General features: G+C 42.1%; 51 protein-coding genes, 2 tRNA genes and 8 pseudogenes (1 of these 61 only partly in view). 27 read left to right on the plus strand and 34 right to left on the minus strand.

The window, feature by feature from the left end; genetic code table 11:
* The 9 genes from atpD to O4M77_RS13735 all read right to left on the minus strand — a co-directional run.
* A protein-coding gene (gene atpD, locus O4M77_RS13695) for a F0F1 ATP synthase subunit beta (protein ID WP_004780710.1) crosses the window boundary here: on the minus strand, positions 1-681 show its beginning. 714 nt of this gene lie to the left of the window's left edge; 681 of the gene's 1,395 nt are visible here — the first part of the coding sequence; its start codon is at positions 679-681; the stop codon falls past the left edge of the window.
* Between the two features lie 30 nt (positions 682-711).
* A complete protein-coding gene (gene atpG, locus O4M77_RS13700) occupies positions 712-1,581 on the minus strand; it encodes a F0F1 ATP synthase subunit gamma (RefSeq protein WP_004780708.1) in 870 nt (289 codons plus the stop codon).
* Between the two features lie 88 nt (positions 1,582-1,669).
* Positions 1,670-3,214 carry a F0F1 ATP synthase subunit alpha gene (atpA, locus tag O4M77_RS13705; RefSeq protein ID WP_004780707.1) on the minus strand — a complete coding sequence of 515 codons (1,545 nt, stop codon included), beginning with the start codon at positions 3,212-3,214 and terminating at the stop codon, positions 1,670-1,672.
* A 46-nt stretch (positions 3,215-3,260) separates the two neighbouring features.
* A complete protein-coding gene (locus tag O4M77_RS13710) occupies positions 3,261-3,797 on the minus strand; it encodes a F0F1 ATP synthase subunit delta (RefSeq protein ID WP_200229238.1) in 537 nt (178 codons plus the stop codon).
* A gap of 12 nt (positions 3,798-3,809) precedes the next feature.
* Entirely contained in the window at positions 3,810-4,280 is a 471-nt protein-coding gene (locus O4M77_RS13715; RefSeq protein ID WP_004780703.1) for a F0F1 ATP synthase subunit B, read from the minus strand.
* A 39-nt stretch (positions 4,281-4,319) separates the two neighbouring features.
* On the minus strand, positions 4,320-4,565 hold the full coding sequence (gene atpE / locus O4M77_RS13720; protein WP_000424060.1) for a F0F1 ATP synthase subunit C: 246 nt from the start codon (positions 4,563-4,565) through the stop codon (positions 4,320-4,322).
* A gap of 82 nt (positions 4,566-4,647) precedes the next feature.
* The gene (gene atpB, locus O4M77_RS13725; protein WP_004780701.1) at positions 4,648-5,523 is read right to left on the minus strand and encodes a F0F1 ATP synthase subunit A; all 876 of its coding nucleotides are present in this window, start codon (positions 5,521-5,523) and stop codon (positions 4,648-4,650) included.
* Positions 5,524-5,627: 104 nt separating this feature from the next.
* Positions 5,628-6,026, minus strand: coding sequence for an ATP synthase subunit I (locus O4M77_RS13730; RefSeq protein WP_166139355.1), 399 nt, complete (start codon positions 6,024-6,026; stop codon positions 5,628-5,630).
* A 170-nt stretch (positions 6,027-6,196) separates the two neighbouring features.
* On the minus strand, positions 6,197-7,036 hold the full coding sequence (locus tag O4M77_RS13735; RefSeq protein ID WP_159124347.1) for a metal ABC transporter solute-binding protein, Zn/Mn family: 840 nt from the start codon (positions 7,034-7,036) through the stop codon (positions 6,197-6,199).
* 145 nt (positions 7,037-7,181) lie between these two features.
* Between O4M77_RS13735 and O4M77_RS13740 the strand changes: the two genes are divergently transcribed.
* Genes O4M77_RS13740 through O4M77_RS13755 form a run of 4 tightly spaced genes read left to right on the plus strand, consistent with a single transcriptional unit; the run spans position 7,182 to position 9,721 of the window.
* Positions 7,182-7,679: a transcriptional repressor gene (locus O4M77_RS13740; protein ID WP_005233384.1), complete on the plus strand. Its 498-nt coding sequence runs from the start codon at positions 7,182-7,184 to the stop codon at positions 7,677-7,679.
* Complete coding sequence (znuC, locus tag O4M77_RS13745) at positions 7,661-8,443, plus strand: zinc ABC transporter ATP-binding protein ZnuC (protein WP_323713584.1); 783 nt, start codon at positions 7,661-7,663, stop codon at positions 8,441-8,443. Before O4M77_RS13740 ends, znuC begins: the two co-directional genes overlap by 19 nt.
* A 3-nt stretch (positions 8,444-8,446) precedes the next feature.
* On the plus strand, positions 8,447-9,247 hold the full coding sequence (znuB, locus tag O4M77_RS13750; RefSeq protein ID WP_034705182.1) for a zinc ABC transporter permease subunit ZnuB: 801 nt from the start codon (positions 8,447-8,449) through the stop codon (positions 9,245-9,247).
* Between the two features lie 3 nt (positions 9,248-9,250).
* Positions 9,251-9,721, plus strand: a complete 471-nt coding sequence (locus O4M77_RS13755) for a DUF523 domain-containing protein (RefSeq protein ID WP_323713585.1) — start codon at positions 9,251-9,253, stop codon at positions 9,719-9,721.
* A 39-nt stretch (positions 9,722-9,760) separates the two neighbouring features.
* Here the strand turns inward: O4M77_RS13755 and O4M77_RS13760 are convergent, their stop codons facing one another.
* Positions 9,761-10,381: a LysE family transporter gene (locus O4M77_RS13760; protein WP_179992718.1), complete on the minus strand. Its 621-nt coding sequence runs from the start codon at positions 10,379-10,381 to the stop codon at positions 9,761-9,763.
* Between the two features lie 159 nt (positions 10,382-10,540).
* Between O4M77_RS13760 and O4M77_RS13765 the strand changes: the two genes are divergently transcribed.
* The gene (locus O4M77_RS13765; protein ID WP_323713586.1) at positions 10,541-11,461 is read left to right on the plus strand and encodes a Dyp-type peroxidase; all 921 of its coding nucleotides are present in this window, start codon (positions 10,541-10,543) and stop codon (positions 11,459-11,461) included.
* Between the two features lie 309 nt (positions 11,462-11,770).
* A protein-coding gene (locus O4M77_RS13770) for an IS3 family transposase (protein WP_323713361.1) occupies positions 11,771-12,903 on the plus strand; the annotation gives its coding sequence in 2 pieces (ribosomal slippage) (positions 11,771-12,023 and positions 12,023-12,903; 1,134 coding nt in all).
* A 31-nt stretch (positions 12,904-12,934) separates the two neighbouring features.
* Here the strand turns inward: O4M77_RS13770 and O4M77_RS13775 are convergent.
* Positions 12,935-13,198 (minus strand): hypothetical protein, encoded by a 264-nt coding sequence (locus O4M77_RS13775; protein ID WP_323713587.1) that lies wholly within the window; start codon positions 13,196-13,198, stop codon positions 12,935-12,937.
* A 373-nt stretch (positions 13,199-13,571) separates the two neighbouring features.
* Between O4M77_RS13775 and O4M77_RS13780 the strand changes: the two genes are divergently transcribed.
* Together O4M77_RS13780 and O4M77_RS13785 are read left to right on the plus strand one after the other, a co-directional pair.
* Positions 13,572-14,534 carry an IS30-like element IS18 family transposase gene (locus O4M77_RS13780; RefSeq protein WP_125279924.1) on the plus strand — a complete coding sequence of 321 codons (963 nt, stop codon included), beginning with the start codon at positions 13,572-13,574 and terminating at the stop codon, positions 14,532-14,534.
* Positions 14,535-14,663: 129 nt separating this feature from the next.
* Positions 14,664-14,751: pseudogene (locus O4M77_RS13785) on the plus strand (IS982 family transposase); the annotation flags it as partial.
* A gap of 21 nt (positions 14,752-14,772) precedes the next feature.
* Here the strand turns inward: O4M77_RS13785 and O4M77_RS13790 are convergent.
* Positions 14,773-16,938 (minus strand): annotated as a pseudogene (locus O4M77_RS13790) (type VI secretion system Vgr family protein); the annotation flags it as partial.
* Between the two features lie 273 nt (positions 16,939-17,211).
* Between O4M77_RS13790 and O4M77_RS13795 the strand changes: the two are divergent.
* The 3 genes from O4M77_RS13795 (at position 17,212) to O4M77_RS13805 (ending at position 21,365) form a co-directional block, all read left to right on the plus strand.
* Positions 17,212-18,366 (plus strand): methionine aminotransferase, encoded by a 1,155-nt coding sequence (locus O4M77_RS13795; protein WP_323713588.1) that lies wholly within the window; start codon positions 17,212-17,214, stop codon positions 18,364-18,366.
* A gap of 104 nt (positions 18,367-18,470) precedes the next feature.
* A complete protein-coding gene (locus O4M77_RS13800) occupies positions 18,471-19,835 on the plus strand; it encodes an MATE family efflux transporter (RefSeq protein ID WP_179992722.1) in 1,365 nt (454 codons plus the stop codon).
* A gap of 162 nt (positions 19,836-19,997) precedes the next feature.
* Positions 19,998-21,365 carry an LLM class flavin-dependent oxidoreductase gene (locus O4M77_RS13805; protein ID WP_323713589.1) on the plus strand — a complete coding sequence of 456 codons (1,368 nt, stop codon included), beginning with the start codon at positions 19,998-20,000 and terminating at the stop codon, positions 21,363-21,365.
* A gap of 149 nt (positions 21,366-21,514) precedes the next feature.
* Here O4M77_RS13805 and O4M77_RS13810 read toward each other — a convergent pair whose 3' ends face one another.
* The 10 genes from O4M77_RS13810 to O4M77_RS13855 form a co-directional block, all read right to left on the minus strand.
* Positions 21,515-22,330, minus strand: coding sequence for an ABC transporter ATP-binding protein (locus tag O4M77_RS13810; RefSeq protein WP_179992724.1), 816 nt, complete (start codon positions 22,328-22,330; stop codon positions 21,515-21,517).
* 336 nt (positions 22,331-22,666) lie between these two features.
* Positions 22,667-23,479, minus strand: coding sequence for an ABC transporter ATP-binding protein (locus tag O4M77_RS13815; RefSeq protein ID WP_166138948.1), 813 nt, complete (start codon positions 23,477-23,479; stop codon positions 22,667-22,669).
* Positions 23,480-23,497: 18 nt separating this feature from the next.
* Complete coding sequence (locus O4M77_RS13820; RefSeq protein ID WP_323713590.1) at positions 23,498-24,259, minus strand: ABC transporter permease; 762 nt, start codon at positions 24,257-24,259, stop codon at positions 23,498-23,500.
* Between the two features lie 10 nt (positions 24,260-24,269).
* Positions 24,270-25,124, minus strand: coding sequence for an ABC transporter permease (locus O4M77_RS13825; RefSeq protein ID WP_323713591.1), 855 nt, complete (start codon positions 25,122-25,124; stop codon positions 24,270-24,272).
* A gap of 32 nt (positions 25,125-25,156) precedes the next feature.
* A complete protein-coding gene (locus O4M77_RS13830; protein WP_323713592.1) occupies positions 25,157-26,224 on the minus strand; it encodes an ABC transporter substrate-binding protein in 1,068 nt (355 codons plus the stop codon).
* 24 nt (positions 26,225-26,248) lie between these two features.
* Positions 26,249-27,730 carry a hypothetical protein gene (locus tag O4M77_RS13835; protein ID WP_323713593.1) on the minus strand — a complete coding sequence of 494 codons (1,482 nt, stop codon included), beginning with the start codon at positions 27,728-27,730 and terminating at the stop codon, positions 26,249-26,251.
* Positions 27,731-27,743: 13 nt separating this feature from the next.
* Positions 27,744-27,959, minus strand: coding sequence for a TOBE domain-containing protein (locus tag O4M77_RS13840; protein WP_159124130.1), 216 nt, complete (start codon positions 27,957-27,959; stop codon positions 27,744-27,746).
* Positions 27,960-28,069: 110 nt separating this feature from the next.
* The gene (locus O4M77_RS13845) at positions 28,070-28,774 is read right to left on the minus strand and encodes a Crp/Fnr family transcriptional regulator (RefSeq protein WP_180011599.1); all 705 of its coding nucleotides are present in this window, start codon (positions 28,772-28,774) and stop codon (positions 28,070-28,072) included.
* A 118-nt stretch (positions 28,775-28,892) separates the two neighbouring features.
* Positions 28,893-29,834 (minus strand): TauD/TfdA dioxygenase family protein, encoded by a 942-nt coding sequence (locus O4M77_RS13850; RefSeq protein ID WP_180018351.1) that lies wholly within the window; start codon positions 29,832-29,834, stop codon positions 28,893-28,895.
* A 185-nt stretch (positions 29,835-30,019) separates the two neighbouring features.
* Entirely contained in the window at positions 30,020-30,868 is an 849-nt protein-coding gene (locus O4M77_RS13855) for an SDR family NAD(P)-dependent oxidoreductase (protein ID WP_180033643.1), read from the minus strand.
* 219 nt (positions 30,869-31,087) lie between these two features.
* On the opposite strand from O4M77_RS13855, the gene O4M77_RS13860 reads away from it, so the two are divergent.
* From O4M77_RS13860 to phoR, 3 genes are all read left to right on the plus strand, one after another.
* A complete protein-coding gene (locus O4M77_RS13860; protein WP_180047785.1) occupies positions 31,088-31,780 on the plus strand; it encodes a TetR/AcrR family transcriptional regulator in 693 nt (230 codons plus the stop codon).
* Positions 31,781-32,001: 221 nt separating this feature from the next.
* Complete coding sequence (phoB, locus tag O4M77_RS13865; RefSeq protein ID WP_159124126.1) at positions 32,002-32,712, plus strand: phosphate regulon transcriptional regulator PhoB; 711 nt, start codon at positions 32,002-32,004, stop codon at positions 32,710-32,712.
* A 25-nt stretch (positions 32,713-32,737) separates the two neighbouring features.
* Positions 32,738-34,096 (plus strand): phosphate regulon sensor histidine kinase PhoR, encoded by a 1,359-nt coding sequence (gene phoR / locus O4M77_RS13870; RefSeq protein WP_159124125.1) that lies wholly within the window; start codon positions 32,738-32,740, stop codon positions 34,094-34,096.
* Positions 34,097-34,148: 52 nt separating this feature from the next.
* Here the strand turns inward: phoR and O4M77_RS13875 are convergent, their stop codons facing one another.
* The 3 genes from O4M77_RS13875 to O4M77_RS13885 form a co-directional block, all read right to left on the minus strand.
* The gene (locus O4M77_RS13875; protein WP_159124124.1) at positions 34,149-34,799 is read right to left on the minus strand and encodes a glutathione S-transferase; all 651 of its coding nucleotides are present in this window, start codon (positions 34,797-34,799) and stop codon (positions 34,149-34,151) included.
* A gap of 120 nt (positions 34,800-34,919) precedes the next feature.
* Positions 34,920-35,318, minus strand: a complete 399-nt coding sequence (locus O4M77_RS13880; protein WP_159124123.1) for an OsmC family protein — start codon at positions 35,316-35,318, stop codon at positions 34,920-34,922.
* Positions 35,319-35,352: 34 nt separating this feature from the next.
* Positions 35,353-36,300 carry a pirin family protein gene (locus tag O4M77_RS13885; RefSeq protein WP_159124122.1) on the minus strand — a complete coding sequence of 316 codons (948 nt, stop codon included), beginning with the start codon at positions 36,298-36,300 and terminating at the stop codon, positions 35,353-35,355.
* Positions 36,301-36,795: 495 nt separating this feature from the next.
* Here O4M77_RS13885 and O4M77_RS13890 point away from each other — a divergent pair, with 495 nt between their 5' ends.
* The 3 genes and pseudogenes from O4M77_RS13890 (at position 36,796) to O4M77_RS13900 (ending at position 40,647) form a co-directional block, all read left to right on the plus strand.
* On the plus strand, positions 36,796-38,148 hold the full coding sequence (locus tag O4M77_RS13890; protein WP_159124121.1) for a GGDEF domain-containing protein: 1,353 nt from the start codon (positions 36,796-36,798) through the stop codon (positions 38,146-38,148).
* A gap of 159 nt (positions 38,149-38,307) precedes the next feature.
* Positions 38,308-39,533, plus strand: a pseudogene (locus tag O4M77_RS13895) (diguanylate cyclase).
* Between the two features lie 187 nt (positions 39,534-39,720).
* Positions 39,721-40,647, plus strand: coding sequence for a DUF2971 domain-containing protein (locus O4M77_RS13900; protein ID WP_159124120.1), 927 nt, complete (start codon positions 39,721-39,723; stop codon positions 40,645-40,647).
* 113 nt (positions 40,648-40,760) lie between these two features.
* On the opposite strand, the gene guaA is transcribed toward O4M77_RS13900, so the two are convergent.
* Entirely contained in the window at positions 40,761-42,329 is a 1,569-nt protein-coding gene (gene guaA, locus O4M77_RS13905) for a glutamine-hydrolyzing GMP synthase (protein WP_005233328.1), read from the minus strand.
* Positions 42,330-42,810: 481 nt separating this feature from the next.
* Between guaA and O4M77_RS13910 the strand changes: the two genes are divergently transcribed.
* Entirely contained in the window at positions 42,811-43,449 is a 639-nt protein-coding gene (locus O4M77_RS13910; RefSeq protein WP_034704672.1) for a DedA family protein, read from the plus strand.
* A 25-nt stretch (positions 43,450-43,474) separates the two neighbouring features.
* On the opposite strand, the gene O4M77_RS13915 is transcribed toward O4M77_RS13910, so the two are convergent.
* From O4M77_RS13915 to O4M77_RS13935, 5 genes are all read right to left on the minus strand, one after another.
* Positions 43,475-44,068 carry a hypothetical protein gene (locus tag O4M77_RS13915; RefSeq protein ID WP_005233326.1) on the minus strand — a complete coding sequence of 198 codons (594 nt, stop codon included), beginning with the start codon at positions 44,066-44,068 and terminating at the stop codon, positions 43,475-43,477.
* A 194-nt stretch (positions 44,069-44,262) separates the two neighbouring features.
* A complete protein-coding gene (locus O4M77_RS13920; protein ID WP_159124119.1) occupies positions 44,263-44,655 on the minus strand; it encodes a hypothetical protein in 393 nt (130 codons plus the stop codon).
* A gap of 13 nt (positions 44,656-44,668) precedes the next feature.
* Entirely contained in the window at positions 44,669-45,505 is an 837-nt protein-coding gene (locus O4M77_RS13925; protein ID WP_323713594.1) for a ParA family protein, read from the minus strand.
* Positions 45,506-45,566: 61 nt separating this feature from the next.
* Positions 45,567-45,959, minus strand: a complete 393-nt coding sequence (locus O4M77_RS13930) for a SirB2 family protein (protein WP_159124117.1) — start codon at positions 45,957-45,959, stop codon at positions 45,567-45,569.
* A gap of 9 nt (positions 45,960-45,968) precedes the next feature.
* Entirely contained in the window at positions 45,969-46,277 is a 309-nt protein-coding gene (locus O4M77_RS13935) for a BolA family protein (RefSeq protein WP_004780643.1), read from the minus strand.
* A 230-nt stretch (positions 46,278-46,507) separates the two neighbouring features.
* Between O4M77_RS13935 and O4M77_RS13940 the strand changes: the two genes are divergently transcribed.
* The 4 genes from O4M77_RS13940 (at position 46,508) to O4M77_RS13955 (ending at position 48,678) form a co-directional block, all read left to right on the plus strand.
* Positions 46,508-46,583, plus strand: a tRNA-Gly gene (locus O4M77_RS13940).
* Positions 46,584-46,628: 45 nt separating this feature from the next.
* A tRNA-Gly gene (locus O4M77_RS13945) sits at positions 46,629-46,704 on the plus strand.
* Positions 46,705-47,062: 358 nt separating this feature from the next.
* Entirely contained in the window at positions 47,063-47,371 is a 309-nt protein-coding gene (locus tag O4M77_RS13950) for a helix-turn-helix transcriptional regulator (protein WP_004282130.1), read from the plus strand.
* Positions 47,368-48,678: a type II toxin-antitoxin system HipA family toxin gene (locus O4M77_RS13955; protein WP_159124116.1), complete on the plus strand. Its 1,311-nt coding sequence runs from the start codon at positions 47,368-47,370 to the stop codon at positions 48,676-48,678. Before O4M77_RS13950 ends, O4M77_RS13955 begins: the two co-directional genes overlap by 4 nt.
* On the opposite strand, the gene O4M77_RS13960 is transcribed toward O4M77_RS13955, so the two are convergent.
* Positions 48,675-52,022 (minus strand): DEAD/DEAH box helicase, encoded by a 3,348-nt coding sequence (locus O4M77_RS13960; protein WP_323713595.1) that lies wholly within the window; start codon positions 52,020-52,022, stop codon positions 48,675-48,677. The genes O4M77_RS13955 and O4M77_RS13960 overlap by 4 nt on opposite strands.
* Positions 52,023-52,269: 247 nt before the next feature.
* Between O4M77_RS13960 and O4M77_RS13965 the strand changes: the two are divergent.
* A pseudogene (locus O4M77_RS13965) lies at positions 52,270-52,557 on the plus strand (hypothetical protein); the annotation flags it as partial.
* Here the strand turns inward: O4M77_RS13965 and O4M77_RS13970 are convergent.
* Positions 52,525-53,186 (minus strand): annotated as a pseudogene (locus O4M77_RS13970) (IS1595-like element ISAcra1 family transposase). The pseudogenes O4M77_RS13965 and O4M77_RS13970 sit on opposite strands and share 33 nt — an antisense overlap.
* A gap of 41 nt (positions 53,187-53,227) precedes the next feature.
* On the opposite strand from O4M77_RS13970, the pseudogene O4M77_RS13975 reads away from it, so the two are divergent.
* Positions 53,228-53,353: pseudogene (locus tag O4M77_RS13975) on the plus strand (IS4 family transposase); the annotation flags it as partial.
* A gap of 420 nt (positions 53,354-53,773) precedes the next feature.
* Here the strand turns inward: O4M77_RS13975 and O4M77_RS13980 are convergent.
* Positions 53,774-55,393: an oleate hydratase gene (locus O4M77_RS13980; RefSeq protein WP_004883953.1), complete on the minus strand. Its 1,620-nt coding sequence runs from the start codon at positions 55,391-55,393 to the stop codon at positions 53,774-53,776.
* A 383-nt stretch (positions 55,394-55,776) separates the two neighbouring features.
* On the opposite strand from O4M77_RS13980, the gene O4M77_RS13985 reads away from it, so the two are divergent.
* From O4M77_RS13985 to O4M77_RS13995, 3 genes and pseudogenes are all read left to right on the plus strand, one after another.
* A protein-coding gene (locus tag O4M77_RS13985) for an IS4-like element ISAba33 family transposase (protein WP_159123825.1) occupies positions 55,777-56,870 on the plus strand; the annotation gives its coding sequence in 2 pieces (ribosomal slippage) (positions 55,777-56,320 and positions 56,320-56,870; 1,095 coding nt in all).
* A 120-nt stretch (positions 56,871-56,990) separates the two neighbouring features.
* A pseudogene (locus O4M77_RS13990) lies at positions 56,991-57,125 on the plus strand (IS3 family transposase); the annotation flags it as partial.
* Between the two features lie 113 nt (positions 57,126-57,238).
* Positions 57,239-57,361, plus strand: a pseudogene (locus O4M77_RS13995) (VF530 family DNA-binding protein); the annotation flags it as partial.
* Positions 57,362-57,671: the final 310 nt, after the last annotated feature.

The following is a 57,671-nucleotide window of genomic DNA, read 5'->3' on the forward strand; positions in this document are numbered from 1 at the left end:
CTCAGCCATAGTCAAACCAGTCAACGCTACGCGTAAACGGTTACCTGGTGGCTCGTTCATCTGACCGTAGACCATTGCTACTTTGTCAAGAACGTTAGAGTCTTTCATTTCGTGATAGAAGTCATTACCTTCACGAGTACGTTCACCAACACCAGCAAACACAGATAAACCTGAGTGCGCTTTCGCGATGTTGTTGATCAACTCCATCATGTTTACAGTTTTACCAACACCGGCACCACCGAACAGACCAACTTTACCACCTTTCGCGAACGGGCATAGTAAGTCGATGACTTTAATACCAGTTTCTAGAAGGTCAGTAGAAGCCGCTTGTTCTGCATAAGAAGGCGCTTGACGGTGAATTGGTAAACGCTCTTCAGTCGCAACAGGACCAGCTTCGTCGATCGGGCGACCAAGAACGTCCATGATACGGCCAAGAGTCGCTGTACCTACTGGTACAGAGATCGGAGCGTTAGTGTTAGTTACGTTCAAACCACGCTTAAGGCCTTCAGTAGAACCCATTGCAATAGTACGAACTACGCCATCACCAAGTTGTTGCTGAACTTCTAATGTAGTTTCAGTACCGTCAACTTGGAGAGCGTCATAGATCTTAGGAACGCTGTTACGTTCAAACTCGACGTCGATAACCGCGCCGATGATCTGAATGATACGACCGCTACTCATTGCTGTCTCCTCAATTCAAACTAATATATGTTAAACGGCAGCGGCACCACCAACGATCTCAGAAATTTCCTGAGTAATCGCGGCTTGACGCAGCTTGTTATAAATAAGTTGCAGGTTCTTGATCAATTCACCCGCGTTATCAGTTGCAGCTTTCATTGCAACCATACGAGCAGACTGCTCACACGCGATGTTTTCGATCACACCTTGATACACCACAGACTCGATGTAACGAACCAACAAGCCATTTAAAAGCTCTTCAGCTTCAGGCTCGTAGATGTAATCCCAACCGTATTGACGGTTAAGCGTCTTGTCTTCTTCAGCAGCTGCCAAAGGAACAAGCTGTTCGATCTTTTGGTTTTGAGTCATGGCGTTGACAAAGCCGTTAGAAACCAGATAAATACGATCTAATTCGCCTTTATCATAAGCGTCTAACATCACCTGTACAGAACCAGATAACTGTTCAAGACTTGGAGTGTCGCCCACTTGAGTGGTCGCACCAAGCACTTTACCGCCGTAGTTTTTAAAAAACGAAACCGCTTTTTGACCAATCAAAGCAAATTGAACTTCAATTGACTGCTCTTGTTGCTGTTGAACGTGTTTTACCACTTTCTTGAACAGGTTAATGTTCAAACCACCAGCAAGGCCACGATCTGAAGACACAATGATATAGCCAACGCGCTTAACAGGACGTTCAACCATATAACGGTGTTTATATTCAGGATTCGCTTGTACCAAATGAGCAATTACACGGTGCATATTTTCGGCATACGGACGGCCTTGTGCCATGCGCTCTTGCGCACGACGCATCTTAGAAGCTGCTACCATCTGCATCGCGCGAGTAATTTTCTGCGTGCTTTTGATACTAGCTACTTTGGCGCGAATTTCTTTTAAATTTGCCATACGCTTAACCTAGTATTCGAAGGCCCTTACGAGCCCTCGAAGGTTGATTCCGTGAACCAAACCAACACCAATCTAGCAAGTTGCTAAATTAGTAAGTTTGAGTCGCTTTGAATTTTTCAATACCAGCTTTGAATTCAGCTTCGATATCTTTATCCCAAGCACCAGTCTCGTCAATTTTTTGCATTAACGCAGCGTGTTCTGAACGGAAGTAAGCAATTAACGCAGCGTCAAAGTCTACGATTTTCTTCACTTCTACGTCAGCCATGTAGCCTTCGTTAGATGCATAAACTGATACAGCTTGGTCAGCGATTGAGTATGGAGCATATTGTTTTTGCTTCATAAGCTCAGTTACGCGTTGACCGTGTTCAAGCTGTTTACGAGTTGCTTCGTCAAGGTCAGAAGCGAACTGAGCAAACGCTGCCAATTCACGGTACTGTGCAAGTGCAGTACGGATACCACCAGACAATTTCTTGATGACTTTAGTCTGCGCAGAACCACCAACACGAGATACAGAGATACCCGCGTTCACAGCAGGACGGATACCCGCGTTGAACAATGATGTTTCAAGGAAGATCTGACCGTCAGTAATCGAAATTACGTTGGTTGGTACGAATGCAGATACGTCACCTGCTTGAGTTTCAATAATCGGCAATGCAGTTAATGAACCAGTTTGGCCTTTAACTTCACCGTTAGTGAATTTCTCAACGTAGTCAGCAGATACACGAGAAGCACGTTCAAGTAGACGTGAATGTAGATAGAACACGTCACCTGGATAAGCTTCACGACCTGGTGGACGACGAAGAAGCAATGAAATTTGACGGTAAGCAACAGCTTGTTTAGACAAGTCATCATAGATGATCAGAGCGTCTTCACCGCGGTCACGGAAGTATTCACCCATTGTACAGCCAGAGTATGGAGCCAAGAACAGCATTGCTGCTGGATCGGCTGCAGCTGCTGCTACAACAGTTGTATACGCCATAGCGCCAGTTTCTTCTAGCTTACGTACTACGTTTGCGATAGTTGATTGTTTTTGGCCAACTGCAACGTAGATACATTTAATGCCAGAGTTTTTCTGAGCGATGATCGCGTCGATCGCCATAGCTGTTTTACCAGTCTGACGGTCACCAATGATCAACTCACGTTGACCACGGCCTACTGGGATCATTGTATCTACTGATTTATAACCAGTTTGTACAGGTTGATCCACTGATTGACGCCAAATTACGCCTGGTGCTACTTTTTCAACAGCATCAGAAAGTTTTGCATCAATAGGGCCTTTACCATCAATCGGGTTACCCAAAGCGTCTACGACACGACCAAGAAGTTCAGGACCAACCGGAACTTCTAATACACGACCTGTACAACGAGCTTTTTGACCTTCTTGAAGGCTTAAGTAGTTACCTAAAACAACGACGCCCACTGAATCCTGTTCTAGGTTCAGTGCCATACCGTATAAGCCGCCGTCGAATTCGATCATTTCACCGTACATTGCATCAGCAAGGCCGTGAATGCGCACAATACCGTCGGATACCATAACAATGGTACCTTCGTTTTTAGCGGTCGCGCTGGTGTCCAGATCGCCGATACGCTGTTTAATGAGCGCACTGATCTCGGATGGATTCAGTTGTTGCATTGCGCTATACCTCAATCTTTTTAAAGTTCAGTCTTCTTATATGCAATTAAGCTAGAAGACGAGTACGCATTTTTTCAAGCTTATTAAGCGCAGAATCATCTATCACTTGGTCGCCTGCACGAATAACCACACCCGCAATTAACGCTGGGTTCACTTCTACAGAAACATTTACTGCCGCAGCGAAACGTTTTTCTAACGCTTGAGCAAGAATTTGTTCTTGTACAGAAGTCAATGGGAATGCTGATTCAATTACAACATCCACAGTATTGTTATTCTGTGATTTGAGCTGTTCATATTCTGCAGCGATTTCAGGAAGCAAAGCCAAACGTGCGTTTTCAGCAAGCATAGTCAAAAAGTTTGACACTGCAGGCGTTTGGTCTTCGCCTAAAACTTTAGCAAAAAGTGCCACCTGCTCAGCAGGTGTCAACTCAGGGCGATTTAGATAAGCTGAAAATGCTTCGTCTTGCACCGCAGCACTGAGCAAGTTAAGTGCTGTTGACCAATTGTCAGTTGCACCTTGCTCAGAAGCGTAAGCAAATGCTGCTTTAGCGTAAGGGCGTGCCAACGTCAAGAGTTCAGCCATAATCCGCCTCTCTTAAAGTTTAGCAGCCAGCTGAGTCAGCATGGCATTGTGAGCTTCTGCGTCAACTTGCTGGCTAAGAATTTTCTCAGCACCAGCAACTGCAAGAGCAGCCACTTGTTGACGTAATTCTTCGCGAGCAGCATTGATTTCAGTATCAACAGCTTCTTTAGCTTGTTGACGAATACGCTCACCTTCAGCTGACGCTTGGGTACGAGCTTCTTCGACCAATTGCGCTGCACGACGGTTCGCTTGTTCGATCAATTGAGCCGCTTGTGCTTTTGCCGCGTCCAGTTCAGCTTTCACTTGTGCTTGCGCATCTGCAAGGTCAGCCTTCGCTTTTTCAGCAGCGTTTAAGCCATCAGCGATTTTACGCTGACGTTCACTAATCGCATTGATTAGTGGTGGCCATACAAACTTCATGCAGAATGCGACGAAAATCGCAAACGCAATCGCTTGGCCAAACAATGTGAGGTTGATATTCATTGCAAATTCCTCAAATAGTGAATTTCGGAATTAAGCTGATTAACCTACAAATGGATTAGCGAAGATGAAGAACAAGCCAATACCAACACCGATCATAGGCACAGCATCAAGAAGACCCGCGATTAAGAACATACGAGTTTGAAGTTGTGGAGCCAATTCTGGTTGACGAGCTACAGCTTCAAGGAAACGGCCGCCTAGAAGACCAAAACCAATCGCAGTACCTAAAGCACCGAAAGCGATCAAGATAGCAGATGCAATTGCAACTAGACCTAAAGTGAGTTCCATGATAATTCCTCAGAGGTTAGGTTTATACCAAATTAAGTTAAAAAATTGTGCCCAACCATCCCGTGACAGTTAGGCAATACCATTAATGCTTTTCGCTTGCCATGCTCAAGTATACGATAGTCAGCATCATGAAAATGAATGCTTGTAGCGTAATAACAAGAATGTGGAAGATCGCCCAAGGCACAGATAACGCCCACTGGATCCAGAACGGTAATAACGCGATAAGAATGAAGATTAACTCACCCGCATACATGTTACCGAATAGTCGTAGAGCCAATGAAACTGGACGTGCAAGGAAGGTTACCAATTCCAGAATCAAGTTCACTGGAATAAGGATCGCTTTTGCAACTGGGTTACTTGGGTTAAATGGGTTAAGTGCTAGTTCACCAACGAAGCCGCCAACACCTTTTTCACGGATGCTGTAGAATAAGATAAGTGCAAATACAGACAATGACATACCAAGGGTAATGTTAGGGTCAGTAGATGGAACGATCTTGAAGTATACGTGGTGTGGATCAATACCAAACAGGCCACCAATCACGTGTTGAGCGACATAAGGAATCCAGTCAACCGGGATAAGGTCCATCAAGTTCATGAGGAAAATCCACACGAAGATGGTTAGCGCTAGTGGAGCGATCAAACGCGATTTACCATGGAAGGTATCGCGTACACTTGAGTCAACAAACTCGATAATCATTTCGATTGCAGACTGGAACTTGGTAGGAACACCAGAGTTTGCAGCTTTCGCTACGAGCCAGAATAACAAGCAGAAAATGATACCAAGGCCGATTGACCAACCCATTGAATCCAAGTGAATAGCAGTGAACCCCATCTGTTGAGCTTCAGCACCGTTCTCGGCCAATTTCCATGTACCGTCTGGCATTTTGCCATAGGTCATATTGGTCAAGTGATGCTTGATATACTCGGTCGAAGTAAGGGCATGTTCTTCAGCAGCCATAAATCACACCTGGTCAATGTCAAAAAACTATAGAACAAACGAATATCGCGTGCTGCTTGATATCTCGCCTGCTCCTAAAAAAACTTTTCAATTTTTTGTTGTGTTTAAACTCGCTTTTGTAGACGTGACACCCAAAAAGGAGCGACCCACGACATGGCTTGAACGAGCATAAAACCACAAAACAACGCAACCGGGGATAACGGCTTGACATTGCTTAAAATTAAAATGAAACCAACAATCACAATTGCAAACTTGCCCATCAAGCCTTTATACATGTTCGAAAGAACCTGCTTAGATGCCCGGGCTCCTGCCGCTCGAAATGATTGCCATGAAAAATAACAACTCGCAAGCCAGCAGACGAACGCCCCCAAAGCGGCACTCAAGGCTACGGTTGAGTCTTTCACGACCCAGCCAATCAAGGCTGAAACAGGAATCATTAATGCTTGTAAGAGGACTAAAGCTTTCGCTAATCGTCGGTCAATCAAGCGACTAGTTCGGCTCATTATTTATTCACTCACAGCAAGCATGCTTGACAAGTTTAGCTGATGATTATTTTTAATCGCAGGCATTATAGAGTTACACCCCTGAACATGCAATCTTTTCCCGACCTTAGTCGTGTTTTTTTCAACAGATCAAATGCTGGCAAACTAATCAAAACTTGATTATTTTTAAATCATTGATGGGCATTTAACACACATTTACGGGTTTGCTCGGCCAATTTCTGCCAGGCCTGGATAAAGTCCCCTGCCCCACTCATGCTTTCATCAACACTCTGGAATACAATCGGTTTCAGTTTTCGGTACTGATTTTCACCAGCATGCGCTTCTGCCAGCAGACACATTTTGCTCTGCACACGACTGTCTTGCAGATACTTGATCTGCGCCACGGTTGGTGAGACATGCGGATCATCAGTCAAAGCCCCCATGAACTTCAGGTTCAATGGGCGTTCCAGATATTGATAGGCATCATGATAGGACCAATAAGGTTGAGCTTTACTTGTAGAACTATAACGCTGTGCAGTCAAAAACATGGTTTGGGCAAAGTCACGCGCATTTTTCCAATAGACCTCCCGATGCTCAGGCAGCTGCTGAGAACGTAAGGCTGCAATGAAGAAACCGATGCGCACTGCATTGTTGGGATCGAGCCAGACATGGGTATCGACGGTATCTTTTAAGGCTTGCCCACGTGGATTACGCATTGGCAAAGTGGTCAGAATACCCGAATCTAAAATCGCGATACTTTTATTGTTATTGTTCAACACTTTTGCCAACGGTGCTTCATGTGCCTGCCCCAACCAGATCACCAGGCCGGCATCCTGAATCGTTTTACGGTGTGCCGGGGTGAGGCTGACATCATGACCGCTTTGATTGGCCAATAATAAAGTCGGCTGTTCCACGCCTTGAGTAATGGTCTTGGCAATCAGATAAATCGGCTGCGTTGAAACCACCAAACTTTGCGACCAGCTAAGGGTACTGAACAAAGCCAGACTACACAGGGCAAGGAAACGGAACATGAAGAGAAATCACTATATAAGGACAAATTTAATAGTGTTATAATATAACAAAATCACAAAAATACCTATGCCCAATCGAAACTCTGGGCGCTTCATGTTAAGATTTGAAATCTTTTAATTTTCAGTTTCGCACCTGAGGTGAACTATGGGTTCATGTTCGCACGAACACCACAATGCATTGCACGGCGTACACGACCATCCAAATGTCGCGCAACGTCTGGCCGAAGCAGAGAGTCTTTGTGCGGCAAGTGGCGCACGCCTCACTCCTTTACGCAAAGAGGTACTGGAACTGATTCTGAATGCAAGCGGCCCGATGGGTGCGTATGACCTGCTGGCACAAATGAAAAATGCCAGCGACCGTCCCGCTGCCCCACCAACGGTGTACCGTACACTCGACTTTTTATTAGAAAAAGGCTTTATTCACCGCCTGACCTCTATTAATGCCTATATTCCCTGCTGCCATCCGCGTGAAGGCCATCAGGCGGCATTCTTGATTTGTACTGAATGTAAAGCAGTCAAAGAAGCATCTGCACAAGGTTTATTAGAACAACTGGATGCCTTGGCGGCTTCAGACGATTTTAGTGCACACCACAGCATTATCGAAATTTCAGGAATCTGTCAGCAGTGTCGCAACAAAGCTTGAATGCATCACCCTTGATCCAGCTTTCCAAGATCTGGGTCAATATTGATGATCGTGACATTTTAAAGGCGATTGATTTCTCTTTGCAGGAGAAAGAGATTGTTACGCTGATTGGTCCGAACGGTGCCGGTAAGTCGACCTTAATAAAGGTCATGCTTGGGATCGTCAAACCAAAATCCGGTGAAATCAAAACGGCGCGCAAGCTGAAATTCTCTTATGTGCCACAAAAATTCAATCCGTCACATAGTTTACCGCTACGGGTTAAAGATCTGCTGGCACTAGAAAAATGCCCTTCAGCTATTAAAGCTGAAATTATCCGTGATACCGGTATTGCCAAGCTGGAAAATTCCAAAGTTCAGCAATTGTCTGGTGGTGAACGTCAACGTGTTCTGCTAGCACGTGCCTTATTACGTCAGCCGGATATTCTGGTACTGGATGAACCGATGCAGGGACTGGATATTCAATCCGAAGCTGAACTGTATGAATATGTCCGCAGCCTGCCAGAAAAATATGGCTGTGCCATTTTAATGGTATCGCATGACCTGCAATGGGTGATGCAAGGCACGCATCGTGTGGTCTGCTTGAACAAACATATCTGTTGTAGCGGCCTGCCAGAAAGCGTGCAGCGGCATCCGGAATACCAGGCCATTTTCGGTACCAATCGGGTGTTCTACCAACATCATCATGATCATTGTGCCCATGGCGATTCAGCCACACCTTGTCAGCACGATTCACGCCCCCACATTCACCCCGAGCCGGAAGCTTAAGCCATGATGGATTGGTTATCTCTCCTATTACCTGCATGGATTATGGGAACACTCTTGGTGTTCCTGACCGCACCGCTTGGCTGTCTGATGCTATGGCGCCGTATGTCATTTTTCGCCGACACCATGGCGCATGGTACTTTATTGGGTGTTGCGATTGCCGGTGCAATGAGCCTGCCACTCTGGATGGGTGTCAGCTTTATCGCAGTCTTATTGGTTGCTGTGCTTTGGGTACTGTATGACCCACGTTTGCCAAATGATGCATTGCTTGCACTCTGCTCAGCAACCCTGCTCTGTTCAGGTTTATTATTCATTCAGCATTTACCAAGTTTAAGACCGGAATTGCTTAGCTATTTATTTGGTGATCTACTCACTATTTCATGGACAGATCTTCCTACTTTTGCCGTCGTGATTATCTTGGCTTTGGCTGTCCTGTATAAAAGCTGGCAGGCACAGATTCAGATTGCGATTGATCCTGATATGGCGATCAGTGAAGGCGTGAATGCAAAACTGCAGCGTCTGATCTTTATGTTGTTATTGGCACTGTTTACTGTATTGGCATTACGTGCGGTCGGTTCTCTTTTGATGGGTGCCTTACTAGTGATTCCAGCACTCACTGCTCGCCTATTGGCAAATTCTCCGCGTCAAATGGTGATCTGGGCTTTTGTGATTGCACAAATTGGTGTGACAGTCGGACTCTGGTCAAGTGCAGGTCTGAATACGTCAACAGGTTTGACCATTGTGCTGACCATGTCAGTGCTGTTTGCTGCTATTTTTATTCTACAGAAGTTTAAAAAACTGGCTTAAGGCATGACAGGCAAATTTTATCTAATTAGTGCCTGCTTGCTCGGACACAAGGTCCGTTATGATAGTCGCGACTGTCTGGTAAAAGAGTTGGTCGATTATTTATTGCCGGAGCAATATGTCACGATTTGCCCTGAAGTCAGTGGTGGTTTGCCTATACCCCGACCCGCAGCAGAGATTCAATCTGGCGATGGTCGAGATGTGCTGCTGTACCAAGCTCATGTTATAGATATAAATGGTACAGATGTTTCCGATGCCTTTATCAAAGGCGCCTATGCCGCTTTAGATCTTGCCCAAAGATTTCAAGCGACACATGCCATCCTCAAAGCCAATAGCCCTTCTTGTAGCAGCAAGCTGATTTATGACGGCTCATTTACTGGAAATAAAATTCAGGGTAATGGTGTGACGGCTGCATTACTTAAACAGCATGATATTAAGGTCATGACTGAAGATGAATTTTTACAGATGATTCTTTAAGAGATCGTTGAATTCCCTCTCCTGTAAGAAGAGGTTCTCCTACTGATGTACTAGACTCAATAAAAATGCGGCTCCAGCGAACAAGCTGGCAAAAGTTCGATTCATGACTTTCTGCTGTTTTGGCGATTTCAGAAGACGCAGAACCTTGGCAGCCAGGCCGGTATAGCCTGCCATCACGATCAGATCAATCGTTACCATAGTCGCGGCCATAATCACATATTGAATCCATTGCGGTTTAGATAAGTCCAGAAATTGCGGCAATACTGCCAGCAAAAATACAATCGCTTTGGGATTACTCATATTGACCAGAAAACCGTGGATGACGAGTTTCCCAGCTGATTTTCGTGCGAGTTCATGTTTAATTTCAATCGACTGCGCTGGTGCTTTCCACTGCAAAAGGGCCAGATACAGTAAATAAGCAACCCCAAACCATTTCACAGCAAGAAATGCCCAAGGTGTAGTCGCGAACAATACCCCTGCCCCGGCAGCCACAATAGCAATTTGAACCAATAGGGCGAGTTGCAGGCCGAGCGCATTCCAATATCCATGTCGGAAGCCATAATTTAGTCCGCTCGACATCGAAGCAATAGCACCCGCACCTGGGGAAATACTGATCACCCAACAGGCTAACATATAAGCAAACCAGACTTGATAGGACATGGAGATTTAACTCATTCAGATTCAGGATCCAATTATATGACTTTTCCAATATTTTCAGCCAAAAAAATTGCTTAAACATCAGACTGCATACTATTCACTCTATAGTGCTTCAGGCACAATAGCAGGATTGGATACAGAAATTTATTACAGGAGCCATGAATGACAGCCCAATCTGTAATTTTGCCATTACCTTCAGATCATGCTCGCTTTATTGTTTTACGCCTGAAAGATCTCAGTATTGAAGATTTTAAGGAACGATTAGAACAGCTATTTACGACACGCGATCGCCTGATTACCCAACATCCGAATGCGCAAATTAAAACGGCTGTCGCTTTTGGTTCTGAACTCTGGTCAAAATTGTATGAACAGGCACCTGCTGGTTTTAAACAATTAGAGCCAATTCAAGGTTCATTTAATATGCCTGTGGTTCCCGCTGATGTACTGATTCATATTGCCAGTGCGCGTGCCGATATCTGTTTCGCCTTGAGTCAGTCTTTCTTCGAAGGTATTCGCGATCAGGTTGAAGTACTAGATGAGCGTGTTTGCTTCCGTTACTTTGATGGCCGTGATATTACCGGTTTCATTGATGGGACTGAAAATCCGCAATTCCCGGATGATCGAGCTGAAGTGGCTTTACTGGGTGAAGATGCTGGCATTTTCCAAGACGGTTCATTCATTTTTGCGCAGCGTTATGCCCATAACCTGGATAAATGGAAAAAACTCAAAGTCGATGCTCAAGAACAAGTGATGGGTCGTACCAAACTTGAATCGATTGAGCTCGAGGATGAAGTAAAACCTGCCAATGCGCATATCGCTCGTACTGTCGTTGAAGATGAGGAAGGCGAGGAAATGGAAATTCTACGTCACTCTCTACCTTATGGAGATGGTCGTGGTGACCAAGGTCTATTCTTCATTGCTTATACCAAAGACCTGAAAATCATTGATACCATGTTAGTGCGTATGTTTGGTACATCAGGCGATGGGATCCATGACCGCTTGCTACACTTCGTGACTCCAATGGATGGTGCGTATTACTTTGCACCAAGTGAGGAGTTACTGGAAGAGGTTTTGGAAGGGTAAAATTTATAAGGTCGGTGATTGCTACATTCTCCATAATGTAGCAATCTAAAAAATTATTTTTTAAGAAAATTTCTATAATTAATATTTTCACACCCTAGAGTAAATGTTAAGCACTTTAAATCTGAATCTAAAATCAATTTATAGTCATTAATTTTCCTGTTACTTTCCCTAATATTGGCATTATATAAATATTTTTTCTCTTCTTTAATATAAGAAAAATTAGAGATGGATCCGGAAATTTGAACAACTCCTATAAGTGATACTCTGCTCCTCAAATGATGTTATAAACATCAATATATGGAGTATTTTATGGCACGTAGACCAAGAAGAAATCATTCAAACGACTTTAAGGCTAAGGTAGCACTTGCTGCGATCAAAGCAGAAAAAACACTTGCTGAATTGAGTTCTGAGTTTGATGTTCATCAAAACCAAATTATTGACTGGAAAAATCAACTGATTTCAGCTTCCTCGCAAGCTTTCGATCAATCAAAAGCTCCAACAGAACCACCCATCGATCTAAAAAAACTACATGCAAAAATCGGTGAGCAGGCATTAGAAATTGATTTTTTAGAAGGTGTGTTGAAGAAACTGGGCCGCTTCAACCACAAAAGTTAATCGATGACTCACTTCAGATTTCAGTATCTAAGCAAGCTCAGCTGCTGAAAGTCTCCCGTGGTTGTTATTACTATCGCCCAAAACCTGTTAGCTCATCAGATCTGAAGCTGATGCGGTGTATGGATGAGTTACATATGCAATACCCTTTTGCAGGTAGCCGTATGATGCGTGATTTGTTGAATCGTCAAGGACATCATATAGGACGACGTCATACACGTACTTTAATGAAGAAAATGGGCATTAATGCGTTATATTGCAAACCAAATTTAAGCCAGGCTAATCAAGCTCACCGCAAATATCCATATCTGCTCAAAGGATTGGCTATTCAGCGCAGTAATCAAGTGTGGTCTACGGATATAACGTATATCCCTATGGCAAAAGGCTTTGTTTATTTATGTGCTGTGATTGATTGGCATAGCCGCAAGGTACTTGCGCATAGGGTATCGATTAGTATGGAGGTTACATTTTGCATAGAAACATTAAATGAAGCTATTGAAAAATATGGTCGACCTGAAATATTTAATACAGACCAAGGCAGTCAGTTTACCAGTGATGCATTTATTGATGTATTGAAATCAAATGGCATTCAAATCAGTATGGATGGTAAAGGTCGATGGGTTGATAATGTGATGGTTGAACGATTATGGCGGAGCGTTAAATATGAAGAGGTGTATCTCAAAGCCTACAGCAATGTTTTGGATGCGAAGAAGCAATTAAACGCATATTTTGAATTTTATAATTTGAAACGACCTCATTCGAGTCTGGACAAAATGACTCCAGATGAGTTTTACTATGACCAGCTACCACAACAAAATAAGGTAGCTTAACTAGAGCAGAGTATCACTTATAAATAAGCTTTTAGTTGTTCAAACATGTGGGACCACCTCTATTATCACCAGCCAATATACTCCCGTAATCACTTTCTAAATTAGAAGATGAAGAATTTACTACTGGAGCTTCAATAACTAAATTTGATAACTTATTATATATAAAAAAGTTAGATATAAATTTTTTATAAGGTCTTTTCACATAATCTAATTCACTAAATTCCCTTATCCGAAAGGCAACTATTTTTTTATCTTGATAAAGTATTTTTAAATCTACAGTTGATTTTAAAGGCACAGTACCTTGATATAAAATATAAGTTTTTTGACTATTTAAAACTTCGACGCCATAACTCTTAAGAATGTAATCTCCACCAGAATATTTTTTGTTTTTATCCCCATAATCAACTAAACTTAATTTTAAATTTTTATTTAATTGAGAGAATCTACCAAATTGATCCAGAAATAAAACTGGTTCTTTAATTTGGGTAGCACTTTGCTGGTAATCATTCCAATCTATATTTTTTGCGTGACATAATAGTGAAAAGAAGCTACTGCTAATTATTACGCAGATTCAAATCCCAAGTGCAACACATTTGTAGTTAGTTGAAAAAGTTAGGTGTATTCATAGAATCATTAGACTTTTTCAACTCGCAATTGGAAAGCACACAATGAAGAAATACACCCAACTTTCTCAAGATGAAAGATACGAAATTTATGCTACTTTGAAAAGTAAAAGTTCAATCGCTACCCTTGCTCGGGAATTAGGACGTTCACGATCAACCATCTACCGTGAATTAAAAAGAAATACTGGGCAACGTGGATATAGAGCTCAACAGGCAGCTAAATTTGCAAGTCAAAGACGGTACCGTCCTTCATCATCAATGACAGCATTTGCCTTCGCTTATATTGATTATTTGATTGGTTTGGACTGGTCACCCGAACAAATTTCAGGTGCTTTAACACAACGCGGTTGGCTGGATGTACCTTCACATGAGTGGATTTACCAGTACATTTATCAAGATAAATCAAAAGGCGGTAAACTTCATCTACATTTAAGGCATCAGAAGAAATATCGAAAACGCGGTTACAAAAACACGGATCGTAGGGGTCAAATCATTGATAAAACAAGTATTCACTGCCGAGACCAGGTCATTGATCAACGACAACGTTTAGGAGATTTCGAAGGTGACACGGTGATTGGTAAACATCATAAAGGTGCTTTATTGACTCTCGTTGATCGAAAGAGCCTGTATGTACATATTGTTCATTTAGGGCCAACAAGAGCATCCTCTCAAACGATTACTTGTGCATTAGATCGTTTACAAATGAGCCATGCTTATAGTGTGACATTTGATAATGGCAAAGAATTTTCCGAACACAAAAGAATTACTGATGCTGGCATAGAGACGTATTTTGCTGATCCTTACAAGTCTATTCAGCGAGCTAGAAATGAAAATACGAATGGTTTAATCCGTCAATATCTGCCAAAATCATCATCGTTTGATGGCGTGTCAAACGAACAAATAGAGCAGATAGAATTTGCACTCAACCATCGTCCTAGAAAAACACTAGGTTGGTATACACCGAGTGAAGTTATGGCTGGTTTTTATACTGTTGCACTTGCCGCTTGAATCCGCCTTACTATAGATTTAAGTATTTTCATATTTTAACCCGAATCGCGGATAAAAAATTGACTTGAAAAATAAGAGGACTAGAGCCATCAGTTGAGTTACCACATAAAACTTAAAACTCTAGTCCCGATGTTTAATAGTACCGAATTATTTTGCGTAATTGATGATTTCTTTCTTAAATTTGAAGCAACCTACTGGAATTTCCTTAAACAAAGTCGTCGTTTCTCCAGAGTCCGAACTGATCAGCTGAAAGATACAGATCTTCATTAGTTGAGAGTGCAATTGAATTCGGTGCACACAGCAGCATTAAAGCCTGTTTAAAGGTTTCAGCCTTGCTTTGATCTTGCTGTTCAATCTGATCCAGAAATTTTTTCAGATGATCTAACCCTTCTAAGGGATCTGTTTGCTGATTTTTGGCAATCTCACTTAAGGCTTTACTATGATTCAAACTAGATTCAAGCTGGCTTTTCACAGGACTGGCATTTAAGTGATTGGCATTGGCATTTTCTTGTTTATAGGTAGAGAGAAGCAAGCCAGCTCCCGCTCTAAGTGCTCCCCATTGATCTGTTCTTAACTCAAAGCCCTCACCACGCCCGTCGCTAGCCTCATCTTCTTTTGGATGACTTAGATTTCCTAAATTTAGCTGACTGGCTCCATGACTACTTTGCAGCTGTGCACTAATCTGTCCAGTTGTATCATCGAAGCGAAGCTGGTTAAAACCTTCACCCTCCACCTCTTGAGAACGGATACCACTTAGTTTTTTAGTGAATGGCAACTGCCCCTTCTTATCAAACATAGTTTGATAACGTTCAGCTTCATGAATACGTCCAACAATAAAGGGACGATCAATATCTCCTTCGAAGAAATCAATCACTACAATTTCCCCGATACGTGGATGGAATCGGGCGCCATAACCTTCACCTGCCCATGGCGTTAGCACATCTACCCAGGCCGAATCAGTGTCATTATCATTGGCGCCAGCACCACCATCATGCTGATGATCTTCACTACGGGTAAATAAAAAGCGAACCTTCACGCGTCCCCATTCATCGATATAAATAGTTTCACCTTCAGGCCCTACCACTTTCGCCCGTTGTGGATAGGCCACGGGCCGATGTTGTAGTGGATGATATTCAGGTATCACCGGAATATCTCGACGAATTAAATACAGCTCATTACCTTGTCTCTCGTCATCCAGAACTTTCCAGTGACTGGATTGCATGAGCTGATCCACCTGTAGCAAAAGATCTTTCGGTAAATTATTCTGGTTATAGAAGTGTTTGCCCAAAATTAAAAATTCACGCTCATTGTACGGATGTTGATCAATTTCGGGATGGTCATGCAGTTCAAACCAGTAACCGACTTGGGCATCACGAACACTACTGCTGGCCTTAAAATATTTGGACCGCATGGCATGATAGTGACTAAGTTGCTGACTAAGTTGATCCAGTTGAGCTGGGCTGGATGATGTAGCCTGATCTTCTCTCTTTAGGTCACTGGTCCAAGCTGGACTGATGTTCCAGACATCTTCCAGACTTAAACTGGTATGATCCTGAACACTACTTTGCTGAATATTCACCAACTGCTGGTTTTGCTCTTGCTCCAAATCTATAGCTTGCCAGCGTTGCAATCCAACATTGTTTGGCACTAATTGGCGCTCAGCAATTAGGCTGGTGATAGTATCGAATTGCTCAGTTGCATGACTGCGATGGAAGCGGATGGAACGGCGCTTTAAGGCTTGAAAATATTGCTGCTCATCAACAAGACGCAGGACTTGTGGCTGAATGGTTCGAGCTGATATTGAAATGATTAATTCCTTTTCATCAATCAGCCAGTTAATACCCTCACTACGCCATAGGCGGGTCAGAAAGTCATAATCACTTTCATTGGACTGTATGACCAATGGCCGTACATCATATTCACGATTTAGTCCGGAAAGATCCAAACTTAAACTTTGCGCAAATAAGCCACTTCGCTTTTGCCATTCAGCAAACAAAATTTCACTGATTTCTTTGACACTTTTATTCAAAAACACACGACTATTACGGCGTTTATGCCAAAGTGAAGTCGCATCTTCGAGAGTCAGCTGATAGACACTTAAAGCACCATCGCTATAACCCTGTTTAGCTGCGGTAATGATACCTGTAGTTCGGAAAAGCTCACCTTGATCAGTGACTTGATCAACAGCAACCTGACAGCCAATAAACTGTTTTAAGGCAATATAAGGATGGGTGGATAGACAAAGTAATTCAGCATGTAGCCCCTCATTGATCCAGTGCCTGCCTTCAATACGCTGAATCAGAACCTGAGAATTTAAAATTTCATTGGAAAATCGGAGATGAAGTGCACGCTTCTGTGAGCTTAGACCCAAACCTTCAAGCACCGTATAAATACTCTGTAGCATTTTATAATTATTATTTGAGGTTATTTTTATCGCACTGATTTTAGGGAATAAGCTTAGAACAATCCATCTTGGTATTTATTTCACATGAATTAACCACGAATAGCCTTAACCTGACCTTATATCCTCTATGCTTATGAAATAGAAGATGTATTCTGTTTCAACCTTTTCAATTTTTCTGATTATTTGCCGATTCACTTACTGCTACACTGAAAGCCGAATACTTTATATCTCCTACATCATCCTCGATTACAGGATAAGCCAGAGGCCAAGGACATGCTTGAGTTACATTCTAAACTTCCCAATCTGGGCGTTACTATTTTTAGTACCATGTCGGCCTTGGCACAAAAACTCGGAGCAATTAACCTGTCACAAGGTTTTCCAGATTTTCCTGCTCCACCGCAATTGATTGAAGCCCTCAGTCGGGCGGCTGAAAATGGTTTTAATCAATATGCACCGGGTGATGGTTTACCAGTATTACGTGGGCTGGTCGCTGATCTTTATCAGCATCGTGACCAGCTCACTCTAGATCCGGTAGATGAAATCACCGTTACCCCTGGCGCAACGATTGCAATCTTCTGTGCAATTCAGGCAACGGTACGAACAGGTGAAGAAGTCATTATTTTTGATCCCAGTTATGACAGCTATGCGCCAAGCGTGAAGCTGGTCGGTGCCAAACCGGTACATATCGCTCTAGAATATCCTGGTTTTTCTGTGGACTGGAATAAGGTCAAAGATGCAATCAATGACCGTACCCGCATGATTGTAGTGAATACACCGCATAATCCCACCGGAACGGTATGGACAGAGCAAGACTGGCAACAGCTGATTGAACTGATTCGTGATCGCAATATTGTAGTTCTGTCTGATGAAGTTTATGAACATCTGGTATTTGATGAAGTTCGTCATCATTCTGCAGCATCATTTCCGGAACTCCGTGAACGCAGTTTTGTGATTGGTTCTTTTGGTAAAACCTTTCATGTGACCGGCTGGAAAACTGGTTTCTGTGTTGCACCGCCAGCCTTAATGCAGATGTTCAGACAGATTTACCAGTTTGTCAGCTTCTGTGGTGTAACGCCAATTCAGGTGGCTTTGACTGAATATATGCAGCTACATTCTGAACATATCCATGAGCTGTCCGGTTTTTATCAGACCAAACGGGACCTGTTTAATCATGCACTTACAGATTCCCGTTTTCACTGGACGCCGTCTCAAGGTACCTATTTCCAGAATCTGGATTACAGTGAAATTCGTCCTGATCTGGATGCACTGTCGATGTGTCACTATCTGGCTGAACAGCATGGCATTGTAGCGATTCCGGTATCAGCGTTTTATCAGGAGCCGCCTAAAGATTTACACTTATTACGCTTCTGCTTCGCCAAAAAAGATGAAACCTTGATAGAAGCGGCACAGATTCTTTCCAAAGTTTAAAAAAAATAGACTTATTGGTTACTGAAAAGCTAAGGCGTTCTTGATGCGGATCAAGGATAATTTAGTCCTGATAAATATATGAAAAATCAAGAACAGGATGTCATATGGCACAGCAAGCATTGGTTCACCAGCAGAATTTATGGAAAACATTTTTTATTTTCCTGTTACCGCTGGTCGTTACCAACATCCTGCAAAGCCTGTCCGGTACGATTAATACTGTTTTTGTCGGGCAAATGCTCGGCGTGCAAGCAATTGCCGCTGTGGCAGTATTTTTCCCGATTCTGTTCTGTCTGATGGCTTTTGTGATTGGTCTCTCTGCAGGTTCTACGGTTCTGGTAGGACAAGCTTGGGGTGCCAGAAACCTGGAAAAAGTGCGCTGTGTAGTTGGCTCTACCCTGTTTATGACACTGATTGGTGGCAGCCTGATTGCCCTATTGGGTGTATTTTTTGCTGAAAATATCCTGCAATTATTAGGTACAGATCCGGATGTGATGCACCTGTCTTTGCCTTACGTGCAATGGATGCTGGCTGGTAGCCCACTGATTTTTATTTATATTATTTATACTTCAATTTTACGCGGGGTTGGAGACAGTACTACGCCACTGTTTGCCTCTGCTTTGACGATTGGCGTTGGCTTAGTGGTGACACCAGTCCTGATCGCCGGTTATTTCGGTTTTCCTAAAATGGGGATCATCTCTCCAGCAATTGCAACCATTCTGGGCAACTTGGCTGTTCTGTTATTTCTCATTCTCTATTTAAATTATAAGCGTCATCCTCTAAGACCAGACTGGGCGTTGATCAAAGATATTCGTCATCAGCCCCAGCTCAGCAAGATTATCCTGCGCTTAGGTATTCCAACCGGGGTTCAAATGGTGACGACTTCAGTCGCTGGTCTGGTCATTGTGGGCCTGGTCAACCGTTATGGTGCCGAAGCAACAGCGGCCTATGGTGCCGTGAATCAGGTACTGAATTATATTCAGTTCCCTGCTCTTTCTATTGCCATTGCAGCTTCTGTCTTTGGGGCACAGGCCATTGGTGCTGGTAAAAATGATTTGCTCAATAAAGTGACCCGAACTGCCTTAAGTATGAATATCTTGTTCACAGGTAGTCTGGTAATTCTGGCTTATCTGTTTTCTAAATATCTCATGGCACTATTTATCACTGATCCACAGGTCGTGGTATTGGGTCAGCAACTTCTCTTCATTGTCCTATGGTCGATTTTGTTCTTTGGTGCTAGTGCAATTTTCGCTTCGATCATGCGGGCCAGTGGCACAGTAACAATCCCTATGTTGATCAATATCATTGCCATTATTGGAATTGAAGTACCAGCTGCCTATATGTTCAGCCGCTGGTGGGGTTTACAAGGGATCTGGTATGGCTATGCCCTTGCCTTTGTCTGTCTTTGTATTATGCAAGGCTTGTATTACCAGTTTATCTGGAAGAAAAAGACCATCGAGGCACTGGTTTAATCTTCCGGCCTGAACTACTGGATAAACCTTAGTAAACCACCTCTAAAGAGCGTATTACCTGCTTAATCCATATTTTTTATATGGATTCATTTTTATTATATTTTTCAGCCATGAAGATCCTTGTTATAAGCAGTGTATTGTATAAAAACACAAGGTCTTCTCATGGCTAAACGACAAATTAAACTGGGTGCTTTTATTCCAACGACTTCGCAACATGCGGCAGGTTGGCGCCATCCTGAATCTCGTACTCAGGATCATTTAAGCATTGATTATGCGATTGAATTAGCAAAAACTGCTGAACGCGGCCTGTTTGATGCCTATTTCCTTGCAGATGGTCTGGCAGTCAACTGGAGTCATGGCGCTTCCAAACATAATAAGAATGTCGGTTATAGCGATAAAGTTGTGGGCTTTGAACCCGTCACCTTATTCGCAGCGATTTCAGCCGTCACCCAAAATATTGGTTTTATTGCAACTGCTTCTACCACCTATGAAGAACCGTATCTGTTGGCACGAAAATATGCCTCTTTAGACCATATCAGTAAAGGTCGTGCCGCATGGAATGTCGTGACCACCATTTCTGCTGAAACCGCACGTAACTTTGGTTTTAGTGCCCATCCGGATGCCAAAGTCCGTTATGAGCGCGCGGATGAATTTATTGAAGTTGTACAGAAGCTCTGGGATTCCTGGGAAGATGGTGCATTCCTCTATGACAAAGAAAACGGTCATTTCTTTGATGCATCTAAACAGCACGAACCACTGCATAGCGGCAAATATTTTAATGTCCAGGGAGCACTCAATGTCCCTCGTCCACCACAAGGCTATCCAGTGATTGTTCAGGCGGGCCAATCTGAAGATGGACGTGAGCTGGCCGCCAAATATGCCGAAGTGATTTTTACCGCCCAGCAAAGCCTGTCTGATGCACAAGCCTTCTACCGTGATGTTAAAGGCCGTCTGGCTAAATACGGTCGTCATCCAGATGATCTAAAAGTAATGCCGGGGGTTTCTGTCTTTGTGGCTAAAACCGAACAGGAAGCAAAAGAAAAATATGATTTACTGAATAGTCTAATTCATCCAGATGTCGGTTTGGGCTTACTGTCTGGTCTGGCAGGTGATATTGATCTTTCAAACTATGATTTGGATGCTCCATTTCCTCTAGAAGACATTGAGATCAAGTCTAGTCGTCAGCAAATGATGTTTGAGATTGCTGCGAAGCATCACTTCAGCATTCGCCAGCTATATGAATATATTGCCTCTGCTCGCGGTCACTGGACACTGATCGGGACACCTGCACAGGTAGTCGACCAGCTACAGGAATGGTTCGAAAATGAAGCTGCGGATGGCTTTAATGTATTACCACCAACTACGCCTGCCGGTTTGAATGACTTTGTCGATTTCATCGTACCCGAGCTACAGTGCCGTGGTTTGTTCCGGACTGAATATGAAGGTACAACTCTACGTGAAAACTTAGGATTGAAACGGCCAGAAAATCAGTATGTGATTACGCAACAAAATACTGCGGTTGCCTCTTAAACCATCCATTATAAAAAATGCCCGATAGGGCATTTTTTATTTCTTTAAGTTAAGCACTGGGGTAATTGGTGCTAGTGGAAATGACAACTATGGGCGAGGTTGTGTCGCTGTTGATTTCTGTTTAATTTAAAATGAATGAAGACCCTAGCCTACCAGCAAAACTGACCAGAGCTTGTAAGTAGCAGCTGTTGATCCTTCACGATTGAAAAATTTAATACTTTTAGAATTTCTTTTTTCAACTGCTGTAGACGCGTATTCTGGCGCTTGCGTGGATAAGATAAAGACACCTTTAAAACCTGTTCGATTCGTCCAGGATTAGCCTGCATTACCACAACTGAAGTGCTCAGTAATAAAGCTTCAGCAATATCTTGGGTCGCTAAAATCACGGTAATTTTTTTGGCTTTCCAGATTCGCTGTAATTCTTCATGCAGATGATGACGCATCAGCGCGTCCAGTCCAGCAAAAGGATCATCTAATAATAATATATCCGGTTGAGTAACCAGGCTTTTGGCAATGGCCACTTTCAGATTCATGCCAGCAGACAAGTGTGATGGATAAGCATCCTTAAACGGCGTCAGTTGCAGCAATTCCAGCTGTTCCTGAATTCTTCGGTTTTCCTCTTCTTTGCTTAAAGGGATTTGATGTAAGGCCATGCGGATATTTTCCGTCACACTGAGCCAGTTAAACAGTCGATGATCCTGATAGACAATACTGAGATTTGGAAGATGTTCAGCTGGCTGTTTTCCCTGAATCAGAATCTGTCCCTGTTGATGCTGCTCTAAGCCCTTCAGTAAGCGTAACAATGTGGATTTACCGCAGCCAGCATGCCCTATCACACTGACAAAATCACCTGCATGAATATCTAGATTAATATCTTCGAGGACTTGGGTCTGCTGATCTGGTGCGGTGCTATAACTTTTATATAAATTTTGAATCGTGATTCTACATTGAGAGTGCTCCGTCATTTTTCCTCACCTTTTGCTGCAATACATATTTAATGATTGTTCTAGACTGGATCTATCCTGTTTATGAACTTGGATAAATTTCTGTCTCTTTTAGATCTGCTGAAAATAGGACTCTTTTGACTATAAAAGAGTTTAGGGTAAGGAGTTATCTTGATTTTTTATTTGGTTATCAAAAGCATGTATAGATTTTAATAGTTAGATATAAAATTATATATTTCAATGTCTTAAAATTTTTTTCTTCTAGAAAACGTTATTTAAAATATTCCTCATAACCAAATCACAACAATGCTTAGGGCAATAAAAAACCCGCGAATGCGGGTATCCAATTGGCTCAGCTTACCAGGCCAATTTATATTGTTCTAATTCATGCGGCACAAGCTCGACCTGATCCTGGAAGTCAAGCAAGATGTCATTTTTAATGGCCGCCAGACGGTAGTCTTCACGTTTACGCGGACGTTCCAGATCCACTTTCACAATACGTTTGATTCGTCCCGGATGGGGTTGCATTACCACTACGCGATCACCTAACAATACCGCCTCTTCTACATCATGGGTGACCAGAATAGAGGTGATCTTTTCCGACTGCCAGATCCGCTGTAATTCCTGTTGCAAGTTGGCCCGAGTCAAGGCATCCAAGGCACCAAAAGGTTCATCCAGTAATAAAATTTGTGGACGATTCACCAGACTACGCGCAATTGCCACACGCTGGCTCATCCCCCCAGACAGCTGACTTGGATAGGCAGTTTTAAACTGGCTCAATTGCACCAGTTCCAGATGATAATCAATGAGTTCCTGCTTTTCGGCTTTGCTCAGGCCTGATTTTTCCAGCGCTAAAGCTACATTCTGCTCGACACTCAGCCAAGGGAACAAACGGTGATCCTGAAACACAATACCGCGATCCAGACTGGTGCCCTGAATCGGTTTGCCATCAATCAAAATACTGCCTTGAAACTCGGCATCAAGGCCCACCAAAAGCCGCAATAAGGTTGATTTACCACAGCCACTATTACCGACAATACTAATGAACTCGCCTGGCTGGATATTCAAATTAATCTGATCTAATACCTGCAACTCTTCCCCATCTTTAGGGAAGAACTTGTCGAGTTTCTGGATCTCGACATGACCCTTAATATTCACCTGTTGATTCATGTTGTTATCTCACATCTTTTATTTATTGGCCGCCTGACGCCAGCGTAAGTTATAGTTTTCAAAGAATTGTGCTGCCTTGGAAAATAACAGCCCGACAATCGCAATAATGGCCATACCATATAGCACCACTTCCATCTGGAACAGGTTCTGTCCGTCCATGATTGGATTGACCACGCCAACCGAGGACACAAAAAAATACTCCGCGCCCACAGTCGCCACCCATGAAAATACCAGCGCAATATTCAAACCGGCAAAAATACTTGGGGCTGCTGCGGGTAAAATCACTTTAAAAAAAGTACGTACCGGACTGAGCTGGAAGATCTGCGCCACTTCTTTAATTTTGACCGGCACATTCTTGACCCCGTCATAGGTATTAAAGAACACCGGATAGAACACCACTAAGGCAATAAAAATCACTTTTGAAACTTCACCGTGTCCAAACCACATGATCATCAGTGGAATCCAGGCAAATACAGCCACGTGTTTAATGGCATTCAGTGTTGGAGAAAAGATTCGATCCAGCCAGACATTTAGACCCAGGGCCAAACCCAGCACTGCACCCATCACTCCACCGGCAATAAACCCTGCCGTGTTGCGAAGTAGGCTGGCGATAATGTTTTCTGTCACCTCGCCTGCCTGCCAGCTTTCTACAAAGGCCTGCCATACAGCAGCTGGCGGCGTCAGTAAAGCAGGATCAATCCATTGTTTTGCGGTCACGATCAACCAGGCAACCCACAGAACCAGAGGAATGACCCAGCCGCGATAATCTATTTTTTTCATGATATTTTCCCTATCTAGCCTGATCCCAACCACTGAACTGTTTTTGTATGAGGCGGATAATGACGTCAAAGCCAAATCCCACCAGTCCAATCACCACTACAGTTGCCATCACCACATCGAGCTGGAAAATCTGACGGCCATAGACCATCACATAGCCGATCCCTTCACTTGAAGCTAGCAGTTCTACTGCAACCAGAGCGCCCCATGAACTTGCCAGAGATAAACGCAGACCACCGATAAAACTGATAAAGGCACCTGGCAGAACCACATTTTTAAATCTGGACCAGGTGCTCAGTTGATAAACTTCCGCGACTTCAGTCAATTGCTGTGGAATATTGCGTACCCCTTTAAATACATTGATCGTCATCGGCACCAGCGCGGCTTTAGCAATCAGAATAATCTTGAGGGCTTCATCAATCCCGACCAGTAAAATTAATAGTGGAATCCAGCCAATTACGGGCACCAGATTAATGGCTTTGAATGTGGGCCAGATATAGGCCTCTACTCGATGCGATAGTCCCATGGTCAGACCTAAGATCAGTGCCAGTACAATGCCGGCACTAAAACCATAGCCAATTCGGCTCAGACTGACACTCAGATTGCTCCACAGTTCGCCGGTTTGATACAGATCTTTCAGGGCCACCCAGACCAGTTCAGGTGCAGGGAGCAATAAAGGGTTCACCCAGTTCCGTTCTACCGACACATGCCACAGATAGAGCAGCGCGATGGGGAAAAGTGCTCCGATTCCCCATATGAACACCTGATTCTGTTTTAAAAAATTCAGAATACTTTTTCGGTTCAATCTGGATGCAGCATTGTCCTGTGTCGGTGTCTTGGCTGTTTCAAGCTCGATTTCCTGTAACATCACTCAACCTCCTCAACTCAAGGGCATGATGGTTATTGCCCATTGGCATTCAGAGGTTTCCAATAGTTCTGTAAATTTAGCGTTTTTAAAGCATTATTGACATACTTCGGCTCAATCCAGGAGTCGACATCAATATTGCCGCGAATCAGTTTCAAGTTTTGACCCGCTTTCAGTTTTTTCTTAATTACAGCAACGTTGAAAGCATCGAGAATCGGAGCACTATGACGTTTCAGATCTACCCCAATATGGGCTTTATTGATGTTGCTATACGATATTCCAGATTTTGCCCAGAGTTTAAACAGGGCATCTTTATTAGCGGGCTTGCTTTCCCAAGCCGCTTGTTTGACCAGCACATTCACTACACGCTGAACCACTTCAGGATATTTTTGCTCAAACTTGGAATTCACCAGTACATAGCCTGAGGTTTTATAGAGATCAGGTTCATTTTTGGTACTATAAATAATCTTGGCAATACCGCGATCGACTACAGGAAAAATATAGCTACTGCTCCAGATTGCATCAATATCACCACTGGCTAAAGCGGAATACGCCACTGGGCCATCCATGTTGACAAAACGGAAGTCTTTCTCACTGAATCCGTATTTTTTGACCACATTAATAATCGATAAATGCAGATTGGTTCCTTTAAAGAAGCCTATTCGTTTCCCTTTTAAATCAGCAATCGATTTAGCCGGAGAACCCGGTGCTACCACCAGATAAGTATTATCCTGTGAGCCAGCCATGGCGACCAGTTTAGTGTCCAGACGACTGGCTTTGCCAATCAGTCCAGGCAAATCACCAATCCAGGTAATATCGACCAGACCATTCGCATAAGATTCATTAATCGCAGGACCCGCTCCTTTAAAGTTATTCCATTGTACTTTGATGCCATCTTTCTGGAATTCTTTTTCAAATAAACCCAAGGTCTGTGCAGTCGCATAGTAATTACCATAACCTACAGGGCGATTACCTGTACCGACCATCGGCGAAGCAAAACGGATCACGCTGGGTTTCGCCTCTGCGGCAGAGGTCTGAATCGCTGGCAGCAGTGTTGCTGTAGAGAGAAGGCCAGCAAAGAATACTTTTGACCATTTAAACATGTGAAAATTCCTCAAAATATAAAATTAGAATCCGTACTGGAATTGTGCGACCAGTTCGTTATAGCTCTTGTTTGTAATGTCGTTGTTGACATGGTTCAGGTTGATCTGAAACTTGGTGGTTTCCGCAAAGAATGCATTCAGGCCCAGACTGTGAATATCAACAGTTTGATCGGCTAAATTCTTGTCACGATCAATGGTGTCGTAGCGATAGAAGGCTTGGTAAGACTTTGGCCACCAGTCGTCATAACGGCCCTGATTACGGAATCCTTTGACAAACTGCTCACCAAAGTTCCAGAACAAGGTACCTGTGTGCGACTCACTTTCACGCTTATAGGTCTGTGCAGTTTGTGAAATGTAGGTGTCATCTTCACCTTGTACATATTCATAGGTCACACCGAATGGATGGTGGTTATAGTAAATATCGAAGCCTTTACGCAGCACATCGCCCTTACCAGCAAAGGCCGCGCTGGTACCATCAATTTCAAATAGATTGCTCTTGCCTTGATACCAGGACAGACCAAAACTCAGTTCACGCAGCCATGAGTTATATTCCGCAGGCAAGGTATAACGCAGACGTCCAATAAAGTTTTTGTCATCATTGTCATCCGATTTATTGGCTCCATTACCATTCACCAGACCAAAGGCATAGCTAATCATTGGCGAGCGATAGTTATATCCATAGTCCACGGTTGGTAAGGCATCCCCACGTACAATCAAGCCGACTTCACGCAGTGCCAGTCCATAACCTAGGCCCGGCAAACTGAACAAGGCATTGTTAATGGTAGGTTTTAGGTCTTCAGTGGCCTGAACTTCCTGGCCAAATGGTAACAGTTGCTGACCTAAAGTAACGCTCAAGCGCCCCGTGTCGGCACTTAAGGTTGGCAATACGTGATAAGTCAGTTGCGCATCCAATAAGTTCAGATAACTGTTATTGGTTCCTGTCTGTGGAGAAGTACCAAAACGCAGATTGAAATCCAGGTTTTTGCCTTCTTCATAGTCTTTGTACAGATTGCCAATAAAACCAATTTGGACTGCACCTAAATCAAACGAAGAGTGGCGGTCTTGAACTGCCATCCCGGTATTGGTACCCGTAGGTGGAGTGCGCTGTGCTTCATCGATATAAGAAGCTTTGGCCTGCACGACTCCATTAATCAGCAGTTGACGTGTTGATAATGCCGTTTTGGTATCGCGGTCACGTTGTACCTGATATTTATAGTTTTCCAGATCGCTTTGCAGACCTTGCAACTCGGCACGTGTCACAAAGCTTTGGTCATCCTCAGTTTCAGCTTCTGTAGCCAGCTCAATCTCATCAGCAGTAGTGGCTTCTGTAACGGCCTCGTTCTGGTTCTGAATCTGTGCCAACTGGGTTTTTAATTGTTTTAATGACTGTTCAAGTTGACTGACCTGTTGTTGTAACTGACCTACATCCGCATCTGCATGCGTTAAGCCAATACTCGCGCTTAGCAGAGTCAGTACCGTTGCCCCTTGTTTAAAATATTGCTTCATACAATCGACACACCTACAGTTTTGCCAGTGAAACATCAGTCGATTTGATCAGTACAATCACCTGACTTCCTATCTGCAAATCCAGCTCTTCTACAGAACGTGTCGTAATTACCGAAGTGAAAATACCTGAAGCAGTCACCACATCGACTTCAGAAACCACATCACCTTTTACAATTTCCTGAATAGTACCTTTTAACTGGTTACGCACATTAATAGATTGAATTGTCATTATTAATTCCTGTTGTTTTGGTTGGAATTAATATGCATGATTTTTAATATGCAGAAAAATAATATAAATAGATTTTGATATATTATTTTATAAAATCCAAAAATATTATTTTAAATCCAGTTAATCTGATAATTTAAATATTCTTTGTTTTTAATCACGATATTTTCATATTGCCAATCTAGAATATTTTGACTGGCCAGATTCTTTATTTCTTTATTAATGGTTTGGCGTGAAGCAGAGAGTAAATCTGCTAAATCATGCTGGGAGATCTTGAGTTTAATTTCAGTTCCCAGAGGATGAGATCGACCGTACTGAATCGAAAGGTCATGCAAAACCTTGCATACTTTTTGATGTAAATTAGCGACTTGCAGGAATTTAACCTGCTGGATCAGATATTGCATCCGACGGCTGAGAATATTTAAAGCATCCTGCTTTAAGTGATTGTTATCATTTATTTCTTCTATAAATATATGCTGTGGAATTTGCAGGACCTTGACCTGATTAAAAGCATAATAATCATAATCAATCACTTGTGTATTGAGGCAAGGAAGCAGGTTAATCAGATGCTTTTCCGAGAAATAATTAAAGGCATGAAAACGACCTGATGGGCTTAAATATCCAATCTGGATAATCCCATCAAGCAATATATATAAAGCAGTATGGCAATTTTCTTTATTTAATATCAAATCGCCTTTTTGATATTTTCGAATCGTTGAATATTTTAAAATATAATCCAGCTTATCCTCAGAGATATTTTTAAATATATTTTTTAATATGTCATAATCCACATTATTTTTTGCAGTATGAATTTTCATAAAATGATCCACCCTATATTTTATTTAAATATTAGATGGATCATTAATGACTGGCGAATCATTTATTCTTGATTCTTTAGCTATTTATATGCAAAGTTTCCAATTGAATAAGAATTACTTATGAAACTTTTTCATAAATACCGTCTTCGCTGTTATAGCGGAAATTGCTGATATCCTGCTTGACATCTTTACGCAGTTCACGGCTTGGACGGCCATCCACACCGACTGGCACATCACCCTCTAAAGTTACACGGCGTACTACACGGTGCTGGTCACCATAATCATTAATCGCACGGTGTTGCGTTGCACGGTTATCCCAGATCGCCACATCACCTGCACTCCAGCGCCAGCTGACAATATTTTCCAGCTTCTCTACATAACTTTGGAACAGGTCGAATAAACGGCGTGATTCACTTGAGCTATAACCGACGAAGCTCTTAAAGAAATGGCCCAATAACAAGGTTTTTTCACCTGTTTCAGGATGAACGCGTACTAATGGATGTTCAGTTTCATATTCAGTTGAATTGAAGTAGTTTTTATACTTTTCCAAAGCTTCTTTTGGAACACTGACTTTTGCAGCATAGTCAAAGTTGTTGCTGTGAATCGCACGCAAGCTATCCGCCAGTGTTTTCAGTTCTTCAGGTAAATCATTGTAGGCAGCGGTTGTATTTGCCCATACGGTATTGCCACCTACTGCGGGTGCAACCACGCTACGAAGAATAGAAGCTTTTGGATAGGCATCAATAAAGCTGATGTCCGTATGCCAGCTGTCTGCACGTGCACCACGTGAATCAATTTCCAGAATATGTGCAGAGCCATCTTTTACCGGCACAGTCGGGTGATTTAACGGCGTGCCTAAACGTGCTGCAAAGGCTTCTTGAGCGACATCATCCAGATGTTGCTGATCTTTAAAGAAGATCGCTTTATGCTGCAATAATGCTTGATTGATTTCATTCACCACTTCATCAGCCAAATCCGCTGACAGTTTTATGCCCTGGATTTCAGCGCCGATACGGCCACCAATTGGTTGAACCTGGATGTGTTTGTATTCATAAGCCATGATCATTTCCTCTATCTATAATTATGTCGACCTTCGGTCTGTGAAATCATCATGCCGAATCGGCTTATCTAACGCTGTCAATTTATTGACATTCTTATGCACCATTTTTGATTTATAAAATACTTTAGCTGCTTAAGTTTTCGGGCATAAAAAAACCCGCTTACGCGGGCTTTGATCAGATCGTTTTAAGCTGACTTTTTCTTCTGCTTGCCGAGGCGGGTAGCTAAAGCCGTGACCTTCTGATAGCCAGTTGGCATGAGGCGCTGGATTAAATCAATTGCTTTGGCATCATTCCCAATCAGCAGACGGCGTTTGTCTTTTTGCACCGCGTCCAGAATTTGACGCGCTGCTTCTTCCGGTGGACAACGCAGCAGCTTATTGAAATTCTGTGCAGATTTTTCCGGGTGCATTCCCAGACTACGAATACTGTCATTCATTTTCGCTGCAATGGCGATATTGGTACGGATTCCGCCTGGGTGTACACAGAGTGCGCTTACACCGCAGTTTTCCATATCCAGTTCCTGACGCAAGGATTCAGTAAAACCACGCACAGCGAATTTAGTGGCATTATAAGCGGACTGGGTTGGCTGGGCAGTTAAACCGAACAAGCTGGAAATATTAATGACATGACCATCACCGGTTTTCTTGATTAAAGGCAGGAACTCTTTGGTGCCATAGACCACGCCCCAGAAGTTAATGCCGACGATCCATTCCAGCTCTTCATAGCTAGCGCCTTCTACGGTAGAACCGAGTGCCACACCAGCATTGTTAAAAATCATATTCACGCTGCCATGATCTTTCTCGACCTCAGCGGCCCAAGCGTGCATTTCTTCCAGATTAGCCACATTGACCTTTTTGGTTGTGACACGAACATCACTACCTTGTAGCAGCTCAACAGTTTTAGCCAGACCCTGTTCATTCACATCGCTTAAAGCTAAATGACAGCCCTGCTTTGCTAAAAGCACTGCAAGTTGCTGGCCGATACCTGAACCTGCACCTGTGATGGCCGCGACTTTATTATTAAAATTTTTCATTGAATTTCCTTGATTAAAACACTGCCCTTCCATGACAGCCTGTTTTTCTGTCGCATAGGGATACAGCACATTATTTCAATATAGTTTTGACAATCCATATTGTCAATAATTCCAGCATGTCTCTACGGGCCAATTTTCAAGCTTGAATTTCAGCATAGGTCAAAGCCGGATTTATTGATAAGATACTTAAAATCTCAAGCACATGAGTCTATGGTCTTTATGACGGATGCAGTAAATTCAGGACAAAAACTAGCAAGTAAAAGTAAGGAACGCCAGTTTAAAGGACTTTCCATGGCTGAGCGTCAGCAGGCGCGTCGTGAAAAGCTGATTGAGGCCGGGATTGAAGCTTATGGTCGTTATGGTTTCTTTTCAGTCACAGTGAAGGATATCTGTAACGAAGCAAAACTGACTGAACGTTATTTTTATGAATCCTTTAAGAAAAGCGAACATCTGTTCCAGACTATTTTCCTCAAGCTGATTGACCAGTTACAGCAGAATGTCATGCAGGCCATGATGCAAGCCTCTTCTGATCCAAAGAAAATGATCGAAGCCGGTCTGACTGCCTTGCTGACGACCTTACGTGACAATCCGGGTATGGCACGAATTATTTATATCGATGCGATGCTGGTTCAGGAACTGCATAATCAGGCCACGATTCATGAAACCATGGGCCGTTTCGACCGTATGATTCAGGCCTTTGTCATGCTGATGATGCCGAACCTGAATCGTTCTGAAAGAGAGATTTCCCTGGTCTCGACCGGACTCAATGGTTATGTTACCCAGATTGCCATTCGCTGGGTCATGAGCGGCTTTAAACAGTCACTGGAGGAAATTCTATCTTCCTGTAGTCTGGTGTTCTTTGCTTTACTAGATACTTTGGGTACAGAAAAACCGGCGGATCCGGTTAGATAATTTTTAAATCAGGATAAGGTCTACGTAGATCTAGCTCTCAGTGATCTACAAGATTTTGAATTAAGACCCTCTTATAAAATAACAGCTTAAATTGTGACAAATCTTTGCAGAAGACCACGGAACTACCTATTCTGCAATGATACTGTCATAATTAATCTTTGTAATAAGCCTGTCATAAATATAAAACGGTCCACCGTTTGCATGAAATAGGGTATTGCGCTGTGAAAGATGACTACATTCTAATTGTTGATGATGAACTGCCGATTCGTGAAATGATCCATACTGCTCTGGATATGGCAGGCTTTCAATGTTTACAGGCAGAAGATGCCAAGCAGGCTCATCAAATGATTGTGGACCAGCGTCCAGCATTGATTTTGCTGGACTGGATGATGCCAGGTGGCGTCAGTGGTGTCGATCTGTGCCGTCGTCTGAAACGTGATGAAAATCTGTCCGAAATTCCGGTCATCATGTTGACCGCGCGTGGTGAAGAAGATCATAAAGTTCAGGGACTGGATGCCGGTGCCGATGACTATATGACTAAACCATTTTCGACCCGTGAGCTGGTTTCACGTATTAAAGCTGTTTTGCGTCGCTCTAATGCCCTCAGCGGTGAAAAATCCATTGATGCTAACGGACTGGTATTAGACCCAGTCAGTCAGCGCGTGAATTTTGGCAGTACTATTCTGGATATGGGACCGACTGAATATCGTCTCTTGGCATTTTTCATGACCCATCCGGAACGTGCTTATACCCGTGCGCAATTGCTGGATCAGGTCTGGGGTGGCAACGTCTATATTGAAGACCGGACCATTGATGTGCATATCCGTCGCCTGCGTAAGGTACTTGAACCTTATGGCGCTGACCGTTATGTACAAACTGTGCGTGGCACCGGTTACCGTTTCTCGACCCGTGCCGATGTTGCACTGGGTTAATTGTTTTTTAGGTAAATCTTGTTTTATGTATGAGCCCTATCCTGTTCCCGAACTGTCACACGAGCACAAAAGACTCCGTTACAGCAGCCTATGGGATTTTGCCAAGCAAGATTTACGTCTCCTTCTTCTCTTCCTGGTGATTGCCAGTTGTATTGGCCTAGGCATCGGCTATTTCTGGATCTGTATCGTTCTGGCCTTTGTTGCCTTCTTTGGCACACAGTTGCGTTCACTCTACCTGGTCAATGAATGGATCTCGAACCGTCCCTATGATGTACCGCCAAATATTAACGGGATCTGGGGGGCTTTACTGTTCAATGTCTATCGGGCCCAGCGTCAGGAACGTGTCGTTCAGGCTGAAATGGTCGAGCTGATTGACCGTGCTCAATCCTCGCTAGTCGCCCTACAAGAGGCTGTGGTACTGATTGATGAAAACCAGCAGATTGAATGGTGGAACCCGGCGGCAGAACGGTTACTGGGGATTGGTCAGGAAGATCGCGGCCGCAATATCCTGAGTTTGTTACGTCAGCCAAATTTCATTGATTACTATCATCATATTGATGATGCGCCTGATGGCCTGAAGATGAAATCTTCGATATTTGAAGATCATTATGTACAAATCAAAATGACCCGCTTTGGTGGTGAAAGTCGCCTACTGGTCGCCTATGATGTGACCCGCATGCATAATCTGGAACAGATGCGTAAGGACTTTGTCGATAATATTTCGCATGAACTGCGTACCCCTTTGACTGTGCTCAGCGGTTATATCGAAACCTTTACCGATCAGGAAGATATTAGCCCGCGCTGGAAACGCGCCTTTGACCAGATGCAGTCCCAGACTCGTCGCATGAATGCACTAGTGAATGACCTGTTGCTGCTATCCCGTCTGGAAAATGACAAGAATATTGCCAAGAACCAGATTATTGATATGCCTAATCTGATGAACCAGCTGTTTGATGATGCGCAAGCCTATAACGTGGATTATGGCCATACCCTCAACTTGGATATTGATAGTCACTGTGACCTGATCGGCTCAGATATGGAAATTGCCAGTGCCTTCAGTAACCTGATTACCAATGCCATCAAGTACACGCCTAAAGGTGGAACCGTGACCATGGGCTGGCATGACGATGGTGAATCGGCCTATTTTGTTGTAGAAGATACCGGAATTGGGATTGATCCTAAACACTTGCCTCGCTTGACCGAACGTTTTTACCGGGTAGATTCTGACCGTAGCCGCCGTACCGGTGGTACAGGTTTGGGACTGGCGATTGTGAAACATGTACTGATGCAGCATCAGGCCCAGCTCGAAATTGATTCCCGTGAAAATCAGGGATCCACCTTTAAGGTGATTTTCCCTAAAGAACGCCTCAGTTTCCCGGACTGATTCAAAAATAAAAAAAGGTGCAAGTCGCACCTTTTCTTTTTTAGCGAAGGCTTTAAGACTTTAATGCCTGCTCTTTGGATAAGGCCCGGAAATAAGCCGCACGATGCGAGATTCGTTCCAGATAGGCTTGAATCGCCGGATAGCTTTTACCGGTACGGCTTTGCATGGCTTCAAGTGGGAAGCTCATCTGGATATCCGCAAAACTGAAACGACCGGCAAAATATTCATGCTGGCTTAAATGATCTTCCAGAAACTGGATATGGTCTTTTAGACGGCTTTGTACAAACTGCTTTTTTACCCCTTCACAAATTGTTTTAGCCACGGGACGAACCAGAAATGGCACTTGCTCAGGAACTTTGGTCATCACCAGTTGCATGACCAGCAAAGGCATCAAAGACCCTTCTGCATAATGCATCCAGTAGCGGTATTGCGCCTTGTTCTCGGCACTGATCGGCTGAAACTGATGGGTCGAATCATAGGTTTCTTGGAGATACTCCAGAATGGCGGCAGACTCAGCCAGTACCAGATTCTGATCTTCCAGAATCGGGGCTTTACCCAGAGGATGAACCTGTTTCAAAGCAGGCGGAGCAGAATAGTTAGGCAGGCGTTTGTAATAGTTGATCTCATAATCAAGTTCCAGCTCTTCCAAGGCCCACATGATTCGAAATGATCTTGATTGTTCGAGATGATGTAAAACACGCATATTAGACTCATGATTTTATTGTTATTACTGCGTGAGCATAGCAAAAAGTCTGGCTCTAACTAAAGAGTTTATCAGTCTACTTACATTTTCCCTACCGGATATAGCGTACTCTCTTTTAGCTTAAATCAGGCTGGTCCGAATCTCCAGACTACGTAACAGGGTTTTGGTCACCGGGGTTTTGGCACAAATCTCCAGAATTTTCTGCTGCAAAGCCGAATCATGAGTAATATCGAAACTTAAGCGTCGTTCAATCCATTCCTGTCCTTCTTTATTGGCAAAGAATTCTGCTTCAACCTGAAAGTCGCCCAGTTCAATGTCCTTATGTTTGGCATACATGCGCAAAGTAATCATGGTGCAAGAGATCAGACTGCCTAAAAGCAGATCATAAGGTGCAGGACCTGCATCCTGCCCACCGAAGGATTCCGGTTTATCGGTCAGATAATGATGCTGACCATGACTGATTTCTCCCTGCCACGGTATGGTTAAGCTCTGTATTTTGGCAAGTGCGATACGGGCCATACTGATCCTTTGTTCTTATAATTATATGAAAGATTTATCGAGAAGCACGCATATGTTCCGGAAATGCTGGTGCTTCCATACGCGGCCCATCATAGCTTGGAATGGTGCCAAAACGCGGGTGCCCCATCATCCACTGTTCACGGGCCAGCTTCAGTTCTTCCACATCACGACCAACCAGATTCCACCACAATAAAATAGGGCTTTCAAATGGCTCTCCACCAATCAGCAAGATTCGCCCACCCGCATGAATTTCGACATCTACATACTGTAATCCCGGCTCAAGAATCACCATATTATCTTCAGTCAGTTCATGCCCATTAATACTTGCCAGACCCTCAAGGGCCATAAAGCCATATTCAAATCTTGGATCTAAACTCAAATGGGCACGGGTACTTTCAGCAGCAAATAGATCCACCCCCAAAAGTTCGGTATGCACTTTAACCGGGGATTGTGTATTTAGGAATTCCCCGACCAGGACCGTACATTGAATGCCTTGTTCTTCGATCACAGGTAATTCCGGATAATGATCAAACGCGGGAGCCATATTGATCTTGTCATCAGGTAGGGCGATCCAGAGCTGTGCTGCATGCATCTTGGTTTCAGTTTCCGGTGAAACCTCTGTATGCGAAATGCCATAGCCTGAAGTCATCAGATTAACCTGTTTCGGCCGGATCAATTGCCGGTTACCCAGACTGTCACTGTGCATCATGGTGCCTTCAATCATCCAGGTAAAAGTTTGTAGGCCAATATGCGGATGCGGTCCGATATCCAGACCATCTCCCTGAGGAAACTGAGTAGGACCGGCATGATCCAGAAAACACCAGGCGCCAATCATGCGTTTATGCCGACTCGGCAAGGCGCGTTTAATGACTGTTCCCTGCCCGATTTCCGCACGCCGTAAAGGAACTTCCTGTATGAACTGATTGATATACTTTTCACAATCATCTGAATTTGACAGTTCAATATCATTATTATTCGACATGGTTGAGCTGACCTCGGCAAGTTCATTCTGGCTGTATGCTGCATCAAGACATCTTTCCCTGATCATTACAAGATGTCTACCTCATACAACAATGTACCGCGTCTACCCACAAAATCTATCTTTGGAAATATTTCGATACGTATAAAATGTGCTACTCATCAGAACAGTTCAAATACTTAAAGGCTTCAGTCTTCCAAATCCTGTAATCAAGATCTTGGTGATGAATCATATAATCATTCAAGCACCTTACATCAGTTCGTTTAAATCAACTTATTCATCATACTCATGTTTCACGTGAAACGCCTATTTTTATTGATATAAATGATTAAAATCAGCAATCTATAAAAATGTGATCCGTATAGCTTCATATTTACAAAACAAAAATTTTGTTACGTTTTCTTTTTAAAATTCGTACTACCCCCTGATTCTAGGGAGATTTTTTTTTATTCATTTGGTCCATAATAGGACCCAATAAAAATAAGATTGGATCAGGACATGTCATCCTCGAATGAAAATATATATTCAACGGCGAATATGTCTTTTCAAAACTCGACCACAGATAGATCATTAAAGTTGGCCGAATGTGATCTGCAAAATCGCCAGTTAATTGAAGATGCGCTTGTACATCGCGCTGCACCTATTCCTGCGCAATTCCAGCAGTACTTTTATAACTATCTTTATGTGCATCGTCATCAAAATCTTCGCCAGATTAATTACATGGCGCAGATCGCCTTTTTGCTGTATTTCTTTGCCGATATTTTTATTATTCCTGACATGTTTTTCCTGTCTGGCCTGATCCGGGTATCACTGGTCATTGCTGTCATGTTTTGCTGCTATTACCTGTTTAAGCATCAAAAGAATATCCGGGTTCTGGACATGATTTTGCCTGTGGGCACGACTGTGGCTGCAGCGACCTGGATTAGCCTGCTCCTGCTGTCGAGTAGCCCGCATGTGTCAACTTATATCTATGCCTCTGCGATCTTTGTTTTAATTACCAATCTCTGTGTACAGACCGAGTTTAAGGGTGCGCTGTATTGTTCTATTTTTATCGCCCTGTTTATCATGATTGGGGTAACCCATCTCATGAGTCTATCGCAGGCCTTTATTTTCGCCGTTGTTTTCACGCCTCTCTGGGCGTTTAGTATTTATATCAACTGGAATAATATCATCAACATACGGCGCTCTTTTTTACGCACTTTGCTGGATGAATGGAACTATCAAACCTTAAAAAATCTTGCTCATACTGATGATCTGACGCAGTTATTTAATCGTCGTCATTTTGTGGATATGGCGGAACGTTCAATCCATCAATGGCCAAAGCCTGCCAGCACCTGTCTTTTGATGTTTGATGTCGATTATTTCAAGAGAATCAATGACAATTATGGCCATGATGTGGGTGACCGGGTGCTTCAACTGATTGCTGAAATTACCCGTAAAGAAATGCGTTCTAGTGATGTACTGGCACGTTTTGGTGGAGAAGAATTTATTGCCTTGCTGGAAGATACCCAGCTACAGGATTGCCTGATGATTGCAGAACGGATTCGCTGTTCGATTCAAAAGCAGGTGATGCACATCAATCCCGACCAGAAAATCCAGTTCACGATCTCTATTGGTATTGCTGAACTTGAATCTCCACAACAGGAACTTGAAGACCTGATTAAGCATGCGGATATTGCGCTTTACGAAGCCAAAAAAGCAGGACGAAATCGGATTCGGGTCTATCATCCTAATATGCTGCAACCGACTAAACCGCTCTCTCCAAATCCCTGGAATGTATTTAAACCTTTGAATAAACAGGAGCAGTCTGGCGCTCATCATAAAGCGAAACAGTCTTGGTCTGCTTTGTAACCTGATAGCAAAATCAAGATTATTAGACAAGAATTTAAGAATTAGGCCTAAATCTGTTTGGGATGCTTTTCAAATAATTCCTAAAAGAATAGAATATTTTTCATACAAATATAAGTATTCATCTTATTCATTTCTTTGGATTTAATGTGGGAAGGCGATATGCCAGATAAATATGAAGAAGAAGCTCGCTTCCTGCTTCAGGATGCCCTTCAAGATCCTCTCGTTCGCATTCCTGCGTCTTTAAAACCTGCCTACTTTAACCATCAGAAACAGCTCACTTTAAAATATCTTTTACAGGTGAATCTATTTGCACAGGTGGCATATGCCTCCTACATACACCCTTGCCGATATTCTGGTACTGAATGACATTATGAATTTGCTCATTCTGACCAAGCTAGGCTATACCTTGGTGATCGTGCTGATAACCATCTGGATGTATCATTTTTACCGGAATTTGCCTGTATTTGACCTGCTGTTGCCGACCTCGATTATCGGGGCAAGTGCAATCTGGTTTTTAATCTAAACCAGTCTGAAAGTCCGCATACGCTCATTTATCAATATGCTTCACTGGTATTTATTGTCCTGGCCAATCTATGTGTGCAGATTCGCTTCTGGCCTAGCCTAATTAATTCCGGTCTGATTACACTGGTGATTTATATTGGTGTGTATTTTAATACCCAAGCTAATCTGTATCAGATGTTCTTGTTTTCCCTGATCTATATGCCGGTATTGACCTTCAGTTTATATATCAGCTGGAACTCTACACTAAAATCCCGTTTGGTATTCCTGCAACACACCTTGAATGAATATCACCGTCAGACCTTTGAAAATCTCACCCATACTGACTCGCTGACAGGCCTGAATAATAGACGCTGTTTTGAATATCTGGTGCAACAGCTGATCCAAAACAATCTTAAACAGCCTGCTCCAATCAGTTTGCTGGTCTTTGATGTCGATCATTTCAAGCAGATCAATGACCGTTATGGACATGATGTTGGAGATCAGGTATTGCAGATGATTGCGCAGGCCACACGCAATGAAATGCGGCGTCATGATGTGCTGGCACGCTATGGGGGTGAAGAATTTATCGCATGCCTTACTGAAACTTCACTAGATGATGCACTCAAAATTGCCGAGCGTTTAAGACATAAAATCGAGAATATTGTGGTCAATCTGGAACATGGGCATCGTCTTGATTTCACGGTTTCAATTGGTGCGGCCATTCTGGAAAGCAGTGAAACGGATTTAATGGCGTTAATTAAACAGGCTGATATTGCCCTGTATCAGGCTAAAGCCAATGGTCGGAACCGGGTCGAGTGTACGATCCTGAACTTGATCAGGGCTTGCTTGGAGAGCTTCAAAATTGGCAGGTTAAACCGACTTAAATGTCATTTGAAAGATAATAAAAAAGAGCGCCGAAGCGATTTTAAAAATGATTCGAAGATTACCTTCTTTAAAAAAAAATTTGTCAATTTTATAAATATAAAAGCCCTTAAACTGGAAATATTTGAATAAAATACCGTTAATAACTAATTAATGAAATTCTAGAAAATATCTATGTTAATTAAATATATGAGTGCAGAACACCTAGCCTTTTTAGATAATAGTTTGTTCCGTATTACTCAACCTCAATACTTAAATGATCCTCCAGGTGAAGCAAGATTTGCACCATTTTATAATCACTTTTCAGAGGCTGACTTTGAATACGCTCGAAAGAAGTATCAAACCTCTTGGCTAAATGATGGCAGCATTCCTGATAATAACTTCTTGCTTAATAATTTTCTTTTACCTACAGGGATGAGATATACAGTCGAATTGTTTCCTTCTTTAAAAGGCTTTACAGACTATGAAACAACAGACGAAATTGAACGATTTCAAGCAATTCAACTAATTGAAATAATAAATAATTGTTTGTTAGAGCATATGAACCAAATGATTGGGATTTTTTCATTAAGTGACTCTTTAACCAATCATGATATGTGGATTAAATATGGTCAACATGGTAAGGGTATAGCTTTAGAATTTGATAAACAGCACCAATTTTTTAAAAAATATCCTACTAGAAAAGTCATTTATTCCAATGAAAAACGAGCTTCAATTACTTATTATGAAGGTTGTATTCGTATAAATGGCATTAGATTAAAAGATAAATATGAATCAGCTTTAGATGTACAGGATCACCTTCTTAATGAAATTAATCTAAGTGATCTTATAACAAGGTTATTTTTTACTAAAAACTTAAAATGGTCGACTGAAAATGAACATCGTATTATTTTCGACTTACAACAATACGATCAAAGAAAGGAAAACATTTTTCTAAAAAAAATTCCTTTCGAAGCATTTAAAACATTAACATTCGGCTGGGATACACCTGAATCAATAATAAAAGAAATCTTCCAAAAGATTAAAAATAATCCTGCATTAAATCATCTGAGAATTCAAAAAGTACGTTATGGACAATTAGAAAATTATGACAATTTAGAAGTAGTAGATATATAAAAAGGACGCTTTCGCGTCCTTTTTATTTGAAAGGTTTAGTAAAAACTAAACTGCCTCGAACATAGTTCTTGGCATAATTTAGGCAAGAAGCGTTGCTTCTTGAAACCCCTAAATTACTCCCATTCAATTGTTGCTGGTGGCTTAGATGAAACGTCATACACCACACGAGAAACTTCAGCAATTTCGTTCATGATACGTGTAGAAATACGGTCTACCAAATCATATGGCAGATGTGCAAAACGCGCTGTCATAAAGTCGATGGTTTCAACTGCACGAAGTGCAATTACCCATGCATAACGACGGCCATCACCGACTACACCTACAGATTTCACTGGTTGGAATACAGCAAAAGCTTGAGCAGTTTTGTCGTACCAGCCGCTTGCGCGAAGCTCTTGCATAAAGATGTCATCAGCAAGACGAAGAATATCTGCATATTCTTTCTTCACTTCACCCAAGATACGAACACCAAGGCCTGGGCCTGGGAACGGATGACGGTAGATCATGCTGTGTGGCAAGCCTAGAGTCGTACCCAATTTACGTACTTCATCTTTAAACAGGTCACGCAATGGTTCAACCAGGTCAAATGCCAAGTCTTCTGGCAAGCCACCTACGTTGTGATGCGACTTGATGACATGTGCCTTACCTTGTTTGCTGGCAGCAGATTCAATCACGTCTGGATAAATCGTACCTTGTGCAAGGAAGGTTACGCCATCGAGCTTACGCGCTTCTTCAGCAAAGACTTCGATAAATTCGCGACCGATGATTTTACGTTTTTTCTCTGGATCAACTTCGCCAGCCAATGCAGAAAGGAAACGATCTTCAGCATCAGCACGGATCACGCGGATCCCCATGTTGTCTGCAAACATCTGCATCACTTGATCGCCTTCGTTCAAACGAAGCAGACCGTTGTCTACAAATACACAAGTCAACTGATCGCCAATTGCTTTGTGCAAAAGCGCAGCTACAACTGATGAATCCACACCACCTGACAGACCTAACAATACTTTTTCATTGCCAATCTGTTCACGAAGCTGTTCTACACGCAGGTCAATAATATGTTCTGGTGTCCACAGACCACGACAACCACAAATCTGGTGTACAAAGTTAGACAGTAATTCTGCACCTTTCGAAGTATGTGTCACTTCAGGGTGGAACTGGATCCCATAGAAACGGCGGGTTTCATCAGACACCATGGCAATCGGGCAGCTTGGTGTGCTTGCAGTCACCTGGAAGCCTTCTGGAATACGTGCAACCTTGTCACCATGACTCATCCAGACATGCAGCTGGTTCTCACGGTCTTGCAACTGACCAATCAGCTGGTCACGTACCACGATATCCACTTCTGCATAACCGAACTCATGTACAGTACCTGGCTCAACTTTACCGCCAAGCTGTTCACACATGGTTTGCAAGCCATAACAGATACCCAGTACAGGTACACCTAACTCAAATACCACTTGCGGCGCACGCGGGCTGCCTTCCAGGTGAACACTTTCAGGTCCACCAGACAAGATGATACCGTTTGGATTAAATGCGCGAATGTCTTCTTCAGACATGTCATAGGCATACATTTCAGAATATACACCAGCTTCACGGACACGACGTGCGATGAGCTGACTATATTGAGAACCGAAATCCAGAATCAGGATACGATCTTCAGTAATTTGAGTATTGGTAGTCATGACAAACAACTATGAAAGGCAAACGAAAGATAAGCGCCGTATTCTAGCATTTTTATTAGGCTTAAGCACACTATTCCCATCAGCATAATAATTAAGCGGTTTATTTCTTTAAATAGAATTAAGCTTTCGATTCAGCAAGAGAGCTTTCCCTTCTCTCCACGGAATTCAGCGTATTTACGCTATTTGGATTTGAATATTTTAGGATCGGCCAGTTAAGTGGCTATTGAAAGTTTATTTCATCTATCTCTATCACTGTCTTCATTTGATAGCGTTTAGGATTGAAAATGGGAGCCACCTTTTGATTTTTATTTTAATGACGTTTTCATGCTAAGCCTGTTTTCGCAGGAATTCACCGCTAGTTTGTAAGATAAATTTTTAATTCACCCATCAGGGATGAGCAGGCAATTATTTTCCTTTTCGGTACTGACTTTCATGCCCCAGACTGTTAGGATTTGATCACCTTTTCGCTTGTTTTTTCCCTATGGAACTGCTTGATTTTATCCTCCACGTTGATGATCACCTGCTCGAATTCATTACCAATTACGGCATCTGGATTTATGGCATTCTTTTCCTGATTATTTTTGTTGAAACGGGACTGGTGGTGATGCCGTTCCTGCCGGGAGACAGTCTGCTATTTGCATCAGGTGCGCTTGCGGCTTCAACGGGTGCTATGGATCCATGGGTACTGATTCCGCTACTGTTCACTGCGGCAGTGCTGGGCGATACCCTGAATTATCATATTGGTAAATATATTGGGCCACGTGTATTTGAGATTGAATCACGTTTTATTAATAAAAAGCATTTGCTTGCTACCCAGCAGTTCTTTGTGAAACACGGTGGTAAAACCATTATTTTTGCCCGTTTCATTCCTTTCGCACGTACCTTTGCACCTTTTGTTGCCGGTGCGGGAAGTATGAATTACAAATATTTCCTGACTTACAATATGATCGGTGGCTTTCTCTGGATCAGTTCGTTTGTGATCCTGGGTTATCTATTCGGCAATATGCCAATCGTCAAAGATAATTTCACTCATCTGATTTTTGGCATCATTATTTTAAGTGTCATGCCAGGGGTGATTGGCTTTATTCAGCAGAAACTCAAGAAAAATAAAATTGCCTAGAAGCCTAGCGCTGTTGAGTGAACATTTACTCCAGCCAATTAATCAGCAAGGGCACCAGACAAAGCAGTAAAAACAGAGCCGACCCTTTATAAATCAGGTCGGCTTTTCTTTTTGCCGACTCTCCCGCCAGAATCGCTTGTCCAAAGATCATCCAGAACAACGCAACAAGTAAGGCAATCCCAGTAAAAATGGCAAAGACCAGAACAAAGTTACTCGGGCTTTCCCAAGTAGACAGCGGTAAGATTCCGGTCGCCAGAAGCGCTGCTTTGGGATTTTTCAGGGTTCCCTTAAACATCTGCCAGGGACGGATCTGAGGATGACTCTGATTATATTGTTCCAGTTGCCGAGCCTTGAATAAATGGAAGGTCATCCAGCCCACACCGATTGCACTCAGCACATGCACCAGTTCCTGAAAACTCGGCCAGATCGGTGAAAACAGATGAACCAGCAAAGCCCACCCGTTTATCGCATATAAATACCCCACCAGAATGACGGGAATATACAGACTGGTTTTGGCTGTTCCCTGCTGATAGGCAGAACTGGCCACCAATGCATTGGCAGGTCCAGGGATCATCAGCACTGCTATTGTTGCAAAAACAAAGAGCCAGTTTTCAATCATGGTGGTTAGACATATCAGACAAGGTGATTACCTTAACCAATCTCGTGTTCTGATCACAAGACGAGATCTTTCAAAATTTTATGCGCATCGGTCATTTTTTCTGGCAAATACTGTGAACTCTGTCACTTGACCAATCACTTTTAAGATAGAAAAAATGCCGACCTAAAGTCAGCATTTTTTTAATGTTTAGAGGGCTATTTATTGGTGTGTTGACGGACAACAATTGGGCAAGCTTTAAATTTTGCAGCTTGTACAATAGCTTCCTGTTCACCCAGTAGACGTGCCGTTTCAGTGCGTTTGGTATTGGAAGACTGCCCCATATTCACTGATACACTCGGACCAATGCCCCAGCCGCCGCGGCTGCCCCAGCCACCACCGACGCCTACCCCTACGCCGACACCTGTACGTTTAGGCGGCTCAACACCATTATCAAGATACTGCTGAATACGGTTGTATTCACCCTGAAGCTGCTGACAGTTGAGGGTCTGATAATGGGTCGGTGAAACATAGGTCGGTTTGACCGTCGTTGCACAGGCACTCAGCAAGCTAAGTATGCTGATCGCCAGGCTTATTTTCACAAGTTTCATAGTTAACTCGATCTTAATGCTGCTCTATCTCATTGAACAATGATTGATAGGCCTGAGTCAATTTATGATCAGTTGCCAAGTGAATTAATGGCTGATTTTTTTGATGCGACTCTTTCATCAGCACCGAGGGCGGCAACATGCTGTTCAGCACCGGAAGACCTTCATCTATCAGTTGCTGTACCACTTCGCGTGGCAGTTTTGCCTGAGCCTGAAACTGGTTGACCACGATGCCTTCAATTTCCAGACGCTCATTATGATCATCCTGAGTTTCGATGACATTTTCAATCAGAGTTTGTAAGGCCCGTTTAGAAAACACATCACAGTCAAACGGAATCAGGACACGGTCTGCAGCAATCAGTGCTGAAAGCGTAAAGAAATTAAATGCCGGCGGAGTATCGATAAATACCCGGTCATAATGCTCAGCAAGTGGTTGCAAGGCATCGCGCAGCTTATAAATTTTATGTTTGGATTCCAGTGCATGGGCCAACGTGCCCAAACTCGGACTTGCCGGAATGACATCCAGATTTTTAAAAGGTGATTGATGCAGATAACTTTCCAGCCCTTTGGTCCGGGTCTTGAGAATGGAGCCAATCGCATTACCAATTAAACTTTTGCTCTGCTGGTTCCCCAATACATCTTCAAAATAGTTTTCAATATTCGGCTCCAACGCCGGCTTGTCACTCGAATAGGTTGCATCATCTCCTAGTAAATACTGGCTGGAGTTTGCCTGCGGATCAAGATCGATCAACAGGGTTTTAAGCCCCTGATGCGCACTGATTGCAGCCAGATTGACTGCAATACTCGATTTCCCTACCCCACCTTTCTGATTAAATACCACACGAGTATGCATAAACACCCCTCTTTATTTTTCTAATGATCAGTATGTTTTACTTCATTGACTGATGAATAATTTAGCCAAAATTCGGCTTGATCATGACCAATACCATAATCGCAATAAGTGAAACCACAGCAATAAATAAGCCAGCACGGCGTTGTACCAACAGGATTGAATCATCTTTTTTATAGGCTTTGCCCAGGGATGAAATTAGCACCAGGAATAAAATGATTTTGGCATAAAACCAAGGCTGTACATCAAAATTTTTTAAAAACAGGGCAATAATCCCAGTTAAGGCAATCACGCTAATGACCAGGTGCTGCAAAGCGACCAGAAATACACGTGCTTTTGGATTCGGCTGATTGCCCTGTGTATCCACAAACAGGGTAATAGCACGTGCAAGAATGGCCACAATGGCCAGTCCTGCCGCAGACATATGAATAATCTTGACTAAAAGCTGGGTATCCATAAAATCCTCTTAGTTTTTCGGTGCATGTGCACATTCTGGACTAGACGTGTCCTGTCCTGTCCACTCTTCAGGCAAGAAAGCATGAATTGCCAAGGCATGAATTTTATCTTTAGAAAGCAAATCACCTGCCGCAGCATAGACTTTTTGATGGCGTTGTACCGCACGCAGGCCAGCAAAAGCTTCGCTGACAATCACCGCCTTAAAATGCGATTCCTTACCCGGGAAATATCCACCATGACCTGAAGATTCATTCACGACTTCCAGATAGGTAGGTGACAATTGTGCCAAACGGTCTTTCAGTTGTTGTTCTAAGCTCATGGCCTGACTCCGATTCAAGATATGGGTCCAGTATACCCTGTTCTATCCGCTATTTCGGTGCAAGAAATGTCTGCAATTATTTGATTGTGCCGAGATTTCATTAAATTTTGCATAAATTTTGTCTAATTGTCTGGAAGCACAGAGAATATTGCTTTTATTTTATGCAATCGACACAAGATTTTTCATAAAGTTATTGACCCTGTTTTTGCATGCTGTATTATACACGGCATGCGGGAATAGCTCAGTTGGTAGAGCACAACCTTGCCAAGGTTGGGGTCGCGAGTTCGAGTCTCGTTTCCCGCTCCAAATTCTTTTTTGTTCATTTTTTAAAGTAAAAAATCGATCGACCCTGCGGGAATAGCTCAGTTGGTAGAGCACAACCTTGCCAAGGTTGGGGTCGCGAGTTCGAGTCTCGTTTCCCGCTCCAGATTTAAAAAGCCCTCATCGAAAGATGGGGGCTTTTTTATTGTTGTTTTATTCAATATTTTACTTCATAAGAAATTTTTATACTTAAAAAAGTAAGTTTACAAAAGTGCTCTTTCAAAACTGTGAACAAAAAACCGTGTAGATGATGCTCCAGAGCATCAATCATACAAGATAAAAAAAACTCCAAAACAAAAGATAGTATTAGCTACTACCAAGTGGCTTATGTTAAACAAGATCAGCTTGCCTAGATCCTAAATATTGATGCCGCGGAGCCTGTTAATAATTTCTGTCATTGCTTCTTAATAAAAAAGCAACTAATATGCTTCTTATACCACCAAAAAGCAATAAATATGTCTACAATGAATAAGTCTTTACTTCAGCAAATCAAAAAAAGACGAACCCAATTGGGCTTAAAGCAAGTTGATATGCAATCCCGTACAGGCATTTCAAGACAGCAGTACCAAAAACTGGAAAGTCAGGGCAACCCTCGATTAGAGACCTTAGAAATTATCGCGGCAGGATTAAATGCTCAACTGATGCTCATCCCTGATGATAAGGTTCATTTGATCAGACAATTATTGAATGATGAAATTAAAGTCACTATTGAAGATCAGGATGACTTAATGACTAACCCATGGAAGGGTCTTCTCGGAGGAGAGGAACCATGAATACTGTTGCCGTCCTGAAATTAACATTACATCACGGTATCGTTGGATACTTGGCAGGATTTCAGAGCGGAAAAAATATTCTGGTTTTTACAGATTCTTTCCGCTCTGATCAGCAACGCCCGACCTTGAGCCTGCTGACTTCCCCCTTGTATCCTCAAGTGGATAAGATTTTAGAAAAGACCTATGTTACACATCAGCGCTTACACCCCTTGCTATCAAATCTGCTACCAGAAGGTGCATTACGCGAACTCATAGCACAAAGCCTCAAAATACATATAGACAATGAATTTCAGTTATTGGCAGCTTTAGGTCATGACTTACCTGGGGCACTGATTGCAACCCCAGTAGATCCAGAAGAAATCCCAGATGGAATAAAATTTAAGCTTCAGATCTCGAATCCAGATCAGATATTAAAACAAGAGATTCGGACAGATAATAAGTTTTCCTTGGCTGGCGTCCAAATGAAGTTTTCCATGAAAGCCAAAGATGGGCGTTTTACATTAGCACAGGCAACCGAATCCAGCCTACTCGGGGACTGGATTGTCAAAACTCCTTCTACCAGACATGCTTTTGTTCCGCTGAATGAATACTCTATGATGAGCCTTGCCAAAATGGTCGGAATAGATATCCCAGAGATTCGTTTGGTAGATATGGCACTCTTACAAAACCTTCCGCCATTAAATTTACCCCAAGAGCAATATGCTTTTGCAATCAAAAGATTTGATAGACAGAGTACTGCTGATACTACAGAGCTTATTCACATCGAAGACTTTGCTCAGATCTTCGGTGCATATCCACAGCAGAAATACAACACCACAAATTATGAGCAGATAGGAAAGATCATTTATCAATTTTCAGATAACAAAATTCTTGATATTCAGCAATTTGCCAGCCGCTTACTTGTCAACATTTTGCTCGCCAATGGAGATGCACACTTAAAAAACTGGAGTATGATTTATCAGGACAAAAGAACACCAAGATTATCTCCCGCATACGATATATTGATGACTAGTGTATATGTTGAAAATGAGCGTCAATTCGCATTGAATCTTACCAAAAATAAAGATTGGTATTTAGCTGAGATGAAACACTTTGAACAATGGGCTGAAAAAGTCGGTGTTCCGTGGCGTGTTATTGAAAAACAACTTCACGCGATCATGGACAAAGCACGGTCAGTATGGCCAGTGCTATTACTAGACTTACCTATGATTTCTGTTCATAAAGAAAAATTAAGAGAACATTGGAAAAAATTGCATCCAGACTTTCAAATACTTACAGATGATAAGGCTAATCTGAAACCAAGCTAAAATTTCTCAAACAATTTCATCACATCATTTTCCGTCAGTTTCGCTTCTCCCTCATGATCTGTGCTTAGAATAGACTGTGCCAGTTCTGCTTTATTCTGCTGCAAGGCAATAATTTTTTCTTCTATGCTTTTATTGGTAATCAGCTTATACACAAATACCGGCTTGTCCTGTCCAATCCGCCATGCACGATCTGAAGCTTGATCTTCAGCAGCAGGGTTCCACCATGGATCATAGTGAATGACCGTATCTGCGGCAGTTAGATTCAGACCGACCCCTCCTGCTTTCAAACTGATTAAAAATACCGGCACTTGTCCAGACTGAAATGCTGTAATGACTTCATCTCGCTTTTTGGTCTTTCCAGTCAGCTTCACATAGCCAATTTCTGCGTGATAGAGCTGTTGTTCAATCAGTTCCAACATTGAGGTAAACTGAGAGAAAATAAGAATTTTTCGTCCCTCTTCCACCATTGGAACAACCATATCCATCAACTGTTCAAGTTTGGCAGAATACGCCTGCCCGGTTTTAACTGAATCCAGTTTCAGCAAGCTAGGATGACAACAGACCTGACGCAGCTTCAGCAAGGCATCTAAAATTTGGATTTGACTACGCTTAAAGCCTTTTTCTGCCACAATTTTCTGAATATTTGCCTGCATCGTGGCGCGAACAGCCTCATATAGCTTGGATTGCTGCTCATTCATGTCAATATTGACTTCAATCGTGGTTTTTTCAGGCAATTCCTTGGCAACGTCAGTTTTCAAACGACGTAAAATAAAGGGTTTAATGCGGTTTACCAACTTTTGCCTTAACTGCTGATCACCGCGTTTTTCAATAGGATAGCGGTACTTTTTATTAAAGATTTCTTGTGAATATAAAAATCCTGGCATTAGAAAATAAAATAGTGCCCACAGCTCACCCAAATGATTTTCCATAGGTGTACCAGTTAGACATAGACGATGTCGCGCTGTTAATTGCCGTACTACCTGTGCAGCTTTGGCACGCGGATTTTTAATATTCTGCGCTTCATCCAGAATGAGTTGATGATATTCATATTGCTTCAGTTGCTCTTCATCTCTCGCCAAGAGCGGGTAGGTGGTTAACACAATGTCATAGTGTGAAATCTGCTCAAAATACTGATGGCGGTCGGGGCCTTGTAGCAGCAGTACCTTGAGCTCAGGGGTAAATTTTTCCGCTTCTTTGAACCAGTTATGCATCAGCGATGTGGGTGCAACAATTAAGGCGGGTCTGTCCTGCAAATGACCAGCCTGCTTTTCCATGAGTAAGTGGGCTAAAGTTTGTGCTGTTTTACCCAAACCCATATCATCCGCCAGAATCCCGCCATGCTGGGTTTCCCTTAAAAACTGTAACCAGCCTAGGCCCTGCTGCTGGTATGGACGTAATTCCCCCTGAAAACCTTGTGGTGTCGGCAGTTGTTGCTGATAGCCTTGTTTGAATTTCTGTACAAATTGCTGCAGGCGATCACTGACCTGCCATGTCATCCCAAGATTATGCTGCAATTCTAATAATTGACTCGCATCATAGCGATCAATACTGCGCTCTTCTTGCTGTAAAATGCTCTGCAGATGTAACAATACCGGCTTAATATCCCTAGCGGATAGAGCCAAATCAGGTTGATCAACTGCAGTTTTCACGGTGAAAATTTGACTGTCATGCAGATGAATAAACGTCCGCGGATCAAGTAAATCAGGATTTACTCGCACCAAAGCTACGAGCGCATCAAGCAAATTATAAGAATTGCCTGCACTGTCTTGAACCGTCGCCCCGATATTGAACCAGTCCTGCTGACCTTCAGATTCAGTGATAGAAATATTTAAATTTTCGACATATTGCAGGTTAAAGGGGCTGTTTTCCAGATGCTCTATCTGCCAGCCCATCAACTCAATTTGATTGATGGGCATCAGCTGTTTGATCCAGTCTCCATAGAAAGCAAAAACCATAGAATCGAGACGTTGTTTATCCAGTTTTAATTGCTGGTCATAACTAAGATCTTTCACCCACTTCAGTGATTCGACTAATAGCTGTAAACGCTGGATTGACTGTTGTTCCTGAACTAAGTCCCGAAGCTGTCGCACCATTTTGTCATGCTGCTCACCAATGAAACTATCACCTGATGTACCTGCTTTAATTCGCCCGCCTGCATAGGAGAATTCAATTTCAGCACAAACAGACTCTTCCCATTTCCAATCAAATTTATCTAAAATACCGAAGCGTAAAATTGGCTGGGGACTACCCTCAAGGACATCAATATGCTGAATAGACTCGGGCCGAGGCAGATTTTTCACGTCTGAATATTGATGAGTCAGTTTCTCAAACTCTGGCAAGAACATAGATGGAAGATCAGGCATCTGTAAAAAATGGTACAGAAGATTTGCCGTATATTCACCATATAACTGGCCCACCGTGTTCTGTTGAATATCCACATAACACGGTGGCTGGCTAGCGAGAATCTGAATATGAGGATTTGATTTTAAATCGAGTCGAATATCACCATTGACCAATTCAATATTTAAATGCTCAGTCTGTTGTTTAGCCCCTTGTTCCCATCTAAATTCGATGTTGTAGCCTTGTTCTGACCATTGAAGTGCAGTATGGCTCTTTGTTTGCCAGTACACATCGCCACTTTGAATAAAAGATTTGAAATGCTCCAATAAAATTCTAGAGATATCAAGATTGCTTTGATAAAAGCGTTCGTCACTATTTATTTTGGCATAATAATAAATCTGGTTAAATAATTGTCGTTTTTCTTCAGGTAAAGTCAGATGCTTTCTGGTGATATTTTCATATTGGGTATAATAACTTTCCCCCGCAATTGAGCCGTTTTTATTGCGTCTGGCCTTCTGAACATCAACTGTCAATTTCTTTAAGCTGACAGACTGATCTAGCAGGTAAATTAAATAATTGTTTGTTTTGACAGATTGCTCTGGTTCAGTCTGTTGTAAATACCGTTTAAAATCATTCAACCAGCGCTGCGCCTGATCATCCCCCCGTTGGCGTTTTGTGATTCCCTGCGGGGATTGAGAGTCAGCATAACGCTGCTGAAATTCCTGGCGATATTCCTGAAAGAATAACCGCGCTAAAGCAGCAGCATGTTTACAGTTATATCCAACCGGACAAGTGCAGTCGTCATCGATTAAACGGTCTTTTTGGGGATTATAGGTAATTGCGGTATCGTAATAATCTGTTCCTTCAATTTGGGCATACATCGTAACCCCGTCTTTTTCCTCAAAGAACTCAATCGTTTCCCTATCAATGTGTTTAGCATAGCTCAGACTGCGCTGAAGAGTTGCAGTACTAAAGCGAGATAGAAAATTGATCAATGAGGACATAATTACCAGAAACCAAAAATGTTTATACAATTATAACGGACAAAGCTGTCATTTCAGAACAGTACTGCTCGCCAACGTATCAAAAGGAAATAAATCCATGCTCAAAAACTTAATGTTTACTACAATGGATGGGGTGAATATTGGCTTTGGGGTACATTGGTCTCCTCAACCGCAATCACAGGTCGGCCATTAATCGCCTTTGAATACAGTGCAGAAGCGATCAGTAAAGGTTTAGAACTTTCCTCCACATCAAATGGATATCATGGGTGAGGCACTGAATATTCCTCGACAAGCTCTTGTGAAACTTGGTACTCAGGAAGCGGAACTTTGTGTCCAAGAAGTTGATGAAATTATTGGCTCGATTTGTAAGGTTACAATCTGATTCAGCAATATCGCTCATGACCTATTACCTGGACAAATTCAAGCAGAGACTCTCCAACTGATCCAAAATAGGATTGAGCATAATATTCATGGCTCTAGACTAGCAGATTTACACTTAATTTTACCTAATGAGGTTCCACAGCTCAGTTGCTAACTCATTAGGTTCCCTCATCCAACGCCATTCAGTTTCTTTAAGATGATAATCAAAGTACTCTTTTGATATGCCGTTAAACTTTGCTAGCCTTCTTTTACAAAAGCTCCAAAATGATTCTATTCCATTTATATGACATTCTCCTCTAGCAAACTCATTTGCTCCGTGATTTACCCTAAAATGCTTTGAATAACCCACATCAACAAGACCATTATAGCCACGCCATCCATCACTATAAATCACACTCTCAAGTGAAACTTTACCAATGATAACCTCTTGTAAAGTCTTCATTTTACAGTCAGGTACGATTTCAGTATAGACGCGCCCATTACGTTCGAATATTCCAAATACTGGCTGTTTTAGAGTCCCACGACCACGCTTTAACTTTCCATGAAACCCACGTTGCCTTTTCACTCCAAAATAGCTTTCATCTACTTCTATTGAACCAACAAACTTAGCTCTTAAATCTGTTTGATGATCATAGATAGTTTCTCTAAAAAGCATGTACCAATAGTTAATCGTATTACGATTTAAATTGAGTAATAAGGCTGTTTTGGAAGCAGGAATATCAACACAAAAGCATTGAATAATTTTTTAATCTTGTAGTGACTTAATTTACTGTTTTCTATCATGATTCTAGACTAACATAATCATTTTGCTAGTCTAGAGCCTTCGCTACGGTTTGGACTATGTTCAAATGGCTATTCTACGTTTGATTGGTTTTGGAAAAAAAGAAGAATTTAAGAAAGTGCTAGCAATTTTAAGAAAGAAAAAGCCTGATAGGACAAGGATCCTATGAAATTTGTCGTGTACAGAGGTAATTTTTATGAAATCTAAAATCATGAGAAAAAGATAGAAAAGCACTTAGTCAGTTTCGGAGTATTATTTAAAACGTGGAGATGTTTTTCCTATGTTGATTAGTCAATTTATTTACGAATGATGTATAAAGTTTTATCTAATTTTTCTTTTTATCCAATTTAAAATTAGGTGCGTACACGGCCTCAACTTTCAATAAAGTATAAAAGGTGTTTGTGTAGGCAATACCCTTACTTTTGATAAGCCAAAAGAAAGCAAAAGCCTTTGTTACCCATACATAACATCCCTATTATGATGGATAACGTGTGGCATCCCTGCAACACTCGTGTATCCAAACGTTGCTTAAATTAAACTATGTAATAGTGGCGACATAAAGGTGCTCTTATCGCTATATATTAAAAACTTAGTGGAACACTGTTTCTAAAGCTTTTAAACCCACTTTGGGATCAAGTAGACCGTTGTAAATTTCAGGGATTTCACGTTCCACCCCAAAAAATTCATAAATGGCAAGCATCGCCCCACGAACTGAATATTCCACAGTAAAGACCACGTCATCTTCAATTTCCACAAACTGTCCAAGGAAAGCAAAGTTTTGTGAGCCTTGTGGAATTACCTGTGGACGATCCCCCGGTTTACGGCAGGCGAATAGGGCAGAGGCGTATGGCATCATGGCGGTAGTAACATCAGTCGTTGCCAAAACATGATCTAAAATGTCGTCAAAACCGAGCTGTTTAATCAGTTCTGTTAGGATTTCTTGCCCCGTGGCTTCGGACATTGGTTTTTTGATGTAATCGCCTATATGGTCAATTTGGAAACCGTAGCCCCATAAGGTATATAAACCTTCAGGTAAGTCGGCAAAGTGTGGCTGTGCAGGAACCACGATGGATAAATGCCAACCCGACTCATACCAAGTCATGAGTGCGCCTGTGCCTGGTTCATTGCCTGTATAGTCAATAATACGTTTAAGTAGCACGTCATCTTTCATGGTCAGAGTGAAAGACTCCCACTTATGTTCATCGACATTGCCATAAAAAGTCATTGGACGGCCAAAGTCTGGGGCTTTTTGTGCCAGCGTTTCCCAAAGCGTCCAGCCATGATCTTCTCGATGACGAATAAGGGCAGGCACGTCATGATTACCGCCATAACGTGAGTCTGCTGTAATAGAGCCTAAAGTGAAAATAGCTAAATCATTGGCTTTCAGATTAATTTGCTCTGAGCCTTCAGGCAATTGTACATATAGACGTGAAGCGTAGCGTTCTTGAGTTTCAGCATTGGTAATGAAGTCTGCATCTGTGACATAGTGTCCAAAACGCACATCGACGCCTTGTGCGACTAACCAACGCTGTAGGGGCAGAATCATCGAGTCATATTGGTTGTACTTGGTACGTTTCACACCCGCTAAGGTATGAATGCGTGGCAATTCTTGAATAAAACGCAAGAAATAGCGTCTTAACTCTGCTGCACTGTGCCATTTTTGAAAAGCGAAAGTCGTGCGCCACATGCGCCAGAAATTGGTTTCAAAAAAGGTTTCATCAAAAAACTCATCAATGCGGCGACTGCCAATTTTTTCTTCTTTTGAAGCTAATAGGCGCAGCATCTGTGCACGATGTAGCGTATTCAGACCAAGCTTTGCTGCATCCGCAATGACATGTTCGGCATCAATCAACCGTGCATTGGCGTGGGTTTTCACTTTTTCATTAAACTCACGACATTCTTCACGCACCGAAATGTCTGGATTTTCCAAAGATGGAATACTGGAAAATAAGTCCCATAGGCACAAATAAGTTTCATCGGTCAGCATTCGCCCACCACGTGTTACCCAAGCTTGCGCGGCATGCGGTGTATGTCCACCATCCATCGAACCACCTGAAATATCGAGTTCTTCTAAAATATGGATATTTTTGGCAGGGACTTTGGCATCACGGATTGCAAATGCAGCAGCAGCCATACCTGCGATACCACCACCAATAATCCAAAGATGGGACTGTTGCGCGTCTAATGGGGTGCGCTTCTTATTTTGCATGGTTCACCTTTAATTATGATGTTAAAAATTATGAAGTAAAAAAATTGGTTTAGAAAAACCTTAAAAATAGTATGTCTTTTTATATATGAAAAATGTATGAAATGGGAAGCAATCCCCTCATTATATTTTGTAATCAAAAATAGACGTATGATGGCTATTTTTAATACACATTTGTCTTTTTATTAAAATTGAATATGATCTAAATAATTGATGTTAATGTTTATTGTTGAGTAATTGCTCTATTGTTGTTTTCACTATGCCGTATGCTAAATTTCTTTAAAAATAGGCTTTTTATTTATCATTAAAAAATATCTTTGTACACGACAAAAAAAGATAACTCATTGAAATAATGGCATAATACTTGTTTTCTGACGACGAATATGATGACACATTTCAATGAGTTACATCTCATCTTAAACAAATATCTAAAGTGGAACAAGTCACATGCAAAATGTTTTACACTGATTATGCTTGCATTAATTGTAAAACAGACATGTAATCTTTCTTCTGCATCTAAAGCCTTACCCATCAAGTGCTTACCACAATCATTTTATCGACGTATACAACAACGCTTCTTTGCAGATCAGTATTTCGATTATCGTCAAATTTCTCAGTTAATTTTCAATATATTTTCATTCGATAAAGTCCAATTAACTTTGGATAGAACTAATTGGAAATGGGGAAAACGAGATATTAATATCTTGATGTTAGCCATCGTCTATCGTGGAATAGCGATACCTATTGTTTGGACATTGCTCAATAAACGTGGAAATTCAGATACAAAAGAGCGTATTGCTTTGATTCAACGCTTTATCTCCATTTTTGGTAAAGATCGTATTGTGAATGTGTTTGCAGACAGAGAATTTATCGGTGAGAAATGGTTTACATGGTTAATTGAAAATGACATTAACTTCTGTATACGTGTTAAAAAAACTTTATTGTGACCAATCACTTAGCCAAGAATCATAAAATTAGTGATTTATTTCGTCATCTTCAAGTTGGTCAAACTGAATATCGTAAACGACGTATTTGGGTTGTTCGAGTGAAACTGTATATTAGTGCGCTACGATTAGAAGATGGAGAACTTTTACTTGTTGTTTCTCCTATGTTTAATGCTTCTGCTATTCGTGATTATGCATTACGCTGGGAAATCGAAACGTTATTTAGTTGTCTCAAAGGACGTGGATTCAATCTTGAAAATACTCGTTTAACAGACCCTAGACGAGTCAAGAAATTGATAGCAGTGCTAGCTATCGGTTTCTGTTGGTGCTATTTAACAGGTGAATGGCAACATGATCGGAAAAAAGCGATAAAAATAAAGAAGCATGGACGACTTTCAGTAAGTTTATTTCGCTACGGTTTGGACTATGTTCAAATGGCTATTCTACGTTTGATTGGTTTTGGAAAAAAAGAAGAATTTAAGAAAGTGCTAGCAATTTTAAGAAAGAAAAAGCCTGATAGGACAAGGATCCTATGAAATTTGTCGTGTACAGAGATCTGTGTTATAGCGTTTTAAAACATCAGACCGCCTATCAAAGAGATTATTTATTAGCCGAATAATCTCAAAACCTGATTGACTACCAAGACGGTATCTCAGGTCGCTGACTTCACATATATTAAAACTCATTCAGATTGGGTCTAAACCACATTTATTATTGATGTGTTTTCATGTGCAATTGTTGGCTGGAAAGTATCAACACGTAAGAATACAGATATGGTGCTTGATGCGCTGAGTTATGTATCGTCTTTTGAGCTTGAAGCAATGTACGATTATAAGATTAACCCGTTAGGTCAGGTGGCCTAACTTAAATAAAAAAGTCTCCGACAAACCCGGTACGGTTCAGTTTTTGCATAGACCCAAGTGTTAAATCATCATTACGATTCTTGCGTACCACACCATGGACACGTGAAAAAGTAGAAAGCTTATATTTGTACGTCTTACGCCAAAAGGCCAAACAGAAACCGTAGCCTCAGGCAACACCCCTCTCATCATAAAATTATACCAGTCAGTAAAACACTCTTAGATTAAGCATATGAATGTTGGTTATTATTGTTGATTATCACAATAAATTAGTGACCAAAAATCAAAGTACCCTACCCCACCTTAAATTACGTCACACAAAATTAAAACTCTATATAACTGTTATATATAGAGTTTATTAACATACCAATTATGTAATTTAGTGTATTTTATGTCGGTGACTCTTGCCAAGGTTGGGGTCTTGCGAGTTCGAGTCTCGTTTCCCGCTCCAAATTCTAAAAGCCCTCATCGAAAGAT

This window comes from Acinetobacter sp. YWS30-1, assembly GCF_033558715.1.
GTDB lineage: Bacteria > Pseudomonadota > Gammaproteobacteria > Pseudomonadales > Moraxellaceae > Acinetobacter.

Excerpts from the sequence above, each read along its gene's own strand:
- atpG (WP_004780708.1), bottom strand. The coding sequence starts at position 1,581 with ATGGCAAATTTAAAAGAAATTCGCGCCAAAGTAGCTAGTATCAAAAGC.
- atpA (WP_004780707.1), bottom strand. The coding sequence starts at position 3,214 with ATGCAACAACTGAATCCATCCGAGATCAGTGCGCTCATTAAACAGCGT.
- O4M77_RS13710 (WP_200229238.1), bottom strand. The coding sequence starts at position 3,797 with ATGGCTGAACTCTTGACGTTGGCACGCCCTTACGCTAAAGCAGCATTT.
- O4M77_RS13715 (WP_004780703.1), bottom strand. The coding sequence starts at position 4,280 with ATGAATATCAACCTCACATTGTTTGGCCAAGCGATTGCGTTTGCGATT.
- atpE (WP_000424060.1), bottom strand. The coding sequence starts at position 4,565 with ATGGAACTCACTTTAGGTCTAGTTGCAATTGCATCTGCTATCTTGATC.
- atpB (WP_004780701.1), bottom strand. The coding sequence starts at position 5,523 with ATGGCTGCTGAAGAACATGCCCTTACTTCGACCGAGTATATCAAGCAT.
- O4M77_RS13730 (WP_166139355.1), bottom strand. The coding sequence starts at position 6,026 with ATGAGCCGAACTAGTCGCTTGATTGACCGACGATTAGCGAAAGCTTTA.
- O4M77_RS13735 (WP_159124347.1), bottom strand. The coding sequence starts at position 7,036 with ATGTTCCGTTTCCTTGCCCTGTGTAGTCTGGCTTTGTTCAGTACCCTT.
- O4M77_RS13740 (WP_005233384.1), top strand. The coding sequence starts at position 7,182 with ATGGGTTCATGTTCGCACGAACACCACAATGCATTGCACGGCGTACAC.
- znuB (WP_034705182.1), top strand. The coding sequence starts at position 8,447 with ATGATGGATTGGTTATCTCTCCTATTACCTGCATGGATTATGGGAACA.
- O4M77_RS13755 (WP_323713585.1), top strand. The coding sequence starts at position 9,251 with ATGACAGGCAAATTTTATCTAATTAGTGCCTGCTTGCTCGGACACAAG.
- O4M77_RS13760 (WP_179992718.1), bottom strand. The coding sequence starts at position 10,381 with ATGTCCTATCAAGTCTGGTTTGCTTATATGTTAGCCTGTTGGGTGATC.
- O4M77_RS13765 (WP_323713586.1), top strand. The coding sequence starts at position 10,541 with ATGACAGCCCAATCTGTAATTTTGCCATTACCTTCAGATCATGCTCGC.
- O4M77_RS13780 (WP_125279924.1), top strand. The coding sequence starts at position 13,572 with ATGAAGAAATACACCCAACTTTCTCAAGATGAAAGATACGAAATTTAT.
- O4M77_RS13795 (WP_323713588.1), top strand. The coding sequence starts at position 17,212 with ATGCTTGAGTTACATTCTAAACTTCCCAATCTGGGCGTTACTATTTTT.
- O4M77_RS13800 (WP_179992722.1), top strand. The coding sequence starts at position 18,471 with ATGGCACAGCAAGCATTGGTTCACCAGCAGAATTTATGGAAAACATTT.
- O4M77_RS13805 (WP_323713589.1), top strand. The coding sequence starts at position 19,998 with ATGGCTAAACGACAAATTAAACTGGGTGCTTTTATTCCAACGACTTCG.
- O4M77_RS13810 (WP_179992724.1), bottom strand. The coding sequence starts at position 22,330 with ATGACGGAGCACTCTCAATGTAGAATCACGATTCAAAATTTATATAAA.
- O4M77_RS13815 (WP_166138948.1), bottom strand. The coding sequence starts at position 23,479 with ATGAATCAACAGGTGAATATTAAGGGTCATGTCGAGATCCAGAAACTC.
- O4M77_RS13820 (WP_323713590.1), bottom strand. The coding sequence starts at position 24,259 with ATGAAAAAAATAGATTATCGCGGCTGGGTCATTCCTCTGGTTCTGTGG.
- O4M77_RS13825 (WP_323713591.1), bottom strand. The coding sequence starts at position 25,124 with ATGTTACAGGAAATCGAGCTTGAAACAGCCAAGACACCGACACAGGAC.
- O4M77_RS13830 (WP_323713592.1), bottom strand. The coding sequence starts at position 26,224 with ATGTTTAAATGGTCAAAAGTATTCTTTGCTGGCCTTCTCTCTACAGCA.
- O4M77_RS13835 (WP_323713593.1), bottom strand. The coding sequence starts at position 27,730 with ATGAAGCAATATTTTAAACAAGGGGCAACGGTACTGACTCTGCTAAGC.
- O4M77_RS13840 (WP_159124130.1), bottom strand. The coding sequence starts at position 27,959 with ATGACAATTCAATCTATTAATGTGCGTAACCAGTTAAAAGGTACTATT.
- O4M77_RS13845 (WP_180011599.1), bottom strand. The coding sequence starts at position 28,774 with ATGAAAATTCATACTGCAAAAAATAATGTGGATTATGACATATTAAAA.
- O4M77_RS13850 (WP_180018351.1), bottom strand. The coding sequence starts at position 29,834 with ATGGCTTATGAATACAAACACATCCAGGTTCAACCAATTGGTGGCCGT.
- O4M77_RS13855 (WP_180033643.1), bottom strand. The coding sequence starts at position 30,868 with ATGAAAAATTTTAATAATAAAGTCGCGGCCATCACAGGTGCAGGTTCA.
- O4M77_RS13860 (WP_180047785.1), top strand. The coding sequence starts at position 31,088 with ATGACGGATGCAGTAAATTCAGGACAAAAACTAGCAAGTAAAAGTAAG.
- phoR (WP_159124125.1), top strand. The coding sequence starts at position 32,738 with ATGTATGAGCCCTATCCTGTTCCCGAACTGTCACACGAGCACAAAAGA.
- O4M77_RS13875 (WP_159124124.1), bottom strand. The coding sequence starts at position 34,799 with ATGCGTGTTTTACATCATCTCGAACAATCAAGATCATTTCGAATCATG.
- O4M77_RS13880 (WP_159124123.1), bottom strand. The coding sequence starts at position 35,318 with ATGGCCCGTATCGCACTTGCCAAAATACAGAGCTTAACCATACCGTGG.
- O4M77_RS13885 (WP_159124122.1), bottom strand. The coding sequence starts at position 36,300 with ATGTCGAATAATAATGATATTGAACTGTCAAATTCAGATGATTGTGAA.
- O4M77_RS13890 (WP_159124121.1), top strand. The coding sequence starts at position 36,796 with ATGTCATCCTCGAATGAAAATATATATTCAACGGCGAATATGTCTTTT.
- O4M77_RS13900 (WP_159124120.1), top strand. The coding sequence starts at position 39,721 with ATGAGTGCAGAACACCTAGCCTTTTTAGATAATAGTTTGTTCCGTATT.
- guaA (WP_005233328.1), bottom strand. The coding sequence starts at position 42,329 with ATGACTACCAATACTCAAATTACTGAAGATCGTATCCTGATTCTGGAT.
- O4M77_RS13910 (WP_034704672.1), top strand. The coding sequence starts at position 42,811 with ATGGAACTGCTTGATTTTATCCTCCACGTTGATGATCACCTGCTCGAA.
- O4M77_RS13915 (WP_005233326.1), bottom strand. The coding sequence starts at position 44,068 with ATGATTGAAAACTGGCTCTTTGTTTTTGCAACAATAGCAGTGCTGATG.
- O4M77_RS13920 (WP_159124119.1), bottom strand. The coding sequence starts at position 44,655 with ATGAAACTTGTGAAAATAAGCCTGGCGATCAGCATACTTAGCTTGCTG.
- O4M77_RS13925 (WP_323713594.1), bottom strand. The coding sequence starts at position 45,505 with ATGCATACTCGTGTGGTATTTAATCAGAAAGGTGGGGTAGGGAAATCG.
- O4M77_RS13930 (WP_159124117.1), bottom strand. The coding sequence starts at position 45,959 with ATGGATACCCAGCTTTTAGTCAAGATTATTCATATGTCTGCGGCAGGA.
- O4M77_RS13935 (WP_004780643.1), bottom strand. The coding sequence starts at position 46,277 with ATGAGCTTAGAACAACAACTGAAAGACCGTTTGGCACAATTGTCACCT.
- O4M77_RS13950 (WP_004282130.1), top strand. The coding sequence starts at position 47,063 with ATGAATAAGTCTTTACTTCAGCAAATCAAAAAAAGACGAACCCAATTG.
- O4M77_RS13955 (WP_159124116.1), top strand. The coding sequence starts at position 47,368 with ATGAATACTGTTGCCGTCCTGAAATTAACATTACATCACGGTATCGTT.
- O4M77_RS13960 (WP_323713595.1), bottom strand. The coding sequence starts at position 52,022 with ATGTCCTCATTGATCAATTTTCTATCTCGCTTTAGTACTGCAACTCTT.
- O4M77_RS13980 (WP_004883953.1), bottom strand. The coding sequence starts at position 55,393 with ATGCAAAATAAGAAGCGCACCCCATTAGACGCGCAACAGTCCCATCTT.